Raw genomic sequence first — 57671 nt, forward strand, 5'->3', positions numbered from 1 at the left:
CCGCTACCGCCCCAAATACAGCAACCCAAAACCGCAGGAGCGAACTCAAAACTGGATAAAACTTGGGGGCAAGGTCAAACCGATTAGGAGGTCTGCCATGGAATTGTTTGTCGGTCTTGATGTGTCTATTCGCACCACCAGCGTCTGCGTGATGGAGGCGAGCGGTAAGCTCATCCGGGAGAGCAAGGTTGAAAGCGAGCCGGATGCGATTGGCGCCCTGCTTCATGCGATCGGCGGACCGTATAAGCGGGTCGGCCTGGAGGCCGGACCGCTGTCGCAGTGGCTCTACAGCGGCTTGGCTGCCGCAGGCTATCCGGTGATCTGCGTCGAGACGCGGCACATGAAGGCCGCGCTCTCGGCGCAGATCAACAAGACCGATCGCAACGATGCCCGCGGGATCGCGCAGATGATGCGCGTCGGGCTTTTCAAGCCTGTGCACGTCAAAACCGTCAGGAGCCAAGAGATCCGGATGCTGCTCACCGCGCGCAAATTCGTTCAGACCAAGATCCTCGATGCGGAGAACAACCTGCGCGGCCTGCTGCGCAACTTTGGCCTCAAGGTTGGCGCCGTGACCCGGCTGCAGTTCGAGCGGCGCATCATCGAGTTGCTCGAACAATCCCCGAATCTGCGCTTGGTGATCGACCCTCTCCTGGAAGTCCGCCGCGTGCTGAGAAAGCAGTTTCAGCACCTGCAAAAGGCGATGGAACGGCTGGCCGAGAGTGACGACACCTGCAAGCTGCTGATGACGGCGCCCGGCGTCGGCCCGCTGGTCGCCCTGAGCTTCCGGGCCGGAGTCGACGAGCCAGCGCGTTTCGGCCGATCACGCTCCGTCCCGGCTCACTTCGGATTGACGCCCTCGCGCTATCAATCTGGTGAGATCGATCGGGACCGGGGCATTTCGAAGTGCGGTGATGCCGGTATACGATGGGCGCTGGTCGAAGCCGCTGGGATCCTGCTGCGAATCTCGAAGCGGAGCTCGCCGTTGAAGGCGTGGGGCCTCTCCGTCGCTCGTCGGCGGGGTATGGCGAAGGCTACCGTGGCGGTGGCTCGACGCCTGGCAATCATCCTGCATCGGATGTGGGTCGACAACACACCCTATCGCTGGGAGGCCAAGGCCGCCTGAGAGCGCGAGTTAAGGGTTCCGCGTCGCCGCGCGGATAGAGGTCCCGTTCAGGGACGAGTGGGCGGGCAATCTCGAGGCGGGGCTGGACGTCAGCTCAGGCTGACAGTTTCGGAAAAAAGATTGAGATGCCCCTCCATCCGACCCGATCATGAAGCAGTTGCGCGCCGACTTCGCAGAGAAGCCAGACTCCTGACGGGCACCCATCATCTTCCGGCGTGCCAAAACCGTTGTTCGCCAAAAATCAAGACAACGGCCGACGCCGCGCCTTGTAGGCGCGGAGAGGATGTCCTTTGCTTGACAGACCCAGCCCAAAAAGAGAAGGCCCCGCTTTCGCGAGGCTTTTGATTCGTTTTCGGCGGGTGCTAAAGTCCGCATCTCTTGGTCTTTCGACTACTAACCACACAAGGTGTGGCGCGTGGGGAAGCCGTTCCCACCTCGAAAACTATGCTCCTTATATGGGTCATGTGGTGCGCTATGTCAACTGCACTAAGACTGCACACACGGTTGTACGGTGCCACTGTACACGCCGCTTTCTACCTTGCCCTCGTCGTCCGCTTCTGCGCCTAACCAGACGAGCGGAATTGCCGTCCGCGACTTACTGAAATCGGTGTCCGGGACTTACTGAAACACGCAAATGGTCATGCAGCAGCCACTCTTGCGGCTTCCAATGCCAGGCGCCAACTCGATCGCCCCCAAACTCCGCGGAGACGCCGACCAACGCGCAAAGGTCATTCACGCCCGACAGATCGAGGCCAAGGTAGATGCGCTCGCCAGGCTCGAGATGACGATGCCGAGCGGCTCCATTGGGCGCCCTGCGAGGTGTTCAGAACTTCGTAGAGCTCCTGGCCGCGTGCCTGCGCCAACTCGTCACACCGCAGGTGCTGAGAAAAGGCCCTGACCAGAACGGAACGAGGTCGCCGCGATGCGTGCAACAAGGTGATGAACTTCAGTGGCCGGCTCGACAATCTCGAGCTCCAAGCACCACTGACAAAGAGGTCGGCAGGCAAGCTGTTGCTCACGCAACCCGCGCCAGCGGGCGGTTCGGTAGAGGCGTCGGTATTCCTCCGCCCCTTCGCTGCGAATGTCATTCAGCATGAGGCCTACGATGCATCATGAATAGCTGAAATAGGTACGAACGGAATCGATACAGCGTGGGAACAGAAGATGCTTCTCTAACCCGCCAGGATTAGCGATGCGCATCCGTGCGCGGGGGAACTCGGCCGATACAGGCTTGGGAACCTACGATTCCCCTCTGCGCTGTCCTCCGATCAACGAAGGAGGACCTCTGATGGCAGACGACAAAACGAAAACCGCCGCAGATCGCCGCCTGGTCTCAGGCACCCAAGAATACGAAGTTGCATACTTCGCGAAAAAGCACGGCATCAATGCCGCGGATGCGCGACGGATCATCAAACAGCATGGCGGCGATCGGGACGCTGCGGACAAGGCGGCCAACAGACTGAAGGGCTAACGTTCGTGTATGATGCGAAGGAAACTTAGGGCTTCAAATGGCCATGGTCCTCAATCAGGCGCTCGCGGATCTAATCAGCGAACAAATCAGGCAACCATGTGACCGAACTCAGGGCCATGCTCTCGACCTTAACGAGATCACCATGCATGCAGAGTTCACGGTCGGCCGGGACTTAATATCTACGGAACGGCGAAGGATCACAGCGGAAAATGGGCTATGACGCCGTTCGCTCATATCGTGCAGTTGATCGTCTAAGCAACAAGCGGCCGCTCTATCCCGCCATGCAGGAGAGCGGCCGCACGATCGCCCGTCGCCACGGGAGGGTGGGCGTCAGGCAATAAGTAATACTTACGGCACTAAGTAATACTTACGTTTATTCTTGCTTCATTATACCTTAGTATAATAGTGTGGCGCCATCGCTTTGGGAGGAGCAAGGATGGTTGTACGCGTCGAAGCCGATAAACTTTCCACGCATGCTGTTACTAAGGTGTGGAATATTCACGATTTTTGCCGCCGGCAACGCTTGTGCCAGGAGGAAGAACGGCGGCTAACCCTCATCTTTGGCGATTTCGCCACGGCTTCTGAATTGCTTTACAATGCGAAGCGCTCTCCGAGGTGGAGATATTAGGGTTGGGGCAGTCCCGGCGACCTCGCGAATTTAAACGTCCGCGGTTCGGCAGCGCCCCAAAGAGAAAAGGCCGCTCGATGGCGGCCTCTGGGAAAATCACCCACTCAAAAATATACGATTTGAGAAGGTGCCCGACCGGACATCACGCGGCGATTTTCTCTGCAATCGGCGTAATTTCCGCCCTCGCCGTCTCGTCAAGGCTGATAAGTCCACGCTTCTCCGCATATGCTGGTGCCTGCCCCTTGATGGCTGCAAACGGAGGTGCGGTGGAGCCGTGATCCTCAAGCGTTGGACTTCTCACGGGTGCGGGGCGCGCTCCGCCGCCTCCGCCATTTCTGCCGTCGTCTCCAGGCCCGCCCGTCGTCGCCGAGGGCTTCCCCTGGCCTACCGGCCGTCGATGCGCGTGATGCGTTTCTGCAGCAGCTCGTGCTCGGTGATGCCGTTGTCCGGCGGCAGGTAAGCTTTAACCTGAACCTAAAAAGCGGTAGCGGAAGCGGTAGGTCACTTGCGCAAACCGCAACTTCGCAGAAGCGCCGCTGGAGTCAATATCCGATTGTAGACAGAGATCGGTCCTTTTATTGAGCGTCGCGTCATGGATCCGGATCTTTGCGTCACCGTAATTCCGAGGCGATGGGCGAAATGTGGCTAGTGCAGTCCACGTGAGGGCCGGAAACCATATGCTGTCGCGCTCCTGCGAATTGAGAACAGCCTGTAAGCTAAGTCGATGTTGGGGCCCGGCCCCCACTTCACAATCACCGATCTGAGATCATTCGCAGCCACTATTCGCTCAAGAAGGTCATCGCGGGCATTGATGCCGAATCCTAAAAGGATTTTGCCTCCTTCTGCAAGAAATGCTTGAGCCTCCGACAGAAATCTCTCGAGCTGGCCGTAGCCGGGATCAAATGCTCCACGCTCAATGTCATCGACAAATTCGAATTGTGCTGGAACGAAATTCCAGGGGTAGTTCCAAAAAATAATGTCGAACTTCCTTCCAGGAGGAATATTACTGAAGATGTCACTTTCGATGACGTCGACATTTTCAATCCCGTTTCTTGCGGCATTCTCCAAGGTGTTCGCGACAGCCAGCTGATTGATATCGCAGGCTAGCAACGACAGCGCTCCGGTCTTTGCCAAGAGGAGACCTGGTAGACCGAAACCGCAGCCGATTTCCAAGATCCGCTTTCGAGCGAATGGAGGGAAGTTCTCGCTAAACCAACGCCAACTTTGGAAATCTTCGGGAGGAAAAACGCCTTCTCGCACGATCAGATCCAGCCCGAACTCCCGTATCTGCCGCGGAAAAGTTCTCTGTTGGCTAGACCTGAGTGTTGCCCTGATTTCGTCGAGTTCGCTCAAATGTTCCCTCCGAGATGGGGACGCGCTAGAGATGCCGGCCGCTCAACTGTTTTATGCTCACGGGGCTCAGGCCTTGAGGCAAAATATGCGGGTCATGCAGCCGAATGTTTGCGGCACGTCGACTTCCACAGACAAGCCGGCGTTGAATGTTGCCCCCGCGCGACAAGTGCAGCGGCTTTATTCAGCCCCGTCGAGTGTCGCTGGAAATACCAACGACCCCGGCGGGGCCGAACAACCTTATTTGAAGCTCTCGGCTAGCCGAAGATGCGGAACGCGGCTGCAGGCGGGACTAGAAGTCCATTCCACCGCCGGGCGGCATTGCCGGCGGAGCTTCCTTCTTCGGCTTCTCGGCGATCATCGCTTCGGTGGTGACGAGCAGGCCGGCAATCGAGGCCGCATCCTGCAGCGCGGTGCGGACGACCTTGGCAGGATCGATCACGCCCATCGAGAAGAGATCGCCGAATTCCCCCGTCTGGGCATTCCAGCCATGGGAGAATTCCGCCTTCTCGCGCAGCTTGCCGACGATGATCGAGCCTTCCGCACCAGCGTTTTCCGCGATCTGGCGCGCCGGAGCTTCGATGGCGCGGCGAACGATCTCGACGCCGACCCTCTGGTCGTCATTGACGGTCTGCACGCCATCGAGAGCCTTGACTGCACGCAGAAGCGCCACGCCGCCACCCGGCAGGATGCCTTCCTCGACCGCCGCTCGGGTTGCATGCAGCGCATCGTCAACGCGGTCCTTGCGTTCCTTTACTTCGACTTCCGTCGAGCCGCCGACGCGGATGACCGCGACGCCACCGGCGAGCTTGGCGAGGCGCTCCTGCAACTTCTCGCGATCATAGTCGGACGTCGTCTCTTCAATTTGCGCCTTGATCTGCGCGACGCGGCCGTCGATGTCGGCTTTGGTGCCGGCGCCGTCGATGATCGTGGTGTTCTCCTTCTCGATCGAGACCTTCTTGGCGCGGCCGAGCATGTCGAGCGTGACGTTCTCCAGCTTGATCCCAAGGTCTTCGGAGATCACGGTGCCTGCCGTGAGGATTGCAATATCCTCGAGCATGACCTTGCGCCGGTCGCCGAAGCCAGGGGCCTTGACGGCCGCGACCTTCAGTCCGCCGCGCAGCTTGTTGACGACGAGGGTGGCAAGCGCCTCGCCTTCGACATCCTCGGCGATGATGAGGAGCGGCTTGCCCGATTGTACGGCAGCTTCGAGAACAGGCAGCATCGCCTGCAGGTTGGAGAGCTTCTTTTCGTGGATCAAGATGTAGGGTTCCTCGAACTCTACCCGCATCTTATCCTGGTTGGTTATGAAATAGGGTGAGATGTAACCCCGGTCGAACTGCATTCCCTCGACCACCTCAAGTTCCGTCTCCGCGGTCTTGGCTTCCTCGACGGTGATCACGCCGTCATTGCCGACCTTCTCCATTGCTTCGGCGAGGTAACGGCCGATGCCCGCATCACCGTTTGCCGAGATGGTGCCGACCTGGGCGATTTCCTCATTCTTCGAAACTTCCCGCGCTTTGGCTTTCAGCTCGGCAACGAGCGTGTCGACGGCGAGGTCGATGCCTCGTTTCAAGTCCATCGGGTTCATGCCGGAAGCAACGGCCTTTGCGCCCTCCCTGACGATCGCCTGCGCGAGCACCGTCGCGGTCGTGGTGCCGTCGCCGGCGATGTCACTCGTTTTCGAGGCCACCTCGCGCAGCATCTGCGCACCCATGTTCTCGAACTTGTCCTCAAGCTCGATCTCCTTCGCCACGGTAACGCCATCCTTGGTGATGCGCGGGGCGCCGAACGATTTGTCGATGACGACATTGCGGCCTTTTGGCCCCAGCGTCACCTTTACTGCGTTGGCAAGCGTATCGACGCCGCGCAACATGCGATCTCGGGCATCGGAATGGAATTTTACGTCTTTTGCACCCATGGTTCACTCCTTCGCTGAATTCTGGTCAGTGGCAGCTCTCAGGCGGCCTTTTTATCCGCGCCCAAATCTTCGATGATGCCGAGCACGTCGGCTTCCTTGAGGATCAGCAGGTCCTCGCCGTCGATCTTGATCTCCGTGCCCGACCATTTGCCGAAGAGCACGCGATCTCCGACCTTGACGTCCAACGCGACGAGTTGACCTTGCTCATTGCGAGCACCCGGGCCGACGGCGATCACCTCGCCTTCCTGTGGTTTCTCCTTGGCTGTATCGGGGATGATGATGCCGGCTTTGGTTTTCTCTTCGGACGAGACGCGGCGGACAAGAATGCGATCGTGAAGCGGTTGGAACTTCATGCCTTCCTCCTGGATAAAATCAATCGACGATGCTCTTCGCCGGACGAATGCACTGCGGACGGGCAAGGCCGCTCCGGCTACTGGCAGCGGTTGATTCTGGTTCAGTTGAAAACTGAATTCAAGAGTTTTTAGCACTCTTTGGTCGAGAGTGCTAAAGTGACGCAGCCAACCGATGGAGCTTGGCTCACACGGACATCGAGAGGCCATACGAGCCCTGGTCGATTGAGAAGCGGCTTAACCTACCAGTTGGCTCGCCCGGCACTTGGGCAGAAGGCCGCCTTGCGTCGAGGAAACAATGTCGAGGATTTCAAAAGAGGCGGCGGCAACACCGTCTTCATGGAAGGCGGGCGATGAGGAGGCGCAGTTGTCGGGAGCAGCGCCTCATCGCGCGGCGGATTTAGCGAATGACGCGACTAAAGCACGGATCCAGAGGTTCCTGGGCACGCGGCGAGACCATACGCGACGCCTCCTCTACGAGCATCTCACGCAGCCAACGACTTGCCGGATCACTATCGTGTGGGGCGGGCCATTGGATTGCTTCGATAAACGGGGGAAGTGGCAGCGGAACCTCGACGATCTGCAGGGGTATTGTTTTTGCGAAAAGCTGCGCCAACCGTAAGGGCATGGTTCCTATCCGCTCAGTGCCCAACAGCATGGGCGGGATCATGCTGAAACCCTGCACTGCGACCTCGACACGTTTCTTGAAACCATGCTCGAGCAAATACCGTTCCTCGAACGAGGGCAACCGCGTATTTCCGAACTTCACCGCAACGTGGCCCATAGACATGTACCTCTCGAATGTGAGCGGCTCCGACAGCTGCTTGTTGGAGCGGCAACCGACGCACACAAATTTATCCTCGAACAGTGCTGAGTGAGGATGCTGCGACATGAACGCTTCCGGCATGATCAGAAAATCGATTTCGCCTCGCCGCAGTAGCTCCTCGAAGTCGTCCGCAACCGGCAGACAATCGAAGCTGACGCCGGGAGCTTCCCGCGCCGCACGCTCCACCACCTTTTCGAAAAGCACGAGCGTGACGTAATCGGAGAGCACGATTTTAAAGCGGCGATCTGAGTGGGCCGGTTTAAACGGCTCCCAGGAAACAATGGAGTGCTGGATCTGCAGCAGAGCCTCGCGCACCGCGGGGGCGAGCCCTTCCGCACGCGGCGTCGGGATAAATTCGCGCCCCGCCATTGCAAACAGCTCATCACGAAAATAGCTGCGCAGCCGGGCAACGGCCGCGCTCATCGCCGGCTGACTGAGATTGATGCGGCGCGCCGCCGCCGTGAGGTTGCGCTCGGTCATCAAAGCATCGAGCGCGACGAGGAGATTTAGATCAAGGCCCTTGAACCGCATGCTTCATCTATCCATAACGTGGATGGTTGCCATCCCAAATTGCCAGCATTCTTTATTAGTAATACAAATTGTTCGAAATCAAGGCAGCCGCCGCCACATTCATGCAGGGTAACCCGAGCTGGTCGGATAACCCTTCGGTCGCCTTCGCTGCCGTCTAGCCGCGCGCACGACAAAGCCGTCCAAGTCCACAGGGGAGACAGACAGAACATTCGCTGGAAGTTGCTTTTGAATTATGCCTGCTACGCCCTTTATCACCACTTACGTTGAGCTGGGCCGCATGGAGTCTCGGCCGAGCCGTTAGGGCGTGACCGCGTTGATCGCAGGGATGATCTTGTCTCCCCAAAGTTCAATTTGCCTCAGCATCGTCTTGTGGTCGAAATCGCCCAATTGCGTCTGAACGGCAATCTGAGTGGGTTTCAGCACACTAATTTCTTCAAGCAGGCGATCGATCACCCGATTCACATTACCGATCGGCAGGTTCTCGCGCATGCTCTCGAACGAGAGGTCCTGTTTCGTCGGGACTTCCTCAAGTAGATAACCGTCCTGGCTCTGCTGGCGGCGCTGTTGCAACGCTTCAGATAGCCGGCGCTGAAAGCGGGCGTTGTCGAGATAGCTGTTGATCTCCGCCTCGTGGTCACTGGCATAGCAGCAGCGCAGCAGTGATATCTTGGCTTTCGTGACATTTTTCCTCTCGCAGGTCGCTGCCTCCTCGATGCTATCACGCAGCGTTCGCAAGGCGTCCAACCCGTTGTGAAATGCCGTGACGAACAGATTGTGGCCCTCACGATAGGCCCGCCTCATACTGCGCGCCGATCCGGCCGCGATCCAGATCGGCGGAGTCGGCTTTTGGATGGTCCGCAGCGAAACCGCCGTCGGAGGTATCTTCTGATAATGGCCGTCGTGTTCGAAAACCTTCTGGTTGAGCCCCTTCAGAAGGATAGCCAGGTACTCGGAAAAGACGGTAGCCGCCTCATCGATATCGACACCGAAGCGCTCGAACTCGAACTGCTGGTACCCGGAGCCGACGCCAAGCTCGAGGCGACCATCCGACACGATGTCGGCGAACCCGATCTCGGCAAGCAGTCGCTGCGGCTGATAGAGCGGCAGTACGCAGACTCCGGTACCGAGACGAAGCGTGCTCGTCAGGCCGGCACAATGCGCCACTATCATCAAGGGAGAGGGAACAAGACTGTAATTATTGAAGTGGTGCTCGGCAAACCATGCCGTGTTGAAGCCAGCCTGCTCCGAAAGCACTGCCTGTTCGATCGAGTTGCGGATGACCGTGTCGGGCGATTGATGATAGCCGCGCTGGGCGGCAAGGAGAAATGTCGCGAATTCCATAGCAATCCTTCGGTGATGGGAGGTTCTCGATTCGGCTGATCGACAGCTTCGCGACTTCATGGCCGCAGGGGGACGTTTGCGGTATTCGACGGTTGGCGATTCACTCGCCATTCGACGGCCGTGCCCCACGAAAGCCAATTGTTGCAATGAGCCGCCGCTCGTCGACTACGGCATAATCGGCAACCATTTGGCGGCCGCCACCGGGTATTCCTGGTCGAGTCCACTTTCGAATCCAGCATCACCTAAGGACGTGCAGCCGCCGTCCACGCATAGGGTCGACCCGTTGACATATGAGGCCTCAGGCGAAGCCAGGAAGAACGCTGCTTCAGCGACGTCTTCCGGTTCTCCCGTCCTGATCGGGATGCGCCGGCTGGCCGCTTCCGGGGCGACGCTGCCGACCTTTGCCAACCCGGAGCCGCCAGAAGGGCGTATGTAACCAGGAGCGATGCTTGCCGTCCTAATACCGACTGGCCCAAGTTCTGCCGCCAGACACCGTGTCAGGATCTCTGTCCCCGACATGGAGGCTTCATAGGCGTGACGCTGTGCGAGGGGCAGAAAGTCAACCATCGATCCAACGTTGAGGATCACGCTTCCGGGGCGCATCATCTTGATCGCCTCACGCGCGCAGGTGAAGACGCCGGTGAGATTGACATCCAGGACACGCTGGACCTGTACTGTTGTTTTTTGGCTCCCCGCAACAGAAAGCTCGGCCCCAGCGGTAGCGTTAACGAGGAGATCTAGCCTGCCGAAGCGCGCTCGCAACTCCTCGAACAGCGCCACCACGTCGCTCTCGACGGCAATGTCCACGGATTTCGCCATGTGCTTGCCACCTAGAAAGCCCGCAAGCTTTGCCGCCGCAGCGCCTTCTCTATCGGCAATTACGACGGTATCGCCGTTTGCGGCAAAGCGGCGAACGACGGCCGCGCCTATGCCGTTCGCTCCGCCCGTGACAAGCACGATTCGCTCGCCGCTGTACTCGGCCGGACGGGAGCGTTCGGCTTCTGGTGTCCCATACACCGGCGGGTGCGCGTCGCCCGGCTGGTTGAAAGACATCCAACCACCATCAACCGTCAGAACCGACCCGTTGATGCAGGCCGCCTGTGGGCTAGCCAGAAAACGCACAACCCAGGCGATCTCGTCGGGACGCGCCATGCGCCCCATCGGCACGCGTCGGCGAATAGCCGCGAGATCCGTCTCGCCGACGCGTTCCAGTTGCTCGACCATCGGCGTGCGCACATAGCCCGGCGCTACTGCCGTCACGCGGATTTCGCGCGGCGCCAACTCGCATGCCAAACTTCTCGTGATCGAGATCAGGCCTGCCTTCGAGGCGGCGTAGGCGTTACGCCTGGGATTGCCCAGCAAGCCGGCCAGCAACGCCACATTGACGATGACACCGCCGCGCTGCATCCGCCGCGCCGCTTCACGCGCCATGACGTATGGGCCGATCAGATTTACGGCCAACGCGCTACGAAAGGCATCGATAGTCGTGTTAACGATAGGATCCAGGGTAGGCCCCACAGAGGCGTTGTTGACTAGGACGCCGATTTGGGGAAACTGTGCTTCGATCTGTTCATGAAGAGCGAGGATATCCTCCTCTCGCGAGATATCGGCCTCTAGCCCGAGATGCGCGGGACCGAGGTCGCGGACCAATTCGAGTACGCCGCTTCCCGGAAGGTCCACGGCAACGACAGTGTCGCCGTTTGCGGCAAAGACATCGACCAGAGCACGGCCAATTCCGCCTGCAGCACCTGTAATGATGATGACGCGTTCTGCTTGGCTCATGGATCAAGTCTCCTGCTCAGCTCGAACGGTATGGGGCTCAGATCATCGCAGTTCAGCAGCACGGCCCGGAGACGAAGAGGCCACACCAGCCAGACGCGGCGCTATTCGCCCTGACTTCATTGCGCTTTGCGCTTCCCGAGCGAATAGACCGGGTCATCCGGATGCGATGTTCCGATCGGCTGCCTGAGACCGAACCGCTCAATCTCTGACGCCGCCTGCGGTGTCTGCTCCTCGAGCCAATCGTAGACCACCGTACGCTCGGCAATTCGCCACTCACCTTCCCTCTTCTGAAAAAGGTCGCAATAGCGACCACATAGGAGAACCTGACGTATTGTCCTGCCGCCGTCGGGCCCACGTTGGAGCGCGGTGAAGTAACTTTCGACGGCGGCTTCAGTCGGCCTGATAAACTCGATTAGAATGTTCGTGATCTGATGGATGTTGCGCGGTTCGGTCTTGAAGACACCAAGCGCGAATTCAATGAAACCCTCGGCCGAGCCGGCATACGCCCCGTGATTGTCATGCGCATCGGGCCAGTAGCAGCTGCGCAGCGCCGCCTCGTCCGCCCGGTCTATCCCGCGGCAGTACCGATACAGACAGTCGCGGATCGCTTCGCGGTCGTATAATTCGACAATATTCTTGTGGTCCATGGCCTTTATCGCAAGTCTTGTTGGAAGAGGTGTTTTGGCCCATCCGGCTATGCAGGCGCAATTTCACGGTTTATTCGGCGGTCAGCAGCCGCATGGCGCCCAAACCCGCCTGCCCGCTTGCGCGTCGACTGAAACAGCTCAGTGCCGTAGGTTTCGCGGCGGCCCGATGCGGTTCTGGGCCAGAGGCAATCGGCCTCCACGGCTGCCTTCTATTTAAACCCTCCACAGGCTTGATTGAACAATAGTCGGGCAAGCAAGGCATCGGCTGTGGCATCGATTTCCAGCGCACGCTCAGGGCAGGATCGAGCGCCTCGTGAGGCGAGGAGTTCGTCCCTCTCCGCCACCTCGATGTCTCCAGGTAGGATGTAGCCTTCGTCATCCAGTTCGAAGACCTCCGGCGCCTGCGCCCAGCATCGAGCATGCCCCTGGCACTTGTCCTTGTGGACGATGATGCGCATGCGCTACCTCCATGTCTTTGATCGCGCCTATGGTCAGGACCAGTCCAGAACCAGATTGTCGATTCCGAACACATGACCGCCATAGGTGATGGGTGCTGTACCTTCCTTGATACGGAAGTCAGGAATGCGCGACAGCCACTCCTCCAGGCCGATCACGATCTCCCGGCGGGCAAGATGTGAGCCAAGACAACGATGGGGACCATGGGCAAAGGCGGTGTGGCGGTTGTCTTCCCGTGCAAGATCGATCGTATTGGGACATTCGAATTCTTCCGGATCACGATTGGAAATCATCGTGGCGCAGGAAATGTAGTCGCCCTTGCGGATCGGCGCGCCATCGAAATCGATGTCTTTCGTTGCCACGCGGATCATCTGTACGGTCGAATAGGCGCGCAGCAATTCTTCGGAGGCGAGCCCGATCCGATGCGGTTCGCTGCGCAGCAATTGCTGGTCTTTAAGATTGCGGGCGAGATGGGCGAGGTCAAAACCTATTGCCGTTGCTACCGTGTCGAGTCCTGCGACGAACAGAAGGACCCCGATGCCACGGACCTCCTCGTCGGTCAGCTGGCGACCATTGACCTGTGCCCCGACTACGAAGCTCATGAAATCGTCGGCCGGTTCCTTGCGGCGCATGGCTGCAAGTTCGTCGATAAACCCCACGATCGCCAGGGCCGCCGCCGTTCGTTTGACATTCTCTCCGTGAAGCAGATCCCTTCCCCAGCCGACAAACGTATCCAGCTCCTCATCCGACAGACCAAGAAAGCCAAGGAAGATACTGACAGCAAAGGGGAACGCGAAATCCTTCATAACGTCGCAGCTTGTGCTCGCCGCCAAGACACTATCGATCAGCGTAATCGCGCGCTCACGGATGACCGGCTCCAGAACCATGACCCGCTTGGGCGAAAACAGCGGGTTGAGCAGCGAGCGAAAGACGCCATGCGCCGGTGGGTCGAGTTCCAGCGGTATCATCGGCCAGTTTTCGCCGAGCGCGGAGGCAAAGATGCTGCGGTGGCTGGAAAATGTCGTGGTGTCCTGCAGCACTCGACGTTGGTCACTGGCGCGAGTGATGACCCAGGTTCCCCGGCCATCTCGAGTGTTGTTGGAAGAATAAAAGATCGGCGGCCCGTCATGGACGCAAGCGACAGCTGCGTGAGGATCCCCGTTGGGCATGCGTTGCATGCCAGGCGACGTGAACAGGCTGAAGTCCCTCACCATTTCGGGCGGGACATGGTCTGGAACCGGCTTGCGGGTCACGTGGTTTCTCCTCAAGGTCATGCACTCCTGCGCTCGATGTATCGCCCCGCGATCATCGATGTTGATTAGTGGCGCGACCCCGTCTTATACGCATTGAGAACCTGCTGCACTATCCGCCGACACACGCACCAGCGCGGATGAGATCGGTCGCAAATTTAAGCAGCAGAGTATCCGGGTCCCTGGTCCATGAAGACTAAGCTTACGCGCGCTGAAGTTCAGATGTTGGTCAATCACCGGCGAGTTCCTTGAGGCACAGCGGACATCCGCCCCAAAGCATCGATGCAAGTTGCATGCCATTAACGCCCAACCACTTGTCCACACCAGTTGCACGCCTTCGGCACCATTTTGGTCCGGTTTCCGACATAGTTGTTCTGCTCCAGACACAAGGAGGCTTGCGGGTCGAGACGCGGCGGAGAACGCATCCGAACGCCGCAATCCAATCGGAAGTATAAACCGGCGTAAGCCGGATGAAATGGCCTGCCATAAAATACTTGAGCACGATCACCTCCACGCGGGGGCTTGTGACCTGCTGAACCGCCCAAGGTTTCTGGACCACCGGAGAAGAGCGTTTCCGGTGATTTTTCCGGGCTGGGAAAAGGAAGGGAAGCTCTAACCGAAATCGGTCCAGCTTAAGGCCATGTCAGTTCTAAGTTTTGGCACGCACGTGATTACATCCGCTGTGTCGATGCGTTCTATCCAAACAATCAATTACTCTAATTACCCGACAAGGCATATGACTGAGTTTAGTCGTGGGGCTGTTTCATAAGGTGGATTCGCAATGGAAAACACAATTCGGGGCGGCAAGGGTAGCAACAGTCTCTTTGGCAGCAATGGGGATGATGTAATCCTTGATCCGACGGGAAATGACTGGATCGATGGTGGTACCGGCAGCGACTCCATCTCGGCCGGCGACGGCAATGACCGGGTCTTCGGTGGCGTGGGCAACGACCACGTCTTTGGCGACGAGGGCAACGACTACCTCTACGGCGACCTTGGCCGCGGCAAACCGCGCATCCTCGCTGCGACCATTCTGGGTGCGGACAACGACAAGCTCTATGGCGGCTCCGGCGACGACGTCCTCTTCGCAGGCGACGGTAGAGACTCTCTGACCGGGGGTGCCGGCCAGGACACCTTTGTATTCCAGTTCCACAACCCGGCCCCTGGGGTCGATCAAAACTACGGGCCAAACGCTGACCACACCACCATTGTGGATTTTGACCCAGCACAGGATATTTTCACCTTCTCCGGCGAGGCCGCAGGCGATATAATTGCCTATTTTAATTATCAGACCATGACGGCGGAACTGGGTTATGTTACCTCCGAGAACCAAGTGGACGACTTCGCGCACCTTGGCAACGTGCAAAGCTTGCTCCACTTGGCTGGCCTGGGCCTGACCGCGTCGGATTTCATGTTCTGCTAATGCGGAAAACCGCGGAATCGCGCCACGTCCGCCCAAGCGCAGCGCTTTCCCTTTCCGCTCCCTGCCGTGACCGTCGGCCATCCACGAGCAGGCGCATTGTTGTTCAGCTTGATGAAGCTCTGTACATTGCGTCAGCTGCCCACACACAGCGATCAGCTTGTCGCCCCGCACGGGAAAGGGTGCGCAGAGCGCCGAGGACGGCAGTCTGGTGAACGCCGCGGCAGGCCGCATCCGCAGCTACAGCGAGGGCATCACTGCGCGATCCTTAACGCCCTTGCAGCAACATAGGTAGCCTTCAGCGCGCCACTGTTGCTCAGAAGCCGGCAGATCTTAGGCGGCTGCGTAACCGCTGAACCCATCCTGGCGTGGCCGTTGACCGTATTGCAAGCTGACATGCTGAATCTGACCTCGCGGACGTCCGTCGAGGCGTCGGGAGCGCATGTATTACGGCACGCTCTAGTTTAGCCTCACCGAACACCCCGCTCATCGTCACTGACTGGGCAAGCCGCAGAACCTGTTTAATACCGCCCTCGCCGGTCACCTTCCGACGTAAAGTGTGACCTCCAGACACGTCCGGCCACGCGTGGGCGCCGCCCGAGAAATTTAGACACCAGCACCACAGAGGCCCGCCGCCTCTTGAGGAGCTGGTTATTGCCACAGGCAAGTGAGCAGCCTCCTCCCTCGAACCCTTCCAGCCTGGGCAGATTGCCCCTTGGATCGAGCAGACACGGAACGCACGGGCGGGGACAATCGGTCCGGCCTCCCCTTCGGACCGCTATGCTGAAGCTCCTGCGGCTGCCCTTTTCCGCTCTTGGCGTCTCGAGAATGCGAAAATCTCGCCTATGGCTGCGCTTCTCCAACCGGCGGGTTGGGGCTCAAGCGCCTTTCGCGCTCATTATTAACCGGGACAGTTTTACATGGTCGTGCGGAGTCAGGCCCGGAGCAGACTATCAATTCGTAGGGACGGCAGGTTTGCGCCTCCTTATCGGTCAAAGAGGCAGTTGCTGGCTCCGCCCGAAAGCGGCCATTGAACTCTGGCGTGGACGTCGCGGCGCGGGAAAATAGCCAGGCTACGTGTATAAGTAAATATTAAGCATAGTGGCGCATCGTGCATGTTAGGGAACACGGCGGGCGCATGATGAATCAATTGTGGTTTGGGGATAATCTTGTAATACTTAGAGAGGAAATCGCGACTGAGAGCGTCGACCTCGTTTATCTCGATCCCCCATTTAATAGCAACGCCAATTACAACGTCTTGTTCAAGACACCGCAGGATGAAGCGGCGAGCGCTCAAGTTGAAGCCTTTCGCGATACATGGACTTGGGGCAACGAAGCTCAGTGGGCGCTCGACGAGATCATGCGGCAAGGCGGGAGCGTAGCCTCGATCATTCACGCTCTTCACAGCGCATTAGGCGAAAGCGACATGATGGCCTACCTTGTCATGATGGGCCAGCGCGTCACAGAATTGCATCGTGTCCTGAAGGATACAGGATCTTTATTCTTGCACTGCGATCCCACCGCTTCCCACTACCTCAAAATAATCCTCGATGCCGCCTTCGGCCCTCGGAACTTTCGAAACGAAATTAGCTGGCGTCGTCAGTCCGCTCACAATGATGCCAAGCAGGGCCGCAAGCAGTTTGGTAACGTGAGAGATGTGATCCTATTCTACACGAAAGGTCGCCAGTGGAAATGGAACACACAATACACGCCCTATGACGAGCGGTATGTTAAAGACTTCTACAAGCACACAGAACCTGACACCGGGCGCTTGTTTCGTCTGAGTGACATCACCGGCCCGGGCGGTGCGGCGAAGGGGAATCCCTTCTATGAAGTGATGGGCGTTGAACGCCACTGGCGGTTCAGCCGCGAAAAAATGCAAGAACTAATCGCGCAGGGCCGCATCGTCCAGACCCGACCTGGCGCGGTGCCTGCACAGAAGCGCTATCTCGATGAGATGCCTGGCGTATCCCTTCAAAATGACTGGTCAGATATCAAGCCCGCGTCTGGGCGTGAATCTCTGGGATATCCGACACAAAAGCCACTTGCACTATTGCGGCGCATTATTGAAGGTTCGTCGGAGCCCAGCGACACAATCTTGGATCCATTTTGTGGTTGCGGTACGAGTGTTGCTGCAGCCCAAGCCAGCGGGCGGAATTGGATTGGCATAGACGTGGCATTCCACGCGATCAAAGTCATCGAGGATCGAGTTCTAACGCAATTTCCTGGCGCCAGCTTCAGTGTGGGCGGCATACCACGCGACTTTGAGAGTGCTCAGCGATTGGCGCTGAAGGACAAGTTCCAATTCCAATGGTGGGCCAACTACCTTGTGGGCGTTCAAGCCTTGAAAGAGATCAAGAAGGGACCGGATCGCGGAATTGACGGCCAGATGTTCTTCATGAACGGGCCGCGAGGCTGGGGCAGAATTCTGACGTCAGTGAAGGGTGGACAGCACGTCGGCGCCAAGGATGTTCGCGAATTCAAGGCGGTGATCGATCGTGAGCGCGCCGACATGGGTCTCTTCATCTGCCTCAATGATGCAACACGCGACATGAACGCCGAGGCAGCTTCTTTCGGATTCGCGGAAACTGCGCATGGCCATTTGCCGAGGCTGCAGATCGTGACTATTGCTGATTGGTTCAAAGGGCGACGGCCAGTGCTTCCATCACTCGGTCATGTCTCGAGGGACTATTTCGAGCCGGTAAAGCCATCAAAGCCGTCGAAGGTGAAGCGCGCTGATCCCAATGCCCCCGAATTCACCTTTACCTTCCCCGGTGGTAAGTCGGACGACGCGGTCATTCACTTCAATCCGTCCGCGGTGCGTGAGAGAGCGTAGCAAACGTTAGTCGAATAGGAAGCGCTTGCCTCGTGCCCATTCCGAGAATGGTGCGCCTGGTCTCGCTATCGCCATGGGGGCAGAGGAGCCAGGACGGTTCGTTATGAAGGTCCGCTCTGGGCACTCCCTGACACACGAAGTCTTACGCACCTTTCATGTTTGCACCACATGACGGGAATCATTCGAGTGTCCCCGTCAGGAAAGAGTTTGTTTGTTAACAATAGGTTATGATCACTCACTGTTGGCGGTTGTGAGGGTTCAAGATCCGCTGGGATGAGAGGCTCATAGTCTGCAGCGACACGCGAGAACAAGGTCGCCTTCGCATACACCCTCGGCACGAACTGCTACCGGCGCGTGATGAGGTGGCGGCCCTTGCCGCAATGCGGGCAGGCGGCGCGGCGCGGAGTCGTGACATTATCCGCCTTGAGGCTCTTGAACTGGAATAACCCCTTCGCGGCTCGACGACCCGCTTCATGCGGCCACATGATTACAGTGAACAGCCGAGCCGCGGTCATCACCGCTGCAGCCATAGAAACGAAGGAGACTGAAAATTCTGGCGATACGGCGGTGGTGAAGCTTCGCACGTCCGACTCGCCAAGCTGCCCACAACGCGGCTTCGCGGCTGCCAGATACGCCAGAGCGGCATCGAGATCACCGACCTGTCCTGCAAGGCGGTGCCGACGCTCCTCAACACTTAGGCTGCGCAGACTGGCTTCGAGCAGGATCGCTCGCGCCCGGTCATCCTCAGGTTCATTCCAGCAACCAAGGCACTCTGCGTTCTCGACCACGCCATAAGAGGTCGCCTGCGCACGTAGACTGTCCGTGCTGCCGCCGATGACGATGGTTGGGGATAGCCCCTGGATATCCTGCCGCGAGCGGTTGATGTCGACGGCTGAGACCACTAGGTCGTAGCGGTCCGCTCGTTCCGCTTCCACGAGGTCGGGCCGCAGACCTACCTTCTCGCCGATCAGATAGTCGCCAAGGCGGCCCTTAAATTCAAAGCCGTTCAGATTAGTGAGGCCACGGTACCTGCTCACCACATCAACCTTAGGCTCAAGGATGTCCTCGATACCTGCAAGGAAGCAGCGGTTGAGATTGGTGCCCTCCTTGTCGTGATGAACGTGGTCGATCGTTACGACATAGGCATCGGCGAGCTCGCTCGCCCCAAGAACCTGCATCACGCCTTGCCCCACGGCGCCCGCTCCCACGAGGTAGACGGCCGGCAGGGACGTTCCGCGGACTGGCGGGCCATCGGCCAGATCATCCCATGCGCCGACTTCGCCGGTCCAAAGGGAGTATGCGTCGTTGGTGGCGTAGCGACCTTTAATGAGGCCCTTGCTCATCTTGAAGACTTCGCCGGCCAGCATAGTAGCAGCGAAATACGGGCCCAGGCAGCCCGGTTCATCCTCGCCGAGCGCAAAATCCGGCGGCCTCACGCCGATCCAGCTTTTCCATCCGGCGCCACAGGCGTAAAGATGAGCACCCTCAACCGGGTTATAGCTGATGTCGATGGTGATGTCGGATTCACCGGTTGCGGCCAGTACGGGGATCCGTCCGCCATTTGCCCACGCGGCCAGATTTTCCATCGCCGCGAACGCGTTGCCGAGCGGCGGCGCATGCGGAAGTGGAACGGTGATGTCGCCACTGACCTGAAGCTTGATCGTCTTCACAGAGCCATGCAATCGAGCCAGCAAGTTGACCAGACAGACCAGCAGGTGCTGGCGGGCTAGCTGGTTGCCCAGTTGTCCGGCCGTGATCTTGATAACCTTCGGCAGGGCAGTGTTGCCTAGCCCGGACACGGCGCGGCGATGCCGGTCACCCAAATCGATGTCGCTCATCGGAAATCTCTCACATCCAGGGCGCAGGCTTGGTGCAGCGCGAGCCGGCCGTCGACCTCCGCGGGAGTCAGCATGTGCCAGTAATCGATTTGCCACTCGTGGATGCCCAGCCCGCTTGGCCACGGCGCTGCCTGTACGCCATATAGCGGAAAAACGATGGAGAGCACTTTGCGGCTCGACATCATCTTGTCGTCATAGCGCGAATGCTCGGTGTTGAGGCCGGGATGGCTATGAACCTGGGCAAGCGGACGCCAGTTGGCGTCGAGGTTATGTACCATCTGGCTCATTGCCTCGGGCTCGACGTGATAGTTGCCGCGAAACGACTGCTGCACTGGTGCCCGCACCGAACGAACCACGGATACATCGTCGCGATCCCCATACCAGAACACACACGCTTCCCGGCGCCCGGCGCGCTGCAGCAACTGGCGCGTTGCCAGCACGGCTTGCGGCGGCACGAGAAGGAGCGCGTTGCTCGGCACGTAGGGGCGCGGTGCTGGCGGGCGGCGCAGGAAGTCCTCATCCTCCATGGCGCGGAAACCTCCCTGAGTAGTGGGTCACGAATGCGCGCTCGACCGCGCTGAGCGTTGTCAGGAACGTGTCGCTGCTGCGCCATAGGATGCTGTCCTCGCCGCCATGGACGACGTCGTAGTACTGGAAGACCGCCGAGCAGCAAATTAGCTGGATCGTGCGCCCGTCATTGCTTTGATATGCCGAGTGTACGTGTAGCTCGGGCGAGGTGATCATCGGAAGGTGATGCTGATCTGCGCCGATCTGATAGTCGAGGGTTACGGGGTTCACGAACTTGGCGCTCGGCGGCCAGTCCTTGCCGGTGAGAAAGTCGAGTCGTAGCAGGTAGTCCTCGCCGACGCCCTGATGGATGCCATGCATGGGAACCAGCAAGGTGCGATCGGAAGGCTGTTGCCAGCCCAGTTCGGCCAAGGTCTTGCCCTTAAGTGACAGCACGCGGGGCAGGTGCTCGTTCAGCACCTGCCTACCGGCTGCTAGGTCGATGTTGGGCCGCGAGCTGTGGTTGGCCATCTCAGGCACCACCGGTGCGGGCGGCGATCTCGAACTTGCGCTTACACAGTTCGCGGCGCTGCGCCTCGACGAGGGACAGCTCGAGGTGCTCCATCAGGCTCACGGGCTGCATGTTCACCTCGGCCTGGAAGACATCGCGCGGATCGCGGGCGACTTCCAGCTCAATATGGGCCCGGTCCCAGATGTGCTGCAGCGTCGCGGTCTCGGCGACCTTGAAAGTTGCGGTCTCCAGTTCCCCTAGGTGCTTGACATGGACGTTCTGCTCCCTCGGACGGTCGTCCTTGCCGGAACGGAACTTCTCAACGGCCGGTTCGTCGAGGTGTTCGTCGAGGTCAACAAGGTCGTCCTCGGCAAGCAGGCGGTCAGGCTCGTTGGTGTTTTCGAGAAAAATGACCTTGTTAGGGTCAACGCCGGAAAGTTTGCGCAGCGTTGCGGCCGTGATGAAGCGGCTGGGCCAATCGAGAGGATTCCCGTCCATGGCCAAGCGATACGAGCGATCGCTCTGAGCCACGATGAACCGGCAACCCTCGGCGAGTGACACCGACTCGACAGCGCGAACATCCTCGAGCTCATCGTTGGCGCGCAGCTGCAGGACATAAACGAAATCATCGGCGGAAAAACCAGCAGCGCGCGCGATCTGCGCGCCTGAAGGCGTCTGGTCGTCAAGAGGAACCGCACGGAACTCAAGATCTGTGCCGGCGACTTCAATTTGATTGGTACTGGGCATGGCGCTTTCCTTCGCTTGTTCAGCCTCACGCTAAAGATGGAGCGCGATGCTAATTTTGTCAAGCAGCTACTAAGCGGCGCTTGACAAATCAAGCGATCAAGGACAAATTATCTAAGTGAATCAAGTCTCTGGAGGTCACAATGAATGAGAAAGGCAACGACGCTGACACAGCAACCACACTCGGCGAGCACCTCGCCTCTCTCCGCCGTGCCGCGCAGCTGACACTTCGACAGGTCGAAGATGCAACGGAGAAGGAAGTATCGAACGCCTATTTGAGCCAGCTTGAAAACAATAAGATAACGAAGCCGTCGCCGAACATCCTGTATGCATTGGCGAATGTCTATAAATCATCCTATGAAAGTCTCATGGAAAAAGCCGGTTATCTAACTACCGGGCAGGCTAGACCTGCGACTTTCGCAATATCGGATCTCACGTCCGAAGAAGAACAGGCCTTGATTGCGTATCTAGACTTCTACCGAAAACAGAACAAGAAATGACTAAACCAGACGATTCGTCCCTTCAAGATCACGAACTGGCCAACGTAATCCGGCAGGCCCAGCGGCTTCTGAAAGACGCAGGCGCCATCGGCAGATTTCCAACGCCCATTGACGATCTGATGGCGGCCGCCAAGGTCACCGTGATCGAAGACGAGATACTCGACGAGTCGATGCTGCGACGGCTGGCAGACAAAGCCCGCGCCGGGCTCGCATTTGGCGTGAACGTCATCAAATCGGCGTTCAGCAAGGTCCTTGGCCTGTTCGAAGCCAACGAACGCCTGGTGATCCTGGACAAGGAAGTGCCCGCCCCACGGCGGGCCTTCGTGAAACTGCACGAGGCAGGTCACGGCAGCATGCCTCACCAGACAAGCATGTATGCACTGATGCACGACTGCAATCAGACCTTGGATGACGACACGAAGGATCTTTTTGAGCGCGAGGCAAACGTGTTCGCCTCCGAGGTGATGTTTCAGGGCGATGTATTCCGCGAGCATGCTCTCTCGAGCGCATTCAGCGTGAAACACGCGATGTCGCTGGCCACGCAGTTTGGCGGCTCCAACTACGCGACGTTTCGGCGTTACGTGAACGTCAATCCCCGCGCGTGCTGCCTGGTGGTCGTCGAACCCGAAGCTTTGATCGGCTCTGGCGGCCGTCACGAAGTTCGGCGGATTATCGCGTCGAAGTCCTTTGTCGAGAAATATGACTGCAGCTCTCTGGTCGCCTCCGTGGGGCATGGGCATCCACTCAAGCCGCTATTGCCTTACGGCAAGCAGCGTATGGTGGCGGAGCGTAGCTTTTCACTTACTGACCGAAATGGCACCGCGCAGCCGTTCTCGGGCGAGACGTTCAAGGCTAAGCAGATACTAATGCTTTTTCGCGAGAAGTGAGTTGCCCTAAAGGATCCTCCTAGTAGCGGCCGGTGAGCCCGTTCTCAAGGCGCGCGAGCAGGTCGATCGGACTGTTGTAGAAGCGGAGCATCGGCGACAAGGTACTATCAAGGCGCCAAACCCGGAGGGGTACTCTACGGGCCGGGCTGGAGAGTCATCTAGATCGACCCCGACATTGGATCCGCATATCATACGGTATGGAACTCTCATCGGATCGATGTAGCCAGTTGGCGGCAAAGTGGCTGCATCACCAAGAACGGCCAGTCTGCTTCCGGCCGCATTTTGGTCATCGCCAACCATCAGTCGAGATAACCGCGTTTGGCGCAATCCAGCCGAAATCAATGCTCTACAGGTGCAGTCGCCGGTCGACCCGTATCCGCGTGGCGGCGGAGGACGTCCTTCGCCGCTACGTGGAACCTTCGCGGAGACACGTGGTCGACCCGGCTCACTTCGCCGGATTGATTGAGTACAGGTGTGAGCCCTAAGCACGGGGCCACCGCGTATCTTATATAAATCGAAATATATTCAGAAATATACATAATATTTCTATTGCATTTCTCCGATAATGCATTCAGCGTTGCTTTATGACGGAGGAATTACAATGAATCAGGCAACTTTCATAACCAAGTCGATCGGTGCCGTTGAAGACCCGACGAAGATGCTCCGTAATCTTATTTGCTCCAGCGAGCTGTCCTTCCTCATGGAAGCGCATGACGGACTTTCGGCGGCGATCGCCAGGCAGGCTGGTTTCAAGGGGCTTTGGGCCTCCGGACTTTCGATTTCTTCGGCGCTCGGCTATCGAGACGCAAACGAGGCAAGTTGGACCGAGATCGTTGACGTGGTGGAGCGAATAGCCGACGCAAGCGGACTGCCGATCCTGGTCGACGGCGACTCGGGGTTCGGCAATTTCAATAACGCCCGATTACTAGCGATGAAGCTCTTGAAGCGCGGCGGCGCCGGCGTCTGCTTGGAGGACAAACGCTTCCCGAAGATGAACAGTTTCGTGGGAGACCGGCAAGCCCTCGCCGATATCGTTGAGTTTTCCGGCCGACTGAAAGCGATCAAGGACATGACGGGCAGCGACCTCGTGCTAGTCGCTCGGACCGAAGCGTTGATCGCCGGCTACGGTTTGGACGAGGCTCTGCAGCGCGCCGACGCCTATGCTGAGTCCGGCGCCGACGCACTCCTGATACATTCGCGCAAGAGCGATGCGGGTGAGATTCTCGCTTTCGCGAAGCGGTGGCAGAAGCTTCCGATCGTGATCGTGCCCACGAAATACTACCGCACACCCGCTTCGATATATCGAGATGCTGGCATCTCTACGGTGATCTGGGCCAACCACGCGATGCGTGCGGCAGTCGCCGGAATGCGCGCGGTATGCAATCGCATCGTCGCCGAAGAGAGCATTGCCGGAGTCGAGCCGGGAATTGCCACACTCGAGGAGGTCTTTGGCCTCTTGCGTTACGATGAATTGGTATCGGCCCAAGATCGCTATCTACCGCAATATGGATAATGCGCGGTCCATTGAGGGGGCGAGGGCGAATTCAACGATCAATTTCGGGGGCGCGCACATGCTTGCGCAACGGACAGCGTTGTTCAAATCGTCGGCAACGGCGGAGGCGCGCACAGCGGCGAAATCGGCTGCTGACCAAGGAAAGGAGATTGTCGATCTGACAGTCGGCGAGATCTGCAGCGATCTTGCTCCGACGATCCGAGCAGGCGCGATCGATGCGATCCGCCAGGGCGTCAACCGCTACACAGATCCCATCGGGATGATGGAACTTCGAGAGGCGCTCGCCGGCAAGATTTCCGGCAATACTGGTCAGGTCTGGCGCGCCGATGAGGTCGCGGTTACCACCGGCGCCAAACAGGCGCTGTTCAACGGCGCCATGGTGCTGCTTAATCCAGGTGACGAGGTCATCGTGCCTGCGCCCTACTGGACGACATTCCCCGCTCAGGTGCTGATCGCCGGCGGAACGCCCGTCCATGTTGACACCCGCGCCAATGGATATGTTCCCCATATCGACGATATCGAGGCCGCAATCACCGACCGCAGCCGCGCAATTGTGGTCAACACTCCAAACAACCCGACCGGCACGGTTTATGATGCCGAAACTTTGGTCGGCATCGGAACGCTTGCGAAAAAGCGCGGCCTCTGGATCATTTTCGACGAATGCTATGGCGACTTTATCCACGTTAACGAAGCCCATCATCCTATCGTCTCAATTCTTCCGGAAGTTCGTCCGCGTACTCTTATCGTCAACGCCTTCAGCAAGTCGCTTGCACTCGCAGGCTGGAGGATGGGTTATCTTGCCGGGCCGAAGAATGTAATTAGTGCGGTGAAAGCACTGCAATCACATACGACCTCGAACCCGAACGTCATCGCTCAACACGCAGTACTCGCGCATCTTCTAAACGGCGATGGCAATTTTGAGAGCGAGCTGCGCTGCCAACTCACCTGTGCCAGGCAGATGGGTCTTAGCGTGCTTTCGGCTCTGACGCGCGTCCCCGTTCCGAAGGCGATGGGAGGCTTTTATTTCTACCTGAACGTTTCGGACCTGCTGCGCCGCCCGAGGCTCCCCGAGGCCGGGAAGACGGCCGACGACGTCGTGAAAGTTCTGCTGAATGCGGGCGTAGCTGCGGTCTCGGGGACGGCGTTCGGTGACCCGGTTGGCCTTCGCCTCTCGTACGGGGTTCCCCCCGAGAAACTAAAGGCTGGCCTTACCCGGCTCGTCGAGGTCCTGAACGCCTGGGAGTGACAAGATAATGCTGTGACGGTAACAGTAGGAGACCTGTTTAGGATGACGAATGCTCCCAAGCAAGCAGTCATACTCGCGGCCGGTTTAGGATCCCGCCTGCGGCCCTTGACCGACCTGCGGCCGAAGCCGCTCGTCGAGGTCAACGGTACGCCCATCCTTCACAACGCGCTGCGCAATCTCGAGGCCGTCGGCGTCGAGGAAGTTACCATCGTCGTCGGCTACCGCAAGGATGCGATCCAGCACTCCTGCGGCAATCACTTTGGCAAGCTCGAAATAAATTATGTCGAATCCTCGGTCTTCGACAGGACCGGCAGCGGGTACTCCCTTTGGTTGGCACGGCACGTCCTGCTGACCGGCGACGTCTACCTTCTGGAGGCAGACGTCTTTTTCGAACTGGATGCGCTTCGCTATCTCGGGACGGGAGAAGCAGAGAATGTCGCCGCGGTCGCACCCTTTGACCGCTCGATGGAAGGCTCCGCGGTCGTCCTCACAGAGAACGGCTATATCGGCGAAGTCCGGATGAAGCAGACGGCCGCCAACCTGGTCGACGGCGCGCCGCGGCTTTTCAAGACGATGAATCTGATTCGGTTTTCCGGTAACGATCTGCGCGAGACGATCGTCCCGCATCTCGACAGTATCATCCGCAGTGGCGCCGTGAAGTCCTATACCGAGGAGATGCTCTCCAATCTCGTGCAAACGAGGAACTTGCGGATCGCCGCGGCCAGATGTGACGACGTCAGGTGGTATGAGATCGATAATGAGGATGATCTGCGCATCGCGGAGGCAATATTCCGGACCTCCCCCGAAATCGCGTGTTAGCAGATCCGGCGAGGAGCAGGTCGATGCTTCGACAGTGTCCTTGATTAGGCCAATGCGATCACGACGTGCGGCTGCGCATTGATTGGAATTGAACGGGCGGCTTGATCTCGCTGTTGTCACCGCTTCGTGGCAGTTGCTCGCGCATTGTCCGACGGCGCCATCACCGCTCGGACGCGCAATCGTGATGAATCGAAGCTCCGCACTCGACGCATGTAGTGGGGGGTTTCAAGGCCGCGATACCGCCTTACCGGCATCGCAACTCTCGTGGCCAAGTCTGGGAAGGGCGTCTCGACGTATTAATCATTCACCAAGAGAGAAATACCATGAACGATCCTGTTGAAGAGAGAGATGCTTATACCGCCTATGGCGAAATTTGGAGTGATATTTACGATGAGTATGGGGAAGCGCTCAACAAGTCGACCCAGATCGAGCGGGCAGTCCGTTTTCTCGCGCCCTTCGCAGAGAACGGAACGGCACTCGAGTTGGGCGTCGGAAACGGCCACTTCGCTTTGCCCCTTTCACAGACAGGAGCTTCGGTTCACGGTCTCGATAACTCAGAAAGCATGCTTGCCTCGCTTCTCGCAAAGGAAGGCGGGCAGTCTATCACGGCACACTTAGGCGACATGGCAGACTTTGACCTGGGCACTCACTATGATCTCGTGTACTGTGTCGGTAACACTTTTTCGCTTATGCTGACAGTCGAGCAACAGCTTAGTTGCTTGAAATCAACTGCAAAGGCCCTAAAGCCGAACGGATGCTTTGTTGTTGATTTGAGCTATCCATATACTAGTGACTTCACTGGAGAAGGCAGCCATCGCGACCAACGAACTACGGTCATACACGTTGATGAGCGTCGCGCGATGGTTCGGTTTGCCAGACACGACCGTAATCAGCAGTATTTTATTTCTCTGGACTTCTGGATTACACCTTCTGGAAGCCGGACGATGCCGCTTAAGATGCGATATGTCTACCCAACCGAACTCGACTTGCTCGCAAGGATCAGCGAACTTGAACTTCTTGAGCGCCACGGAGACTGGCAGAGGCGCCCGTTTGACAATAGATCTTCACGATACATGTCCGTGTTCCGCAAGCACCATGCGAGTTCCAATAGAATCGCGACCTCTGGCGAATAGAACCAGATCCTATGAGAGTGGAAAGCGGCCTGCATGACGACTATTTGCAAACTCATATGCGCGGGTTGGATACTGCACTGTGCGCCTGGGGCTGCTTCTATCTTAGCATGGGCATCAACATAGCCAGACACTAAGTTCCGAAGATACCTGACCGGGCCCCCTTCTTCCAGCATTGGGCATCGGCAGATCATAATCTCGTCTCCTCTTTCTCATCGCGCGCGAGCCGTTGGCGCTACTTTACGCTTGAAGAGTTGGTCGCACTTCCTGACCTATAGCCAAAGGAGGAGGGCACATTTTCTCGCGATCGCGTGTGATTGCGAGTGCCTTGTGGTTCCCCCTGGATCATTGGTAGCAGTAGCGAGCAGAGTCGAAGCCGCGAACAATTCCTGGTAGGCCTCCAGTCGCGCTTGCTGCTTCGATCCGCGTAGGGAAGCGGCTATGCGCCGTCGACCAGCATGCGAAAGGCCTGACAGTTCCCGACCCAGTGATCTCACCACGTTTGACATGTTCATCTGTCAAACTATCTGGCGGGAGGCCGAAAAAGGCCATCAGCTTGCGTGACCGCTTTTTTTGCATCTCGGCTGCTTGTGAGCCTGCACGAGATCGCGCATACGAATTTCATTCGGAAATGGGCGGTGACACGCGCAGCGGCACATGATTGGGCGCAGCTTCGCCATGTCGTCGCTCAGGGAAAACACCGCCTCGATGTTCTGGGCGGGCAGCCGCCGAGACACCGTCCGGCACGCGGCAAATTGTGATCCATCGGGCTAGGTGCGTGTCCAGATGCGGTCCATCATCTGTGCGCTCGACATTGCCGTCGCGGCTATGTCGCTCGTCCAATTTGCGAGCGACTCGTGCTCTCACTGCAGGGTTTCGGTGCGAAATTCGTCGCAAACATTACATATATGGCGACATTTTCTACACTTTTGTCGCGAATGTCATCAAAGCGTAACATATATGCCTTAATCCACCAGATACCTAGACATCTAGACGGCTCAGCTGAGGAGCGTTCTTTGGCTTCTTGCTTTGGGTGGAGGAGAGTTAGTGTTTTTCATCTCGCTGGCCTTGCGTAGCGCATTCACGCTTTGGGCGATCCTCACCATCGTGTTCTTTGCGACACGAATGACCGGAGACCCCACCTCCTTCCTCATTCCGCCTGACCTTCCAGAGGAACAACGTGTCGAGCTAAGGGCAAAGCTCGGACTGAACGATGATGTCGCGACGCAATACGTGCGGTACAGCACCGCACTCCTGCGCGGCGATTTCGGGCAGAGTTTCTTTTCGAACCGGCCTGTGGTCGAGCTGTTCGTTGAACGAGTTCCCAATACGCTGCTCCTAACCATTCCAGCTTTCGTGTTGTCGGTGATTGTCGGCATGGCCGTCGGCCTCTTGGCCGCACTACATCACAATACGGTCTTTGATCGCTTCCTCACGACCGCAACAATCGCGGGGCAAGCCATTCCGAACTTTGTTGTCGGCATTGCCGCCATTCTGATCTTCAGTTTCTCTCTAAAACTACTGCCGAGCGGCGGCATGGGCACGTGGAAACATCTGCTCCTGCCCGCAATTACCCTAGCTCTTGCTACCTGCGCCAACATTGCAAGGCTCGTTCGCAGCAGCATGCTGGAGGTCCTGTCTCAGGACTACATGCGCTATGCGTACAGCAAGGGCTTGAGTCCGTTCCGTGTCGTGGTGAAGCACGGGCTGAGAAACGCAATCCTCCCCGTGTTGACAATTCTGGGCCTGCAATTTGGCGGCCTGATTGCCGGCGCCGTGGTAACGGAATCGGTGTTTGCCTGGCCCGGAGCAGGACGCCTGGTGCTCGATGCGGTAATGCAACGCGATTTTGCCATGCTGCAATTCGGAATTCTCGTGTTTTCAGCAGCAATCATCCTCACCAATCTTCTCGTTGACATCGGGTACGGCTTGCTCGATCCGCGAGTGCGCGGGAGGTCATGATGAGCATCGAGACCAGCGCGCCGGAATTGAGTCCTTCCCGAACCGAAGAGGGTATCGTCTCCACCGAGACCTGCCGGCGTCGTCGGCCTCCGACGGTCGCAATCGCCTCGTTCCTGATCCTTACAGTGATAGCGTTGCTGGCCGCGATCTCTCCGGTGATTGCGCCGCATGACATCGCCGACCAAAGCCTTTTGCACCGACTTCGGCCGCCGGCGTTCGCCGGGGGTACAGCCGAATACCTTCTTGGAACGGATCATCTCGGCCGAGACCTGTTTTCTCGGCTTCTGTTCGCAACCCAAACCACGCTACTCATCGCTGGCGCTGGCGTCCTCGTCGGCGTCATCACCGGCACGCTGAGTGGGCTGGTCTCGGGAAGCATGGGAGGATGGATCGACCATTGCTTCATGGCTGTGGTCGATGCGCAGGCCTCGGTGCCGGTCACTTTGGTGGCGTTGACTGCGGTTGCCCTCATCGGCCCAAGTCCCCTTGTCTTGGTGCTGATCATCGGATTTGCGGACTACTACAAATATGCTCGAGTCGTCCGTGGCCAGGTGCATGCCCTGCGCGGACGCAGCTTCGTAGAAGCGGCTCGATCCTCCGGCGCTTCCCCCAGGCATATCGCGATGCGTCACGTGCTTCCCAACACGCTCTCGCCCGTCATCGTATTGGCCAGCCTGAGCTTCGCCGAGATCGTCGTGCTGGAGTCGTCGCTGTCGTTCCTTGGCGTGGGTGTTCAGCCGCCAAATGTTTCTCACGGTTCATTGCTCGGCGAGTCGAGGAACTATCTGATCACCACCCCCTGGCTGGCGGTATTTCCCTGTGTGGTCATCGTCGCAATCACGCTGGCAGCATCGATGGTCGGCGATTGGTTGCGCGACAGTTTCGATCCCCGGAGCCGCAGCTAGATCGCGCAGCTCTCAGACCTTCCTGCAGGAAAACCTCAAAACCCCAAACTTAGGAGACACTATGCGAAACCTACTCGTAGCAGTCGCTATGCTGCTGCCGACCTTTGTGGTCGCGCAGGAAGACACGCGACCTCCGCTCACCGTGGGCGTCAATGCCGTCCGCGCCAACTTCGATCCCGCAATGGCCCTTGGGAATGTCGACATCCCGATCACCTACAATATGTTCGACACGCTCGTTGCGCGGGACTTTTCCAAAAGCAAGGATCGGACAGCTTATGAGCTCGTTCCTGGCCTTGCGAAGAGCTGGAAGCGGGTCGACGATCGCACCATGGAATTTTCGCTGCGGCCAGGTGTGCGGTTTCATAACGGCCAGCCTTTCACAAGTGCCGACGTCAAGTTCACCTTCGATCGAATCTTGAATCCGGAATCGGACTACGTCTCTGCCAGAAACCTCCTCAAGGTGATCGAACGGGTCGACATCGTCGATGATCTGACCGTCCGGATCACCACCACGGCCCCGAGCCCGATACTCCTACACCTGCTTGCCTATCATTCGAGCGACATCGTGCCGAAAGCCTATTTCGAGTCGGTCGGAGAGAGCGGCTTCGGCCAAAAGCCGGTCGGAACAGGCCCGTTCGCTTTCGTCAAGCTCCAGCCCGACGAGAGCATGCAGCTCAAGGCCAACGATACTTACTTTGGCGGTCGGCCGACAATCTCGAGCTTGACATTCAAGTCCATCCCCGAGGTCTCGGCCAGGATCACCGCGCTCGCGAACGGCGAGGTCGATGTCATCAACAGCCTGCCGCCAGATCAATTGGAGGCGGTAAAGACCCTCGGCTGCTGCGAGGTGCGCAGCGCATTGATGAACCACCACTTCCTTCTCTACAACACGTTCAACCCGGTGATGGCCGACAAGAAACTGCGTCGGGCACTCAATCTTGCCATTGATCGCAAGTTGATCGTCGACGCCCTGTGGAATGGCCAGGCCACGCTGCCACACTCTGCCCAATATGAGGCCTGGGGACCGGAACTCTATAATCCGGATCGGCCGACTCCGGCGTTCGACCCCGAGCGCGCCCGCCAACTCCTCGCCGAGTCTTCCTACAAGGGGCAGCCGATCTACTACGTGACGCACCCCGTCTACTACACGAATGGCGTCCCGGTAGCCGAGGCGGTCACTGAGATGTGGAAGGCGATAGGCGTCAATGCCAGCGTCCGTGTCGATGAAGGATGGTCGAAGCTGAAAAAGGACGATCCGGTCCTCACGGTACGAAACGGCTCTGATTGGGTCGTGCCGACCGATCCCGCGGTCACGCTTTACATGACCTGGGCGAAGCGGTTTTGGCAAGACGAGCAGCGCTTCGACGAACTCGCCAAAGAGGGCGAGACCACACTCGATAGCAAACGTCGCTACGACATCTATCAAACGATGATCGATATCTTCGAGGACGAAGCGCCCGGTACGTACCTCTATCGTGCGCCGGAATTCTACGGCGTTCGCAGCAACTTTGAGTGGCTGCCGAACACCGAATACACGATGGATTTCCGGCCGAACAACATTCACTTCAAGTGAATGTTGCTCTTCCGCTCAGCTATCAGAACGGGTTTATGATGAACCAAGCCGAACTCCTGCGCGTCGAGAATTTGCGCACCCATTTCCATGCCCACCATCGAACTGTCAAAGCAGTCGAAGGGGTCTCATTCTCGGTTCGACAAGGCAGCACGGTCTGCCTTGTCGGAGAATCCGGCTCAGGCAAATCGGCAACCGCGTTTTCCATCCTGAACCTCGTTCCGAAGTCGCTGGGGCGCATCGTTGCGGGGAAGGCCCTCTATCAAGGGGAGGACCTTCTCCAAATTCCAGCGCGGCGCCTGCGGGGTATCCTTGGCAATGATATTGCCATGATCTTTCAGGAGCCGGCGGCGGCGCTCAATCCAGTCTACACGATTGGTAACCAGTTGATGGAGGTGCTGCGGACCCATCAACGATGTACGCTTCGCGAAGCACGACGCCAAGCGAGAGAACTGCTCGATCGCGTTGGTATCGCCGATGCCGAACGGCGTCTCGATGACTATCCGCATCAGCTTTCCGGCGGCATGCGCCAGCGGGCAATGATCGCGATCGCGCTCTCATGTCGCCCCAAATTGCTGATCGCCGACGAGCCGACGACGGCTCTCGATGCCACGGTCCAATCGCAAATCCTGGCCCTGCTTCACGACCTAAAGCAGGAGACCGGCATGGCCATGCTGTTCATCACGCATGACCTCAGTGTCGTTGCCGAAATCGCGGACCGGGTCGTAGTGATGTATGCCGGTCGGGTTGTCGAGGAAGGCAGTGTCGTGCAGATCTTCGACACGCCACGGATGCCATATACGCGCGGTCTGCTGAAAGCGCGGCCGCGATTGCAACCCGGCTGCGCAATTCCACGACGGCTTTCCGCCATCCGCGGCAGCCCCCCCGAACTTGCTCATCTTGCGACCGGCTGTTCCTTCCGCCCGCGCTGCAGCCATGCGGTGGCGGATTGTGCACGCAACGTGCCGGAACTCGACACGACCGACGGGCACAGTGTTCGTTGTTGGCGTTGGCGCGAAATCACCGATGCTGCTTCGGAGCCGGAGATCGCGGCATGAATGCGTCCTTTGCCCATTCCGGCACGCCTGATCGCGGTGCGATCCCGGCGTTCGGCGGTCCGTCCCTGCTCGAGGTCGAAGAACTTCGCGTTCACCTGCCACTCCGCAGGACATCGCCGTTCCGTTCCAAGAGTTTCATCAAAGCCGTCGACGGCGCATCGTTTTCGATATTTCCTGGTGAGATCGTTGCACTGGTCGGCGAGTCCGGTTCAGGCAAGACGACACTGGGGCGCAGCTTGCTGCGGCTGACCCCGCCGAGTTCCGGTCGGGTTAGGTTCAAAGGGGTCGATCTGACGACTTTGACGCCAAAGGAAATGCGTTCCTTTCGGCGGCATATGCAGATGGTGTTCCAGGATCCCTACAGCAGCCTCAATCCACGCATGACCGTCGGGGAGATCGTCGGCGAACCGCTGTCGATCCATCATGCTCATCTGACCCCGCGAGCACGTCTCCAGCGCGTGGCAGAACTCTTCTCCCAGGTCGGAATTTCCCCGACGCATGCCGCGCGCTACCCGCACAGCTTCAGCGGGGGTCAGCGCCAACGGATTGCCATCGCCAGGGCACTGTCGACCGAGCCGGACTTCATCGTCGCCGACGAACCCGTATCGGCTCTCGATGTGTCGGTTCAGGCGCAGATCGTCAACTTGCTCCTCGATCTGAAGGGCAAGCTGTCGCTCACGATGCTTTTCGTCTCGCACGACCTGCGTGCGGTCAGTCATATCGCTGACCGGGTGATTGTCATGTATCTCGGTCGGATCATGGAAATCGCCCCTTCGGCCATGTTCTGGGATGCGCCTGCACATCCCTATACCGATGCCTTGCTATCCGCACTGCCTGTCGAACATCCAAGCCTTCGACGAAACCGGGTGCTCCTGAAAGGTGAAGTGCCGAGTGCCGTTTCACCGCCATCCGGCTGCGTCTTTAGGACCAGATGCCCAGTGGCAAGTCCGGAATGTGCCATGGCTCCACCGGCACTGCGGCAGGTTGCGCCAGGGCACTGGACGGCCTGCATCAAACAAAAACCTTTCGATTTGAGGGGATTACATTGGAAATGAAGCGCCGCAAACTTCTGTTGATCATGATCGATGGCGTGAGCTCGGACTATCTTGAGAACCATCGGGAGCGTCTCCCAAATTTGTCCTCACTCGCGGACCGAGGGTACCGCGTCCGCCGGATGCGGTCTGCTGTGCCGGGGACCTCCATGCCGGGTCGGGCTTCCATCCTAACAGGCGTCGCGGCAGACATGCACGGGATTTTTGGCAATCGTGTCCTGAGCGACGGAGCGTTCATCGCCGCCGAGGTGGAGCATGTTCTTGTTCCAACGATTGCAACCCTTGCTTCACGCGCGGGTCTGGATGTGGCCTGCATCGGGCACGCTCTCATCAACCCGGAAGACACCTCCGTCTATGTCCCGCCGAGCTGGATGCGCGGCCACGGCTTCACCAAGGTTCCGAGCGACGGGAGTATGCCTTATCTCCTGAGAGTGAAGGATCCGCGCGGCCGCCTGGCGGGGGTTCCCCTGCCGTCCTTCGTTCAAGAGCCCGCAAGGCCCGATACCGTCTCCCGGGTCACAGCGACGCTCATCGATGACCAACTGACCGTCTCCGCCACCGCAAAGTTGATCGCATCACAAGAGCCGCCCGATCTGGTGGTCACCGAAATCAATGTCACAGACATGTTCCAGCACGAGTTCGGGTACGAGAGCCAAGAGGCCCATTTCTCTGTTGCTTTCGCCGACTCCCTGGTCGGTCTTTGCTTGGAAAGCCTGCGGCGTTCCGGCCGGCTAGACGACTACGTGATCGCAATTACCAGCGATCACGGCCACGGCAATATCAACACCTCGATCCTTCCCGAACTGATTATTCCCGGTAAGCGCTGGAGCTCCGAAGGCGCGACGCTGCATGTCGTGGTCGAGAACGCTGCCGATCGCGCGGAGGTTACACAAAGATTGGCAGCGGTCGGGGCGGAACCCTGGAACGATGCGCATTTACCGGTTGGGCTGCGCGAGCGCATCGCAACCTTCGTGGCTCCGCCGCAGCATGATTTCGAGGAAGTGCCAGCCGGTCACCCGCTAGACCAGCCGTTCGGTCGGCCAAAATACAAGTCCACCCATGGCTTTCGGCCAGGTATGAGTGCGGACGATCGTATCTGCATCATATCCGGGGCTGATCTTCCAGTCGCGGTGGCGGAAGGAGCTGAAGCAACCCGCCTTGCGCCGACGCTTGCATCCATCCTTGGGCTACCCACCAAGATATTTCCCGATCGGCCGCTTTTCGGATAGATAGGGCTATGCACCCCTTTTGGGGAATGCAATGGCTCGTATCGATTAATTGAAATGGTGTTTGATGAAGCGTTGGGAAGTTGTTCGCTCCGGAATACTCAGCGATATCCATGCGGGAGCCTTCGAGAACGGTCGCCTGCCTGGGGACCTTGTCCTGGCAGAACGATTTGGCGTCAATCGCCACACAGTGCGCAACGCCATCAAGGTTTTGGAGTCTGAGGGCGCTCTGCGGGTGCAACACGGTGTCGGTACCTTCGTTGCCGACGACTTCATTTCGCATAGCCTGGACAGTGATCCGAGGTTCACCTTCAAACTTCTTGGCCAGAACAAGTCGGTCAAACGGGAGATCTTGTCCATCAACGAGATCTCCGTCGAACTTGATGTTGCGACGCATCTGAAGATCGCTCCTTCGGCGCTCGTTACCGCCGTCAGGGCGACTTCGTTCATTAACGATTGGCCCTTGGCAACCGGGACGAGCTATTTTCCCGTCGAGCGAGTTCCCGGTCTCGTCTCGGCGTTCCATGGACTGAACTCTCCGACTGCGGCGCTGAAGCGCTGTGGCATTCCGGAATACAAGCGAAAATGGACGCGGATAACGGCCCGAAGGCCCACCCAGCAGGAGGCCCTTCTGCTGCGAATATCATCGTCCAGCCCGGTGCTCTTCGAGACCAATGTCGATGTCACTCCGGATGGATTGCCGATCAAATACGCCTTTAGCGTTATACGAGCCGACCGATATGAATACCTGATAGAAAGCGATGACTAAACGAGATTGCGAGCGCATTCGCGGCTCCAGCCACCCAGCGCCGCTCTTCTTCCCTGTGTTAATCTGACCAAAACTTTTTTGCTGAAACAGCTTCTGTCATCAAAGTGTTGCAAAGAGCACATACCTAGATACCTAGACATCTAGTTATCAGCAGCGCGGCCCGTAGGTCAGCCATTGGATAAGCGGCAAATGCAAGTACGCAATCAAATCGGAAACAGACAGCGATGGATGGCGGTTCTGGCGCGAACGAGGTGCTGTGACCTTGAGGGCGCCTGGAACGATCTGCCCATCGCCCCGCAATATGAATGGCTGCGTCGGCCCGAGACCGGCCTCGTGCTGGTGCGTGGACGCGCAGGTGGTACCGGCAGCCCGTTCAACCTCGGTGAGGCCACGATGACCCGATGTGCCCTGAGGTTCGCCGATGGCACGACGGGGTTCGCCTTCGTGCTCGGACGCGACCAACGCCATGCGGAACTGGCGGCAGTCTTCGATGCGATCCTGCAGCGGGAAGATGAGGTCGCCGCCGCGAGTCGTGAATTGGTCGCTCGATTTGAAGCGATGCAAGCGAGCGGACGTGAGCTGAAGAGCCGCAAGGCGGCTTCCACAAAGGTCGATTTTTTTGCAATGGCGCGGGGCACGAGTCCGGAATGAGCAGCGTTATGGACACTTCCGGGATCGGGCCCGGATTCACAAATCCCGTCTTCGATAGCCAAGACACGTTCCGCCGAATTCTGGATGCCTATGGATATGTAGGGCGCCCGCAAACGCTTGGCTTTGTAACTACGGCAGTCGGGCCGCTCGCACCGGCGACCGTCTCGGCTTGCCTCACATTGGCAGACTTCGAAACGCCCGTTTGGCTCGATTCCCGATGCAATCGCGGCGACGTGCGTAATTACCTTGGGTTTCACTGCGGGACGCCGTTCGCTGATGGCGCCGAGCAAGCGGTATTTGCCATCGTGGCTGATCCGACGACGATGCCGCGCCTAGCAGAGTTTCAGCTCGGCACCGAGTTGGAGCCCCAGACCTCGACGACCATTGTTGTCCAGGTGCCCTCCTTTATTGGCGGTCCACCGGTTCGGTGGCGTGGGCCGGGGATCCAGCACGAGGTCTCAGTCGCCATCGAGGGGCTTCCGTCGTGGTTCTGGCAAGATTGGCAGCTCACTCAGGACTTTTACCCGATCGGGGTCGATGTCCTCTTTGCCTCCGAAAGCGCAATCATTGCTCTTTCTCGCAGCATATCGGTGGAGATTTAAATGGCGTATGTGGCTGTAAAAGGGGGCGAACAGGCTATCCTCAACTCGCACCGCTTGATCGCAGAGGATAGACGCGGCGTTCCTGAGGTTCCCGAACTTACGGTTTCTCAGATCGCCGAGCAACTCGGTCTCGCCGTAGACCGGGTAATGTGCGAGGGCTCTGTCTACGACAGAGAACTTGCGGCCTTGGCATTGAAGCAGGCCCAGGGCGACGCAGTCGAGGCGATCTTCCTCCTGCGGGCGTTTCGCACGACCTTACCGCGCTTCGCAGTGTCGAATGCGATAGATACGGACCGCATGGCCATCCAGCGACGGATCTCCGCGACCTTCAAAGACGTTCCTGGGGGACAGGTCCTCGGTTCGACCTACGAATACACGCATCGACTGCTTGATTTCGACCTCCTCGACAACGCTGAGGTCGAGGAGACGAAAGCGGAACTGGCTGCGACCCCGCTCGACGACAATTGTCCGCGTGCTTTCGACAGCATCTCCGATGAAGGCCTGATCGAGGCAGAAGTGCCTGCGCCTGACGAAGCGTCAGTTTTCGATCTGACGCGAGAGCCTCTGGCATTGCCGGCGGGTCGCGATCAGCGTCTGCAAAATCTTGCGCGTGGCGACGAAGGATTTGTCGTGGGATTGGCTTATTCCGCCCTGCGTGGCTACGGCGCGGCCCATCCCTATGTCGGCGAAACCCGGGTCGGAGACGTCGCGATCGAAGTCGTTCCCGAGGAACTGGGCTTTCCAGTTTCGATAGGAGACATCACCGTCGCCGAATGCCAGATGCTGGACTTGTTTGCAGGCACGGACGACGAGCCGGCGCGCTTCACGCGGGGATACGGGCTCTCCTTCGGAAAGAGTGAGCGGAAAGCGATGGGAATGGCGATCGTCGATCGCTCATTGCGGTCCAGTGAATATGGCGAGGATGTGAAATACCCCGCACAGGACGAGGAATTCGTCCTCTCTCATACCGACAATCTCGAGGCGGCTGGGTTCGTTTCGCATTTGACCTTACCTCACTACGTCGATTTTCAGGGTGACCTGCAATTCATACGGCGGTTGCGCGAGGAGCAGGTCTGCAGCCTTTCAACCAAGGAGGCGGCTGAGTAATGACTGGCACTCTTGACGATGCGGCCAAGCAGGCCGGCCAAGCCTACAACTTTGCCTATCTCGACGAGCAGTCCAAACGGATGATCCGAAGGTGCATCTTGAAGGCGATGGCCGTTCCCGGCCTGCAGGTTCCGTTTGGCAGCCGCGAAATGCCGCTCGCCTACGGATGGGGCACCGGCGGCATACAAGTGACGGCCAGCGTTATCGGTCCAAACGACACGCTCAAGGTGATCGACCAAGGTGCGGACGACGCCACGAACGCGGTCTCGATCCGCCGATTTTTCAAGCGCGTGGCTGGGATCGAGACGACCGAACAAACCGCTGCGGCAACAATCATTCAGACACGCCATCGCGTGCCAGAGACGCCTCTCAGAGAGGGTCAGGTCATCGTATACCAGGTCCCCTCGCCCGAACCGTTGCGCAGTCTGGAACCAAGGGAGTCTGAGACGCGAAAGATGCATGCCTATGCAGAGTACGGCTTGATGAGCGTCCAGCTTTACGAAGACATTGCGCGCTTCGGCCACATTGCCACGGCTCACAGCTATCCGGTTATGACCAACGGGCGATATCTGATGTCGCCGTCGCCTATTCCCAAATTCGACAATCCGAAGGTTGCGGACAATCCGGCAATCCAGCTTTACGGCGCAGGCCGCGAAAAGCGGATCTATGCTGTCCCACCCTACACGCGCGTGCAGAATCTCGACTTCGAAGATCATCCCTTCCGGGTGCAGAAATGGAGGCAATGTTGCTCGCTTTGTGGGGCAACCGACAGTTACCTCGACGAGATCGTCGTGAATGATAGCGGGCAGCGAATGTTCGTTTGCTCCGACACCGACTACTGCGCAGCCCGTCGAGGCCAAGGTCACTTTGGGCATCAGGGTGAAGGCCAGAATCCTACTGGATCGCTCCCGACCTCCAAAACCGAGAAGGGACCGGAACCACGATGAGAACTGCAATTCAGGTCCAACCCAATCGCCGACAACCACTGCTCTCCGTGCAAAATCTTACGAAGGGCTATGGAAAGACGATCGGCTGTCAGAACATTTCCTTCGACCTCTTTCCAGGGGAGATTATCGCCATCGTCGGTGAATCCGGATCGGGCAAGTCGACCATGCTCAACTGCCTTTCGGGGCGATTGATGCCGGACACAGGCTCAGTGGTTTACGACCTCAATGACAAAGGGCAAACGGATATTCTGACTTTGTCAGAGCCAGAGCGACGCAAGCTGATGCGTACCGACTGGGGACTCGTGCACCAGAACCCGCGCGATGGCCTCAGAATGGAAGTCAGTGCAGGCGGCAACATCGGCGAGCGACCGATGGCCATCGGTGCCCGGCATTATGGCCGCATACGCGAGGAGGCCCAGAATTGGCTCGCCAGGGTCGAGATTGAGCTGGGGCGCACTGATCACCATCCAAGAACCTTTTCCGGCGGCATGCAGCAACGTCTGCAGATCGCCAGAACTCTCGTCACCAAGCCGCGCCTCGTCTTCATGGATGAGCCGACAGGCGGGCTCGATGTCTCGGTCCAAGCTCGGCTGTTGGATCTGCTGCGACAGTTGGTTCTGGACTGTGGGATTTCGGCGGTAATCGTCACCCATGATCTTTCCGTTGCCCGGCTATTGGCGGACCGCATCATCGTGATGTGGCGAGGTAACGTTGTGGAGACCGGTCTGGCAGACCAGGTCCTGGATGATCCGCATCACGCCTACACTCAACTTCTAGTATCATCGGTGCTTTAAATGTTCGAAACTGACACTTCATCGTGCGGTGTGGCGGTCAAAGGCTCCATCACCAACGAATTGACCTTGACCGGCGCACGACTTGTCCTGCTTGACGAGGTTTATGAAGGAACCGTCCATGTCGTTGACGGCCACATCAATGACATCGCCCCGGGCAGGAGCAAGGCCACCAAGGCGATCGATCTCGACGGAGGCTATCTGATACCGGGTCTTATCGACCTTCATACCGACAATCTGGAGAAGCATGCTCTACCGCGCGCCGGCGTGGTCTGGAATCCGCTGTCCGCTGTCGTAGCCCATGATGCCCTGGTCACCGCAGCCGGCATTACGACGGTTTTTGATTCCCTGTGCATCGGGTCAACGACCCGCGATTACAGAAAGCAAGACGATCGGGCTCGCATTCTGCCCATCCTCGTAGATGGCATCCATGAAGCCCAGGAGTGTGGTGTGCTTCGAGCCGATCATCTTCTACACCTGCGCTGTGAAGTGACGGACGAGGAAGTTCTGGCCAGATTGACACCCTTGGTGGACGATCCGCTCGTGAAGCTCGTCTCGGTTATGGATCACGCCCCCGGTCATCGTCAGTCGCCGGAACTCGACCGTTTCCGCCAAATGCAGATCACGCAATACGGCTGGTCGGACAAGGACGCGGATCGCCGTATTGAAGAATGGATGGAAGCGTCCCGGACGATTGGACCTCAAAATCAGGCCCGCATCGTCGCGCTTGTCCGCGCTCGGCAACTGCCGCTCGCCAGTCACGACGATGAAACAGCCGAGCATGTTCAAGAAGCGATATATGCTGGTGTTTCGATATCTGAATTTCCGACGACGCGGGCGGCGGCGGAAATGGCGCACTCGCTAGGCATTCGTGTCGTGATGGGCGCACCCAACGTCGTTCGCGGCAACTCGCATTCGGGAAACATAAGCGCCCGGGATTTAGCGACAACCGGACATCTCGATATCCTCGCCTCGGATTACGTTCCGGCGAGCCTCCTGCATGGTGCCTTTCAACTGACCAGAGATCCGGTCGGGATGAGCTTGCCGCAGGCCATCTCCACCGTCAGTTCAGCCCCTGCTTCGGCGACCGGGCTAGCCGACAGAGGCGCGATCAAGGTCGGCACCCGAGCCGATCTCTGCCATGTCATTGAGATCAACGACATTCCGCTTGTCCGAAGAGTCTGGAAAGAAGGCCGGCAGGTCTTTTGACAGAACGCAGATCACAAGACGTTGTCTTCGACCAGACACCGGGAGAACCGTTCCATGAACACCGCGTTACCGAACGCCGCGCTTCGCGCCATTGGCCTTTCCAAAAGCTTCACGCTCCACACCCAGGGCGGCATCGTCCTGCCCGTTTTCGACAACATCGAACTCACGGTCAGGTCCGGCGAATGCGTCTGCCTGCACGGACCATCCGGCGCCGGCAAGTCGACCCTGTTGCGCTCACTGTATGCCAACTACAAGCCGAATAAAGGTCAGATCCTGGTCGAGCACATGGGCGAAACCGTCGATCTGCTCGCCGCCGAGCCATGGGAAGTGGCGGAGATCCGCCGCTCGACAATCGGCTATGTCAGCCAATTCCTGCGCGTCATCCCGCGCGTCGGTGCCCTCGACGTCGTCGCCGAACCAGCGGTCGCCAACGGCATGCCGGCGGAGGAGGCCAAGGCGCTCGCCAAAACCTTGCTGAAACGGCTGCGCATCCCTGAGCGTCTCTGGTCCCTGGCGCCAGCCACCTTCTCCGGCGGCGAGCAGCAGCGCGTCAACATCGCCCGTGGCTTCATGGTCGACTATCCGGTCCTGCTGCTCGACGAACCGACGGCCTCGCTCGACGCCGTTAATCGCGCGACCGTCGTTGGTCTGATCAACGAGGCGAAGGCTCGCGGCGCTGCCATCGTCGGCATCTTTCACGACGAGGAAGTGCGCGAATCCGCTGCTGACAGATTGTTCGGGATCGGCAGTCAGTCGGCCGCCATGGCACTACCGGCTGTTGCCCTGACGGAGGCGTGCGCCTGATGCCGGAGCCATCCACTCCTCGCTATGCCATCTACTACACACCGGCTAGGGAACATCCGTTGACCGGGGCGGCGAGTGCATGGCTTGGCCATGATCCTTTCGGCAGAACTGATGTAACCGGCGCGGCTCGATCGGAAGCAGACGCCCTTCTAACTTCTGAGCCGCGCCGATATGGTTTTCACGCAACGCTCAAGGCGCCGTTCCGGTTGAGAGAAGGCGCATCGGTCGATGAGTTGGAATGGGCGCTCAGCAGCTTCGCTTCGTCGCGGCCACCTTGCCCGATCGGATCATTGAAGATCGATCTTCTCGGCGGCTTCTTTGCGCTCGCTCCCGCCACTCCCATCCCGGCATTGCGCGGTTTTGCTGCGCAGATTGTCGAAGAGTTCGACCGGTTCCGGGCCCCTATGAACTCACCGGAACTGCAGCGGCGGCTGCAACGTCCGCTCGATGAAGTCGAGACCTCCCATCTCGTCCAGTGGGGCTACCCCTATGTCCTCGATCGATTTTCCTTTCATATGACGCTGACCGACCGAGTTCCGGAAGAGGGCCGCGCGCGAACGAGGGCGCGCCTGGAAAAGGTCTTCCAGCCGCACCTGTCCGAGGATTTCCGCATCGACACACTGTCCCTGTTCGTTCAGGAGGACTGCGGGGGCAATTTCGTCGTTCGTTCGCAGTTCGCCTTGAAAGGCGAAGCGTTGCTTAAGACGGCGATCTGAGGCCAATGATGTCGCCCCGCGGAGCACTTGCCATTGTTGTGGGGCCAAGCGGTGCGGGCAAAGACACGTTGATCGAATACGTGCGAAGCCGGCTCAAAGATGATCCTCGCGTTCGCTTCGTACGCCGGGTCATCAGTCGGCCAGTCGCGGTCGGGGAGGACCATGAGGCGGTTGACTATGACGAGTTCCAGCGGCGGCTTCTCGCAGGCGCCTACGGGCTTCATTGGCAGGCGCATGGCCTCTGTTATGGCATTCCCTCGGAAATAGATAAGTGGCTAGAGCAGGACGATGTCGTTGTGGCCAATGGCTCTCGCGCCGTCCTTTCGAAAGCCCGGCGGCAATACCCGCAACTGCTTGTCATCAACGTCACCGCGCCAATAGACGCCTTGGCAAGGCGTCTGGTCGAACGGGGACGCGAAGATCTAGAAAGCATCAGGGGGCGTTTAATCCGAAGTGATCAATATCTGGTCGATGGTGCTGACGTGGTGCATATCGACAACTCGGGTTCGGTGGAGGCGGCTGGGGAACGCCTTCTTGCCGCGTTTGTTGCACAGGTTGGGCGGGCGAAGCAATGAGGCGGTTGCATCGAAGTCCCGAGGCCACCTGGGAGGAAATTCCCCAATGATCGACGGCGGCACTTATCCCGTCTCGTTGGATACGGGCCAAAGCTATGTGAGCAATTCGCATTATCTACTGGCACTACACTGTCGGGTGGGCCGCAGTAGTCCGTGCCCAACTTCGCTACTGGGAGCAGACCTATGCAGCATGCCCTGCGTGGCCATGGTTCACGCGAAGAGCTTGAGATCTCGCCTTTGGCCGTCTCCTCGGAGGTTCCAAAGAGCCGAACAAGGTCTCGGGTACGGATCTCCCCTTTCCGTCTCAATCATCCGAAAAATTCATCAGCTCTCTGACATCTGACGTTTGAAGTTCCATTCCTATCAGTCCTGTCGTGTCGCCGAATTCGAAGCCCCCAGATGAAGGCCCTTACGGTCCATTCGCGACCGGAGCCTTTGCCTAACGATGTGCCAATCGTCGCCCAGGCAGCTGGCGACAGCCAAGTCGCAAATCTCGCCCGTGCTCAATCGGAATCGACTTCTGAGAACTCCTTCCTGCACGAAGCCAATCCGATCGAGAAACCCAAGCATCTTCACATTCTCGGTATGAACAAAATATTCGCATCGATTGACCCTCAGATCTTCATAGAGGTGCTTCAGCAGCAAAAAAGTCGCTTCCGCGTTTACGTTGGTGCCCCAGGCATGCGGCGACAGCCAGGTGCTGCCAACCGTCACACGCCCTTGGTAGACATCTATATCCTTGAATCCGGATGCCCCGACAATTTTGCCGGCGCCAGCAGTCCTAACCGCATAGACCCGCCGTTGCCTGTCCACCGTTTCTGCGATCATCCTGACGAACCAATCCCGAAATCCTGAAGCGGTTGCGCCATTCGTCCCGAGAAATTGCCAGATTCTCTCATCGGCCGCGGCGATGCGGAGCTCTTCCTCGTGGCCCTCATTCAGCGGCTCCAGGACGATGTTGTCACTCCGGATTGGTCTCGGAGCGCTTAGGAAGGGATCAGTCATTTCAAAGACCGCTGCTTTCATTGCCTATCCTCCTCATGGGCTCTGGCCAATCAGATTGGCCGGCGCGGACAGCGAAATGCGATTGGCCGACCGAATGGGAAAGTCAGGCCGAGCGGGCCTGCGAGAATCAGAATGGCGGCGAACGGCAACCCTTCGAGGGTTTGCAAGCCCTCTTTCCGACGGCACCGCGCAAAACCGTTAGTGCTGTCGCAGGAAGATTTCGAGATTGCTGATGAGCCAAAATTGCCTCCCAAATGCATCGGACGCGCGAGCAGCCTTCGCGTCGTACCAGCGTCTAAGCGCCCCGACATCGATGAAGTCGGCGATAGCAGGGGTGCTCTTAAATAACAGGTCTCGAAAAGGACGCGATCCCTCGCCGGCTGCCCAGTTACCCAACGGCAACGGAAAACCGAGCTTTTTGCGTGTGATGACGGACAACGGCAGCACTTGGGTGTAGGCGTCCCGCAACGGCACTTTTGAGACGTCCAAACGCTCGCTAAACGAGCTGACCGGCGTTGTGAAAGCCTTCACCGCGGCCCACCTGCTGCGCCAGCGCAGACGCTCTGCGGGCCGCATCGATAGCGCCCGCTCGACGATCCGATGATCGGTGAAGGGAACACGAGCCTCGACACCCGCTGCCATCGTCGTGTTGTCGACCATCTCCAGCAGGGCGGTCAAATGATGTTCAACGAAGAAGCGGGCTATGCGAGCGGCTGGACTGTCACCTGCCGAAAAGTATGTCTCTTTCATCCACCCGATCAGCGTCTCGTCATCGTTGATTGCATGGCTCCACGCCTTCTTGGCCAGCGATAGTTTTTCATCAATCGGGAAGTACGCGTACTGATTTAAGAACAGCTCGAATTCCGAGCACCGTTCGTTCGGCAGGCCGATATGTTGCCGTAATGTGCGGCCGAACCGGGCGGGAATCCACGCAAGCCCGCTGTCGCGCATCAAATCGAAGGGCAGTCGATAGATCCGACTGTATCCGGCAAAGAGTTCGTCAGCGCCTTCACCAGTTAGCACGACTTTGCATTCCGCCCCGACATGTTGCGCGAGGAGGTGCATAGCCGTTTCATTGTGCATGCCGAGCGGATGACAACGGAGTGCAGTAAGTCGCGTTACGGTCTCAATGTCAGTCGTCGACTTCAGGGGAACGAGGCGGTGAGGTGCACCTATCGCTGCCGCGACTTCAGCGGCAAACGGACTTTCGTCATAGCCCTCTCCTTCGACGACCCCCGTGTAACAAGTGGGTTTCGCCGATGAGCGATTGGTGATCTCGTAAGCAACGATGCTGGAATCCAAGCCTCCAGACAGGAGCGCCGCCACCGGTGTGTCTGCGACGAGGTGTTCCTCAACAGCGGCGCCGATCATATGGTGAATACGGGCGTTTTCCACCTTGCCCGGTTTTGGCGACCACCACCGCTCGTGCAGCCGCTCGCCTCCCTGCAAGCGCATCCAAGTGCCGGGAGGCATCTTCTTGATGTTGCTAAACAGCGAACGCTCGCCAAAGACGGCGCGGAACGAAAGGAAGCTCGACACCCCGATCGGATCAATGGACGCATTGACACCGGGCCAACGAAGAATTGCTGACGGCTGCGAAGCGAAAGCAAGGCCCGTCGGCGTATCAGCGTAGTAGAGAGGCTTTATTCCTAGACGATCGCGAACCAAGAATGTGGCTTGAGAGCGCGGATCATGGAGCGCAAAGGCGAACATCCCTCGAAACATGTGTAGGCAGTCGGGCCCCCACCTGGCGAAGGCCTTGCAGATCACCTCCGTATCGGACGCGGTGCGAAATATCGCTCCTTCCTTCTCTAGCCCGACGCGAAGTTCCCGGAAGTTGTAGATTTCGCCATTGTAGGTGATGACAATCCCGGTATCCGCTTCAACGAACGGCTGATTGGAACGAGGGTCGAGATCGATAATCGAAAGCCGGCGATGGGCAAACCCAAAATTCCGGCCAATGTAGCAACCGGCGGCATCTGGTCCGCGATGGGCAATCTCTTCCGCGCAGCGCTCCAAAACGTCTCTCGAGAGGGAGGTATCATGCGCATGGGCTATGAAACCAAAAATGCCGCACAATGTAGCCTCCTTCCCGCAATCCGAGCCTATTTTCCACGGGCGCCAGCATGGTTATCGCACGACGTCTGACAGGCTTTCCGTAGCCTTGACCGCAATCATCTGTATGCAGCCGTCTCCAAACCAAAACCTGGCGAGCGGGTGGTCGTAGTGCAGATACATGGGAGCCAGAAACCGGCGAAGATTTTTGAAGCCTTTCGTGTATCTTGAGACCCGCCGTACCGTCTCGAAACCGTTCTCGCGATACCAGTCACGCATTTGTTGTTCGGTAAAGGCGAACTCGTGATACGTCGGCGCCTGGAACCGATCGCGCAATGTGACGAAAAGATCGTCGTCGAAAAGGCTGCGCAGGAAGTCTTCCTCGCCCTTCACCGAGGGGCGCTCATGTCCGCTCCTGATGGCGAAAATCCAGTCGAGAGCCTCTTGCGCCGTCCTACCGTCGAGATTGTCAACCGTTTGCCGGAACTGGGCATCCGAAGCGTACAGTTCGCGCAAATGATTGATGCAACGATATAGAATACCATTTCCGGTCCCCATGATCGTGAGGAAGAAGTGACCGCCGGCGCGCGTCACCCGCGCCAGTTCATCGAACCCTTGTCGCGGATCAGCCGTGTGAGGCAGAACACCAGCGCAGTGCACAAAGTCAAAGCTGTTGTCATCAAATGGCAGATTGAGAACACTTCCGCCGACAAGCGATGATCGAGCACCGAATTTCGATAATCGACGCGCGGCGCAATCCATCCATTCCTCACCGAGCTCGAGCGAAATGACTTTTGCGGCGCCTTTTTCCAGAAACGCGTAGGATGCATTCGCGTTGGAGCCGCAGCCGGCATCGAGGATGCTCAGTCCACGAAACCCGCCTGGATCAAACCCGAAATACTCCTCATCGATCAACGACACTAACCGGCTAAAGATATGCTCATCCTCCTCCTGCTGTCGCTGATAGCGATCAAAGACTGCACGTGTTTCGACCTCGAATGCCGTATCCATTGCTTCTCCTCCTGACGATTACCTTCCGAGCCCCCCAGCAAGCAGCCCGATAGATCCCACTGCCGCGAGCGTCAGGTTTGTGAGCCGCAGTTTGTTGCCCGTGCCGGGAAACCTGAAGGTTGAGAGATGAAGGACCGAAAGCATAAACGCCGCCCCGATCAACACGGTCCCAAGGCTTTGGATCGGGAAATAGTGGTTCGCAGCAAAGAGAAACGCCAAGACGAATAGATCGTTGTTGAGAGGCAGTCCTCTACCGAATCCATCGGCATCGAGCCCAAATGTTAAAAAATAGCTCAGCCGCAGCGCTCCGGATAGAACCAGACACACAGCAGCTAGAAACGCGGGAACTGAAAACGCGTTAAATGACAAAATCAAAATTGCAGGGAAAACCGCAGCGTAAATCAGATCAGCGAGTCCATCGAAGGCGCGCCCGAATTGCGCCGTCACGGCCGTGCGATTCGGCGAGCTTTTTGCAATCATGCCGTCGGCGTCATCCGCTAAGAGTGCCCATAGTGCGAAACAAATGCCGGCATCGAAACGTTCGACAAGCACCAAGTAAATCGCGCTCATTGCAAATATCAGTCCAAGGGCGGTCACAGCATTTGCAGCATCGAAGAGATAGCGGATCATTTTTCCTTACCTCGCCGCCGACAGCAGAGCTCCGGCTGCGTACTCTTTCGAGTCTCTTGAGCGGGAGGCCAAGCCGAATGAATTTCTCTGCGACATAGAGGGCTTCTTAACTGCCGATCTCGTGCCATTTGAGTTCTTGCCGGCGAGCTGCGGCGAGCGGCAGCCCGACGGTAGATGCGCGAGTCGTTTCTCGCTCTGCTTATCGTTCGAAGCGTTGCGCCATCAAATCGCATGAGATCCATCACGTTGGCGTTCACTGAAAATGCCGTCACCTTGCCCATTGTCATCCCTCCTTAAACTCAAATGAATACATTAGGGACCATGTGCAAGTAGTGTGTCGGATATATTTGGGAATATATACGGCCTATACTTGCTTCAGCAGTTCTCAAAAGAGTGTCTGCAAGCGTCAACTTTGGTCGGGACTCCTACATTGTTGTCCGGCTTCGGACACAAGAAAGTCCCACCTATGGGACCCTCGCTGCCGACAGCAGTTATCGGGTGTGCTTGGGAAGGGCCCTCCCGCGCAAGGCAAGGCTGCTCCGCGCTAAAGAGCGCGATCCCGCCATCTAGGATGGCATGGCACTTGCACGACCATATGTGGGCTAGGCGGATTAGCGTGAGCCTTACCTAAGCAGCAATGCGTCAGGTCTTCTTGTAGAGGAGCAATATTGATGACCATCAGAAAGAAGGTTCCGTTCGTCACCTTTCGCACGCGTGTTCGCGACGAGTCTATTGGTGGCCCAAACCCATATCGTTGGGAGACCAAGACATCCGACGACTACTTCAAGGGCAAGCGGGTCATCCTGTTCTCGCTGCCGGGCGCGTTCACCCCAACCTGCTCCACCTACCAGCTGCCCGACTTCGAGGACCTCTACACCGAGTTCCGGAAGGAGCGCATCGACGAGATCTACTGTCTCTCCGTCAATGATGCATTCGTCATGAACGCCTGGAGCAGGGCCCAGGGGCTGAAGAACGTGAAGCTCATTCCCGATGGCTCGGGCGAATTCACCCGCAAGATGGGCATGCTGGTCGCCAAGGAGAATCTCGGATTCGGGATGCGCTCCTGGCGCTACGCAGCGATAATCAATAATGGCGTGGTGGAGCAGTGGTTCGAGGAGGAAGGCCTCTCCGACAACTGCGAAGCCGACCCCTATGGCGTCACGTCTCCACAAAATATCCTCGAAAGGCTAAAGGCCCCGGCCGCCGCATGACCTAGAGGAGCAGCCACCGTTTCACAGCCACCATCACGCACGGCCCGGTGCGTCGCTCGACAGGAGTTTCGCTCTTCATGGAGTCCTTTGTAGGCCTTCTTCAACGTCAGCAGCAATCGCTCGTGATGACGCCCCAACTCATCGCGTCGATACGCTTGCTGCAACTGGCGCATTGCGAACTGCATCAGTTCGTCGAGCAGGAAATTGAAAAGAACCCATTCCTGGAATTGGCGTCGAACGATAGCGCGACCTCTGCCGATCCATCGTCATTCCCAGGGAAAGATCCAAGCATCTGCGCGCGCGCAAACAACGCAGATGGGCCGAGGTCCGAGAACTCGGAACTGCTCGGGCAATGGAAGTCGATCCGCGACACACCCAACAGCGCCTCCGGGGAAAGGCCTGACCCGGCGGAGTTTGCCGCCTCAGCGGAAACATTGCAGGACCATGTCGCTCGTCAGGTCGCCCTTACTGCATTCACGCCACAGGAGCGGCTAATCGCTGGCGAGCTTGCCAGACATCTGGAAGACACTGGGTATATTCATGTAGACCTTTTGGAGCTTGCCCGGAGGCTGAGTGTCCAAGAGGCTGATGTAGAACGGGTTCTCGGAACCTTGCAGCTCCTTGATCCACCGGGAATATTCGCTCGAACTCTCAGCGAATGCCTTGAGATACAGTTGCGCCAACGAGATCGCTTCGACCCGGCGATGGCAGCGTTGATCGCCAATCTTGAGATGTTGGCACAACGCGACTTTCAGGCTTTGACGCGGCTTTGCGGAGTTGACGAAGACGACCTCCTCGACATGTTGCATGAAGTCCGCATGCTCGATCCTAAGCCTGGAAACCGATATCAATCCGGAGGTCCGGACTATATCATACCCGACGTCTGGGTTCTGCCCTCGCCAGGAGGCGGATGGCAAATCGAGCTTAATCCCGACACTCTGCCCAAAGTGCTGATCAACCAAACCTATTTTGCCGAAGTTTCTCGCCTGACCGCAAACAATTCGGCAGATCAGGCATTCCTCAACGAATGCTTAGAAAACGCGAGTTGGCTGGCTCGCAGCCTCGATCAGCGCGCCAAAACGATCCTGAAGGTAGCCACTGAAATCGTCCGTCAGCAGGATGTGTTTCTGGAACATGGCATCGCCCATCTTCGGCCGCTCAACCTTAAGACCGTCGCTGAGGCGATCGACATGCACGAGTCGACTGTAAGTCGGGTGACATCGAACAAGTACATGCTCACTCCGCGCGGCGTCTTCGAGCTAAAGTATTTTTTCACAGTCGCGATCGCCTCCACCCAAGGCGGGGATGCGCATTCCGCTGAAGCTGTCCGCCATCGCATTAAGGCGATCATCGCCGCAGAAACGGCCGATGACGTGCTTTCCGACGATGAAATCGTCGCCCGACTAAAGGAAACAGGCATCAGCATTGCGCGCCGCACCGTCACAAAGTATCGGGAGGCAATGAACATACCCTCCTCCGTGCAACGCCGCCGCGAAAATCGTGTACGGCTTCAATGGCGGTCAAAGGCCTGACGGACTTATTTCCGCTGACAGATCCCGAGCGCGACCCCGGGGAGGCTGGTTAGCCTTCCTCCGGTCCGAAGCAACTCTTGAACTCGTTGCATTCCCGGCAACTCGGCGCGGTACAGAGAGAAAAGCCTTCAGCCTCGCAGAGCTTGTGGTAGAGATACTTCTTCCATTTCATGTTGTTTGTGTTGCCCTCTGCCAGTGTGGGGAAATGCGTTGCGAGCAAACGGCTGAGCTCGGACCGGTCGACGAGGCCGAGCTCCTGCCAGAGATGGCCATCGCGCAAGGCACGCCGAGCGACAATCTTGGCGAAGCGGGCGCTCGTGGGGTCGCCCGGGCGGGCATGCGTCAGCAGCAGGCGACGCAGAAGTTCTTCTTCCATACCAGGCTCGGGATTGCTCACCTCTTCCAAGGAGAAGCCGTGGATGAGGCTCGTGGGGAAACAGCGGGTCAGGATGTCCAGCAACTCTCCACGTGAGAGGCCGGTCGCCTCGGTCGCCGTCGCCTCACCGGCTTCGATCTCCTCGAGCGCTCGCGAAAGAACACAGGCAAGCACATGTTCGTCGAAATCCATCTCGAGGTCCATACGCGGCCATCCGCCACCGTCGGGCGATTGTGAGTGTTGCTGCCGACTGGACCGGTAGGATATTCGCATTCCACGGGTGACGCCCATCCCCGAAAAAATGCGCATCTGACGCAGATCTGACATGCCGCTTGTCCTTCCGTTCCCATCGATGGACGTCATATCGGTCGGCACTCGCCGCCTTGTGACAAGGGATCTTCAAAAGTCATGCCAGCTGCGTAGCAAAGCTGTCGGAGCTGATTTTCTGGGCTTCGTTCAATAACTTCAATGAGACTACAGCAGGAAGTGATTGAGCTACTTGTCTCGCAATCGACAAAACCCGACATCCGCCGCTCCTTTTGCACTGTGTACAGCTGTCATCGCCTCTAGGCGCGAGCACCTCCAGCGCTGCCAGTGTGGCGATCATCCCTGATACCGAAGACGGCCGAAGAAGACCGTCGAACAATCTGCCACCGATTGCGCAAGCCTGGGCGCTGCTTGGTACAATCCTTGCACATAATCCCCGAGGCAGGCGCTAGGGCTCGGTCGAGCTGCTTGCCGCAACAGTTCTACAGTAGCCCGGGCACAGACCACATGAGGAGGAGCAGCAGCAGATGACATGCATTGTCGGTCTTATTGATAATGGGTCAGTTCACATCGGCGGCGACAGCGCTGGTTCGGACGGCCGATCGCTTACCATCCGGGCCGATCGCAAGGTCTTCCGCAAGCAAGACTTCATCTTCGGATTTACGAGCTCCTTTAGATTGGGCCAGCTGTTGGCACACTCCTTCGATCCGCCGGAAAGGCATGCCAAAACAGATGTCTACGCGTTTATGGTAACTGAGTTTGTGAACGCGCTTCGCCGATGCCTTCAAGATGGCGGCTTCGCACAGAAGCGCAACGAAGCTGAGAGCGGTGGCACCTTCCTCGTCGGCTATCAGGGACGGCTCTTCAAAATCTGCACGGACTATCAGGTCGGCGAGGCGGCCGATGGCTACGACGCCTGTGGATGCGGCGAACAAATCGCACTGGGCGCGCTTTTCGCATCGGCCCACTCTCCGCCTCAGGAAAGGTTGGCGATAGCGCTCAACGCGGCCGAACGCTTTTCTACCGGCGTACGCGGCCCGTTTCACTTCGAGACGCTCGAAGCCGTTGAGTGAAGAGGTCCATGCTCACGCCCGCCGCGCGGCACACCAGGTCTCTGCTAGCCTTCCAGCAGTGCCTGTCGCACCTGACGGGCCTTCGCTCGCATCTCTGCAGCCAGACCGCCGGGGGCGCAAGCCCCGACGGCAAGGCGTTCTTCCGCACTAACCCTCAACCAGGTGAGGAAATTGCGTTCTTTCCAAGGCCGGAAACAGGTCATAACAGTGCGAACACAGGCGCACGCAGCGCAGCTTTTCAGCCGATCTCGCCGGATTACGCTCATGATCTTGCGCAGGGTGTTGCGACGTCAGCCGGTAGCAAGTGCCGGCGCGAGAAAGTGCATCTCGTGACGTCCGGCACAAGCTGCAGCAACCCGTCGAGGATGACTTGACCGCGCGGCGGAGGGCGAGCCGAGGCACAGTCCAGCAGTTCAGGCAAACCCCAAAACCGTACTTTGTTGCAAAGTCTTGGCCGGCGACCGGTTTGTGTCCCATGTGTGACGATGTCGGACATCGGACACAAATGTCAGAGGCGTTACGTTGTTTGCAAACGGTTTTTCGTTGGCACGGCAGATGCGTGATTGCCCGCCGAACGCATCCGTCGAAGGGAACCCAACGCATGATCACGCTCACCGAGAATGCCGTCGCCGTCATGAAAGCTGCTCTTTCGCGAGCCGCCGAGCCGGTGGAAGGTTTTCGCATCATGATCCAGGCGGGCGGCTGCGCAGGCTTCAAATACCTGATGGGGCTGGAAAGCTCGCCGCGCGAGGACGACGCCGTGATTGAGGCCGACGGAGTAAAGGTGTTCGTAGACGTCGCATCGCAATTGCAAGTCGCTGGCATGACCGTCGACTTCGTCACGGGGGGCGAATCCTCCGGATTTGTTTTCGACAATCCAAACGCGCAGGAGACCTGTGCGTGCGGAAAGTCCTTTGGCTGATCACCTGCCACAAGTGAGAAGAGCCATGGGAAACAATTGCGAAATGGTCGAAGGATATTTCTTCGACGAGGTGAAGGCCGGCGTTCCTGAGGTCACTAAGGTCGGCGCCATCTCCTGCGGCAATAGGCTTGACCTGATGACAAGAGTCGATCCCGGTGCGGAAGCGATCACTGCCGCGAAATCCCATTTGTTGCGCTGCAGCTCTGCGATCGCCGTCTTGTCGGAATTTGCCGACCGCATCGTCGGGACGACTGCCGGCGACGCGTGTCGCCTCACGCATCGGGAGACGGCAGGGTTTATTGACAGGATGCTGCAGGAGGGGATGCACCGCCCCGCAATGCGAATTGATGCAAAGGCCAGATTCCGCGGTATGGGCCGCATCTGGCCTCGCGAGCGAGGCGCCCCAGCGTGCAAAAGCTTCAGCGTTGATGAAGGGGTGATCATCAGGACATCCGCCCCAACTGTCTCACCACCAGCCGGCAAGTCACTCACGACACGAAGCCTCGTGGCAACGGAGTCACGTCTCCCAAAGCATTGGAGGAAATGTTTGTCGGGGGCCGTGCAGCAATGTTCACCGAAGCCCTCACTGCGTGAGAGAAGGCGTGTGCGCAAAACAAAGACCCCCGTCGATGCAAATCCAAATCGCAACACTGTCAAGGGGATGCATTCACCTGAGACCTGCCGTGACCGCGACACTCGTGATGTCAGCGGTGTTCAGGCTCCCTCAGCTCACCGCGAGCCTCGGTCGCGTGTCTGGTCGCCTCGGTCACCATTGATCGCACGCGCAACCAATGGGGTCGAGCACACAAATGTTCACGTTGCTCCCCGCTGGCCGAGAATGCGTCCATGAGATCCATCTATCTCGACAACAACGCAACGACACGTGTCGATCCTGAAGTGGTTGAAGAAATGCTGCCTTTCTTCACGGATCAATTTGGAAATCCTTCTTCAACGCACGCGTTTGGCTCCTCCGCCGGCGTGGCTGTGAGAAAAGCGCGCCGGCAGCTGCAAGCGCTGATCGGCGCAGAGTTCGATTCCGAGATCGCGTTCACCTCAGGCGGGACGGAAAGCGACAATGCAGCGATCCTTTCGGCGCTTGAGGTGATGCCTGAGCGCAAGGAGATCGTGACTTCCGCTGTCGAGCATCCGGCCGTGCTAACGCTCTGCGCGGATCTTGAGAAGACACGCCGCGTCAAGGTACATAGGATCCCAGTTGATCGCCTTGGCAGGCTTGACCTCGACGCGTACAAGGCTGCGCTCAGCCCGCGCGTGGCAATCGTCTCGATCATGTGGGCGAATAACGAAACGGGTACGATCTTTCCCGCAATCGAACTCGCAAATCTAGCAAAGGAGGTCGGCGCCCTTTTTCATACCGACGCAGTCCAGGCCGTCGGCAAGGTTCCAATCGACCTCAAGTCAACTGCAATCGACTTGCTTTCGCTCTCAGGCCACAAGCTGCACGGCCCGAAAGGGAGCGGCGCACTTTACATAAGGCGTGGCGTGCCCTTCCGCTCGCTGATCAAGGGAGGGCACCAGGAAAGGGGCAGGCGTGCGGGTACAGAGAATACGCCTGGCATAGTCGGGCTCGGCAAGGCAGCCGAACTCGCCTTGAAATTCATGGACGAGGAGAACACACGGGTTAAATCGCTGCGAGACCGCTTGGAGAAAGGTGTTCTCCAGCGTGTTCCCTACGCCGTCGTCACCGGCGACCCGCTGGAGCGCTTGCCGAATACTGCGAGCATCTCCTTCCACCAGGTCGAAGCCGATGGCATGCTGTTTCTCCTCAGTCGCTACGGGATTTCCTGTTCCTCCGGCTCCGCTTGCAGCTCCGGCTCGCCGGAACCGAGCCATGTCTTGAAGGCAATGAACTACCCTGATAGCGCGGCACAGGGGACAATCCGCTTCTCCTTCTCACGCCACAACAACGAGGAGGATGTGGACCGGGTGCTCGAGGTGATACCCGGGATAGTCGAGAAGTTGCGCGACATACCCCGGTCTGGATCGACTCCGGAAACCCGACGATCTGATCTTCGCTGAGGGGAAGAGGCGGCCCCGGTTCATGAAACGGCAGATCTTTCTCAACGATACGACCATGCGCGACGGTGAGCGGGCTCCTGGCGTCGCCTTCACCACGGCAGAAAAGTTGGGACTGGCCGAGTCGCTTGCTGCAGCCGGCGTCTGGGAGATCGAGATCGGCAGCCCAAGCATCAGCCCCGACGAGATCGAAACGATTCGCGCGGTGGTCGCATTGGGTCTCCCCGTCCGGCTCGTGGCCTGGTGCCGGATGACGTCAGAGGATCTCGACGCAGCAATTGAATGCGGGGTGCCCGCCGTCAATCTGTCCCTGCCCGCATCGGACATCCAACTGAGCGGCAAGCACGGCCTTGATCGGGTAGGAGCGCTTGAAATCGTCGAGAGGATGGTCGGGCGCGCAGCCGACCGAGGCCTCTTCGTGGCAGTGGAATGCGAGGATGCATCGCGCGCCGATCGAGCTCATCTCGCCCATGTAATCGAAACGGCTGGGCGCGCAGGCGCAAGCCGCGTCAGGCTGACCGACACGATCGGAGTTCTCGACCCCTTTTCGACGTTCGATCTTGTCTCCGAGTTGGCGTCACAGTTCCTGATGGATCTGGAATTTCATGGCCGCAACGACTTCGGCCTTGCTGCCGCCAACACACTGGCGGCGATCCGCGCGGGGGCGCGTCATGCCTGCGTCACCGTCGGCGGTCTGGGCGAACGCGCCGGCAATGCCGCGCTCGAAGAGGTCGCTGCTGCACTGGCTGTGCTCGAGGGCGAAAATACCGGCATTGCTCTCAAAGCGTTACCCGAGCTCGCCGCCCACGTGGCGCGCGTTATCGGTCGTCGGATACCAGCCATCAACCCGGTGGTCGGCGCAGATATCTTCACTCATGAAACCGGCCTGGATGTAGCAGAGCTCAAGGCGCCCGGCCCTTGCCAAGGGCTCGATCCGGCTCTCGTTGGCCGCCACCGCCAGATTGTCATCGGCAAGCATTCCGACGCCACTGCCATTGCACATGTGCTGAAAGGAAAAGGGCGCGAACTTGACCCGGATCTGACAGCCGCGATCCTCTCCCGCGTCCGCTCCCAGGCGTCCAAGATCAAATCGACCATCACTGAAACCCAACTGGTCAAGCTTTACGACGAACTGTGTCGTGCAGCGTCAGACCGATACCTTGGAAGCGAGTGAGCCGGGCGATGTCATTTCACTCCACCAGTTTCGTCCATATGGCAGCCGGTGCGCGGTGAAGAGGCGTTCCGTGGTCTCCAATGAGCATGAGCCGCAGAGTTCCGCCCAGTCGCGCTCCGGCGCGCTTACCGGTTCCAGCGCCGCCCGTATGTTTCGTGTGGCAAACCTCGCCGATCGTTCGCTGGCGCTCGGACTTACGTCAGCCCAGCAGCACTCGAAACCACCTTTTTGTCGACCCCGGGAGAATGCAATGTGCAAGTGCTCTAATAGGACTGACCATATTGATACCAATGACATCCTCGCGCGGCTGAAGGGCCTGTCGGCTGCAGAGGAGTTCTTTGCGGTGCTTGGCGTCTCATATGACCCGAAAGTGCTCGACGTCTCGCGACTCCACATCATGAAGCGTATGGGCCAATACCTCGCCGAAGAGGACTTCTCCGGCCTGCCCGATCAGGTGATTGCGGCCCGGGCCCACGCCATGCTCGAACGGGCCTACGAGGATTTCGCGACTTCATCCCCCCTTAAGCACCGGGTCTTCAAGGTGCTCAAGGATCATGATCCGGACAATCCCACCACACCGGTCCGCGCCTTTGTCCCGTTAGACTTAGTCCTGAAACCGTTCGGGAGGGAATGAGCCCGTCGCAGTTGCGACAAGATGCTGTCCAGAATCCGACAATCAGTCACGGCGCAAACACCTCTTGTCCGGAAATCTACATTCCTTTCAAACGTATAGGAGAGGGCGGAGCGTCTGGCACAAATGATGCTACCAAGCAGATGAGTTCCATGCGCGCCATACAAATTGGAGGGAGT

Annotated in this window: 52 protein-coding genes; 34 read left to right on the top strand and 18 right to left on the bottom strand. The window is 58.4% G+C overall.

Going from position 1 to position 57671, the window contains the following annotated elements:
* Positions 1 to 97 precede the first annotated feature (97 nt).
* The 3 genes from CO656_RS25790 to CO656_RS31060 all read left to right on the top strand — a co-directional run bounded on the left by CO656_RS25790 (position 98) and on the right by CO656_RS31060 (position 3222).
* On the top strand, positions 98 to 1123 hold the full coding sequence (locus CO656_RS25790; protein ID WP_097527640.1) for an IS110 family transposase: 1026 nt from the start codon (positions 98 to 100) through the stop codon (positions 1121 to 1123).
* Positions 1124 to 2411: 1288 nt separating this feature from the next.
* Positions 2412 to 2594, top strand: coding sequence for a DUF3606 domain-containing protein (locus CO656_RS25795; protein WP_037377580.1), 183 nt, complete (start codon positions 2412 to 2414; stop codon positions 2592 to 2594).
* Positions 2595 to 3030: 436 nt separating this feature from the next.
* Positions 3031 to 3222: a hypothetical protein gene (locus CO656_RS31060; RefSeq protein ID WP_097527641.1), complete on the top strand. Its 192-nt coding sequence runs from the start codon at positions 3031 to 3033 to the stop codon at positions 3220 to 3222.
* A gap of 645 nt (positions 3223 to 3867) precedes the next feature.
* On the opposite strand, the gene CO656_RS25810 is transcribed toward CO656_RS31060, so the two are convergent.
* The 9 genes from CO656_RS25810 to CO656_RS25850 form a co-directional block, all read right to left on the bottom strand.
* Positions 3868 to 4575, bottom strand: a complete 708-nt coding sequence (locus CO656_RS25810) for a class I SAM-dependent methyltransferase (RefSeq protein WP_097527642.1) — start codon at positions 4573 to 4575, stop codon at positions 3868 to 3870.
* Positions 4576 to 4864: 289 nt separating this feature from the next.
* On the bottom strand, positions 4865 to 6493 hold the full coding sequence (gene groL, locus CO656_RS25815; protein ID WP_097527643.1) for a chaperonin GroEL: 1629 nt from the start codon (positions 6491 to 6493) through the stop codon (positions 4865 to 4867).
* A gap of 38 nt (positions 6494 to 6531) precedes the next feature.
* Entirely contained in the window at positions 6532 to 6846 is a 315-nt protein-coding gene (gene groES / locus CO656_RS25820; RefSeq protein ID WP_097527644.1) for a co-chaperone GroES, read from the bottom strand.
* A 397-nt stretch (positions 6847 to 7243) separates the two neighbouring features.
* Complete coding sequence (gene nodD2 / locus CO656_RS25825; protein WP_097527645.1) at positions 7244 to 8200, bottom strand: transcriptional regulator NodD2; 957 nt, start codon at positions 8198 to 8200, stop codon at positions 7244 to 7246.
* Positions 8201 to 8497: 297 nt separating this feature from the next.
* A complete protein-coding gene (locus tag CO656_RS25830; RefSeq protein ID WP_097527646.1) occupies positions 8498 to 9541 on the bottom strand; it encodes an LLM class flavin-dependent oxidoreductase in 1044 nt (347 codons plus the stop codon).
* A gap of 165 nt (positions 9542 to 9706) precedes the next feature.
* Positions 9707 to 11323: an SDR family oxidoreductase gene (locus CO656_RS25835; protein WP_097527647.1), complete on the bottom strand. Its 1617-nt coding sequence runs from the start codon at positions 11321 to 11323 to the stop codon at positions 9707 to 9709.
* Between the two features lie 116 nt (positions 11324 to 11439).
* Positions 11440 to 11970, bottom strand: coding sequence for a nuclear transport factor 2 family protein (locus CO656_RS25840; protein WP_097527648.1), 531 nt, complete (start codon positions 11968 to 11970; stop codon positions 11440 to 11442).
* 209 nt (positions 11971 to 12179) lie between these two features.
* Complete coding sequence (locus CO656_RS25845; RefSeq protein WP_097527649.1) at positions 12180 to 12428, bottom strand: ferredoxin; 249 nt, start codon at positions 12426 to 12428, stop codon at positions 12180 to 12182.
* A 33-nt stretch (positions 12429 to 12461) separates the two neighbouring features.
* Entirely contained in the window at positions 12462 to 13640 is a 1179-nt protein-coding gene (locus tag CO656_RS25850) for a cytochrome P450 (RefSeq protein ID WP_176536678.1), read from the bottom strand.
* A gap of 817 nt (positions 13641 to 14457) precedes the next feature.
* On the opposite strand from CO656_RS25850, the gene CO656_RS25855 reads away from it, so the two are divergent.
* Both CO656_RS25855 and CO656_RS25860 read left to right on the top strand, forming a co-directional pair.
* Complete coding sequence (locus CO656_RS25855; protein ID WP_097527651.1) at positions 14458 to 15099, top strand: calcium-binding protein; 642 nt, start codon at positions 14458 to 14460, stop codon at positions 15097 to 15099.
* 1135 nt (positions 15100 to 16234) lie between these two features.
* Positions 16235 to 17932, top strand: coding sequence for a site-specific DNA-methyltransferase (locus tag CO656_RS25860; protein WP_234819636.1), 1698 nt, complete (start codon positions 16235 to 16237; stop codon positions 17930 to 17932).
* A 344-nt stretch (positions 17933 to 18276) separates the two neighbouring features.
* On the opposite strand, the gene CO656_RS25865 is transcribed toward CO656_RS25860, so the two are convergent.
* From CO656_RS25865 to CO656_RS25880, 4 genes are read right to left on the bottom strand one after another with little or no spacing between them, the layout of a single operon-like run.
* On the bottom strand, positions 18277 to 19770 hold the full coding sequence (locus tag CO656_RS25865) for a ThiF family adenylyltransferase (RefSeq protein ID WP_097527652.1): 1494 nt from the start codon (positions 19768 to 19770) through the stop codon (positions 18277 to 18279).
* On the bottom strand, positions 19767 to 20297 hold the full coding sequence (locus tag CO656_RS25870; protein ID WP_097527653.1) for a Mov34/MPN/PAD-1 family protein: 531 nt from the start codon (positions 20295 to 20297) through the stop codon (positions 19767 to 19769). The genes CO656_RS25865 and CO656_RS25870 overlap by 4 nt, the downstream gene beginning before the upstream one ends.
* Positions 20287 to 20808, bottom strand: coding sequence for a hypothetical protein (locus tag CO656_RS25875; protein WP_097527654.1), 522 nt, complete (start codon positions 20806 to 20808; stop codon positions 20287 to 20289). Before CO656_RS25875 ends, CO656_RS25870 begins: the two co-directional genes overlap by 11 nt.
* A 1-nt stretch (position 20809) precedes the next feature.
* On the bottom strand, positions 20810 to 21535 hold the full coding sequence (locus CO656_RS25880; protein ID WP_097527655.1) for a multiubiquitin domain-containing protein: 726 nt from the start codon (positions 21533 to 21535) through the stop codon (positions 20810 to 20812).
* Positions 21536 to 21675: 140 nt separating this feature from the next.
* On the opposite strand from CO656_RS25880, the gene CO656_RS25885 reads away from it, so the two are divergent.
* The 22 genes from CO656_RS25885 (at position 21676) to phnN (ending at position 43571) form a co-directional block, all read left to right on the top strand.
* Positions 21676 to 22032, top strand: a complete 357-nt coding sequence (locus CO656_RS25885) for a helix-turn-helix transcriptional regulator (RefSeq protein WP_028003537.1) — start codon at positions 21676 to 21678, stop codon at positions 22030 to 22032.
* Positions 22029 to 22919 (top strand): ImmA/IrrE family metallo-endopeptidase, encoded by an 891-nt coding sequence (locus tag CO656_RS25890; protein ID WP_097527656.1) that lies wholly within the window; start codon positions 22029 to 22031, stop codon positions 22917 to 22919. Before CO656_RS25885 ends, CO656_RS25890 begins: the two co-directional genes overlap by 4 nt.
* Positions 22920 to 23520: 601 nt before the next feature.
* On the top strand, positions 23521 to 24432 hold the full coding sequence (gene aepX, locus CO656_RS25895) for a phosphoenolpyruvate mutase (RefSeq protein ID WP_097527657.1): 912 nt from the start codon (positions 23521 to 23523) through the stop codon (positions 24430 to 24432).
* Between the two features lie 58 nt (positions 24433 to 24490).
* Positions 24491 to 25678, top strand: coding sequence for an aminotransferase class I/II-fold pyridoxal phosphate-dependent enzyme (locus tag CO656_RS25900; protein ID WP_097527694.1), 1188 nt, complete (start codon positions 24491 to 24493; stop codon positions 25676 to 25678).
* 42 nt (positions 25679 to 25720) lie between these two features.
* Entirely contained in the window at positions 25721 to 26497 is a 777-nt protein-coding gene (locus tag CO656_RS25905; protein ID WP_097527658.1) for a phosphocholine cytidylyltransferase family protein, read from the top strand.
* Between the two features lie 323 nt (positions 26498 to 26820).
* A complete protein-coding gene (locus tag CO656_RS25910) occupies positions 26821 to 27630 on the top strand; it encodes a class I SAM-dependent methyltransferase (RefSeq protein ID WP_097527659.1) in 810 nt (269 codons plus the stop codon).
* A 1044-nt stretch (positions 27631 to 28674) separates the two neighbouring features.
* Entirely contained in the window at positions 28675 to 29589 is a 915-nt protein-coding gene (locus CO656_RS25915; protein WP_097527660.1) for an ABC transporter permease, read from the top strand.
* Positions 29589 to 30494, top strand: a complete 906-nt coding sequence (locus tag CO656_RS25920; protein ID WP_097527661.1) for an ABC transporter permease — start codon at positions 29589 to 29591, stop codon at positions 30492 to 30494. The genes CO656_RS25915 and CO656_RS25920 overlap by 1 nt, the downstream gene beginning before the upstream one ends.
* Positions 30495 to 30555: 61 nt before the next feature.
* Positions 30556 to 32067, top strand: coding sequence for an ABC transporter substrate-binding protein (locus CO656_RS25925; RefSeq protein WP_234819637.1), 1512 nt, complete (start codon positions 30556 to 30558; stop codon positions 32065 to 32067).
* Positions 32007 to 33122, top strand: coding sequence for an ABC transporter ATP-binding protein (locus CO656_RS25930; RefSeq protein ID WP_234819638.1), 1116 nt, complete (start codon positions 32007 to 32009; stop codon positions 33120 to 33122). Before CO656_RS25925 ends, CO656_RS25930 begins: the two co-directional genes overlap by 61 nt.
* Positions 33119 to 34177 carry an oligopeptide/dipeptide ABC transporter ATP-binding protein gene (locus CO656_RS25935; RefSeq protein ID WP_097527663.1) on the top strand — a complete coding sequence of 353 codons (1059 nt, stop codon included), beginning with the start codon at positions 33119 to 33121 and terminating at the stop codon, positions 34175 to 34177. Before CO656_RS25930 ends, CO656_RS25935 begins: the two co-directional genes overlap by 4 nt.
* Complete coding sequence (locus CO656_RS25940) at positions 34174 to 35403, top strand: alkaline phosphatase family protein (protein ID WP_234819641.1); 1230 nt, start codon at positions 34174 to 34176, stop codon at positions 35401 to 35403. Before CO656_RS25935 ends, CO656_RS25940 begins: the two co-directional genes overlap by 4 nt.
* Positions 35404 to 35467: 64 nt before the next feature.
* Entirely contained in the window at positions 35468 to 36169 is a 702-nt protein-coding gene (gene phnF / locus CO656_RS25945; protein ID WP_097527665.1) for a phosphonate metabolism transcriptional regulator PhnF, read from the top strand.
* A gap of 189 nt (positions 36170 to 36358) precedes the next feature.
* Positions 36359 to 36820 carry a phosphonate C-P lyase system protein PhnG gene (gene phnG, locus CO656_RS25950; RefSeq protein ID WP_234819639.1) on the top strand — a complete coding sequence of 154 codons (462 nt, stop codon included), beginning with the start codon at positions 36359 to 36361 and terminating at the stop codon, positions 36818 to 36820.
* Positions 36817 to 37422 carry a phosphonate C-P lyase system protein PhnH gene (gene phnH, locus CO656_RS25955; protein ID WP_097527667.1) on the top strand — a complete coding sequence of 202 codons (606 nt, stop codon included), beginning with the start codon at positions 36817 to 36819 and terminating at the stop codon, positions 37420 to 37422. Before phnG ends, phnH begins: the two co-directional genes overlap by 4 nt.
* Complete coding sequence (locus CO656_RS25960) at positions 37423 to 38529, top strand: carbon-phosphorus lyase complex subunit PhnI (RefSeq protein WP_097527668.1); 1107 nt, start codon at positions 37423 to 37425, stop codon at positions 38527 to 38529. It abuts the gene before it with no gap.
* A complete protein-coding gene (locus CO656_RS25965; RefSeq protein WP_097527669.1) occupies positions 38529 to 39476 on the top strand; it encodes an alpha-D-ribose 1-methylphosphonate 5-phosphate C-P-lyase PhnJ in 948 nt (315 codons plus the stop codon). The genes CO656_RS25960 and CO656_RS25965 overlap by 1 nt, the downstream gene beginning before the upstream one ends.
* Complete coding sequence (phnK, locus tag CO656_RS25970) at positions 39473 to 40270, top strand: phosphonate C-P lyase system protein PhnK (protein WP_097527670.1); 798 nt, start codon at positions 39473 to 39475, stop codon at positions 40268 to 40270. The genes CO656_RS25965 and phnK overlap by 4 nt, the downstream gene beginning before the upstream one ends.
* Positions 40271 to 41476 carry a phosphonate metabolism protein PhnM gene (phnM, locus tag CO656_RS25975; protein ID WP_097527671.1) on the top strand — a complete coding sequence of 402 codons (1206 nt, stop codon included), beginning with the start codon at positions 40271 to 40273 and terminating at the stop codon, positions 41474 to 41476.
* A 54-nt stretch (positions 41477 to 41530) separates the two neighbouring features.
* Positions 41531 to 42280 (top strand): phosphonate C-P lyase system protein PhnL, encoded by a 750-nt coding sequence (gene phnL, locus CO656_RS25980; RefSeq protein ID WP_097527672.1) that lies wholly within the window; start codon positions 41531 to 41533, stop codon positions 42278 to 42280.
* On the top strand, positions 42280 to 42996 hold the full coding sequence (locus CO656_RS25985) for a DUF1045 domain-containing protein (protein WP_097527673.1): 717 nt from the start codon (positions 42280 to 42282) through the stop codon (positions 42994 to 42996). The genes phnL and CO656_RS25985 overlap by 1 nt, the downstream gene beginning before the upstream one ends.
* A 5-nt stretch (positions 42997 to 43001) precedes the next feature.
* A complete protein-coding gene (gene phnN / locus CO656_RS25990; protein ID WP_097527674.1) occupies positions 43002 to 43571 on the top strand; it encodes a phosphonate metabolism protein/1,5-bisphosphokinase (PRPP-forming) PhnN in 570 nt (189 codons plus the stop codon).
* A 363-nt stretch (positions 43572 to 43934) separates the two neighbouring features.
* Here phnN and CO656_RS25995 read toward each other — a convergent pair whose 3' ends face one another.
* The 4 genes from CO656_RS25995 to CO656_RS26010 form a co-directional block, all read right to left on the bottom strand.
* The gene (locus CO656_RS25995; protein ID WP_097527675.1) at positions 43935 to 44597 is read right to left on the bottom strand and encodes a GNAT family N-acetyltransferase; all 663 of its coding nucleotides are present in this window, start codon (positions 44595 to 44597) and stop codon (positions 43935 to 43937) included.
* 177 nt (positions 44598 to 44774) lie between these two features.
* Positions 44775 to 46655, bottom strand: coding sequence for an asparagine synthase (glutamine-hydrolyzing) (gene asnB, locus CO656_RS26000; RefSeq protein ID WP_097527676.1), 1881 nt, complete (start codon positions 46653 to 46655; stop codon positions 44775 to 44777).
* Positions 46656 to 46706: 51 nt separating this feature from the next.
* Positions 46707 to 47642, bottom strand: coding sequence for a class I SAM-dependent methyltransferase (locus tag CO656_RS26005; protein ID WP_097527677.1), 936 nt, complete (start codon positions 47640 to 47642; stop codon positions 46707 to 46709).
* Positions 47643 to 47660: 18 nt separating this feature from the next.
* On the bottom strand, positions 47661 to 48272 hold the full coding sequence (locus CO656_RS26010) for a CDP-alcohol phosphatidyltransferase family protein (protein WP_097527678.1): 612 nt from the start codon (positions 48270 to 48272) through the stop codon (positions 47661 to 47663).
* A 671-nt stretch (positions 48273 to 48943) separates the two neighbouring features.
* On the opposite strand from CO656_RS26010, the gene CO656_RS26015 reads away from it, so the two are divergent.
* Both CO656_RS26015 and rpoN read left to right on the top strand, forming a co-directional pair.
* Positions 48944 to 49483, top strand: coding sequence for a peroxiredoxin (locus CO656_RS26015; protein ID WP_097527679.1), 540 nt, complete (start codon positions 48944 to 48946; stop codon positions 49481 to 49483).
* Positions 49484 to 49560: 77 nt separating this feature from the next.
* Positions 49561 to 51015: an RNA polymerase factor sigma-54 gene (gene rpoN / locus CO656_RS26020; protein WP_097527680.1), complete on the top strand. Its 1455-nt coding sequence runs from the start codon at positions 49561 to 49563 to the stop codon at positions 51013 to 51015.
* Between the two features lie 49 nt (positions 51016 to 51064).
* Here rpoN and CO656_RS26025 read toward each other — a convergent pair whose 3' ends face one another.
* Positions 51065 to 51595 carry a nitrogen fixation protein NifQ gene (locus CO656_RS26025; RefSeq protein WP_097527681.1) on the bottom strand — a complete coding sequence of 177 codons (531 nt, stop codon included), beginning with the start codon at positions 51593 to 51595 and terminating at the stop codon, positions 51065 to 51067.
* Positions 51596 to 52185: 590 nt separating this feature from the next.
* Between CO656_RS26025 and CO656_RS26030 the strand changes: the two genes are divergently transcribed.
* From CO656_RS26030 to nifW, 5 genes are all read left to right on the top strand, one after another.
* On the top strand, positions 52186 to 52731 hold the full coding sequence (locus CO656_RS26030) for a hypothetical protein (RefSeq protein ID WP_018097507.1): 546 nt from the start codon (positions 52186 to 52188) through the stop codon (positions 52729 to 52731).
* Positions 52732 to 53332: 601 nt separating this feature from the next.
* Entirely contained in the window at positions 53333 to 53653 is a 321-nt protein-coding gene (locus CO656_RS26035; RefSeq protein WP_097527682.1) for an iron-sulfur cluster assembly accessory protein, read from the top strand.
* Between the two features lie 846 nt (positions 53654 to 54499).
* The gene (gene nifS, locus CO656_RS26045; RefSeq protein WP_097527684.1) at positions 54500 to 55690 is read left to right on the top strand and encodes a cysteine desulfurase NifS; all 1191 of its coding nucleotides are present in this window, start codon (positions 54500 to 54502) and stop codon (positions 55688 to 55690) included.
* A gap of 22 nt (positions 55691 to 55712) precedes the next feature.
* The gene (locus CO656_RS26050; protein ID WP_097527685.1) at positions 55713 to 56861 is read left to right on the top strand and encodes a homocitrate synthase; all 1149 of its coding nucleotides are present in this window, start codon (positions 55713 to 55715) and stop codon (positions 56859 to 56861) included.
* 250 nt (positions 56862 to 57111) lie between these two features.
* The gene (gene nifW, locus CO656_RS26055) at positions 57112 to 57495 is read left to right on the top strand and encodes a nitrogenase stabilizing/protective protein NifW (RefSeq protein ID WP_097527686.1); all 384 of its coding nucleotides are present in this window, start codon (positions 57112 to 57114) and stop codon (positions 57493 to 57495) included.
* Positions 57496 to 57671 lie beyond the last annotated feature (176 nt).

This window comes from Sinorhizobium sp. FG01 (genome assembly GCF_002531875.1).
GTDB lineage: Bacteria > Pseudomonadota > Alphaproteobacteria > Rhizobiales > Rhizobiaceae > Sinorhizobium > Sinorhizobium fredii_C.

Bases quoted from the DNA above. Each gene is read 5' to 3' on its own strand.
- nifW (WP_097527686.1), top strand. From the start codon at position 57,112: ATGTGCAAGTGCTCTAATAGGACTGACCATATTGATACCAATGACATC.
- groL (WP_097527643.1), bottom strand. From the start codon at position 6,493: ATGGGTGCAAAAGACGTAAAATTCCATTCCGATGCCCGAGATCGCATG.
- CO656_RS25795 (WP_037377580.1), top strand. From the start codon at position 2,412: ATGGCAGACGACAAAACGAAAACCGCCGCAGATCGCCGCCTGGTCTCA.
- CO656_RS25845 (WP_097527649.1), bottom strand. From the start codon at position 12,428: ATGCGCATCATCGTCCACAAGGACAAGTGCCAGGGGCATGCTCGATGC.
- CO656_RS25885 (WP_028003537.1), top strand. From the start codon at position 21,676: ATGAATGAGAAAGGCAACGACGCTGACACAGCAACCACACTCGGCGAG.
- CO656_RS25940 (WP_234819641.1), top strand. From the start codon at position 34,174: ATGAAGCGCCGCAAACTTCTGTTGATCATGATCGATGGCGTGAGCTCG.
- phnH (WP_097527667.1), top strand. From the start codon at position 36,817: ATGAGCAGCGTTATGGACACTTCCGGGATCGGGCCCGGATTCACAAAT.
- nodD2 (WP_097527645.1), bottom strand. From the start codon at position 8,200: ATGCGGTTCAAGGGCCTTGATCTAAATCTCCTCGTCGCGCTCGATGCT.
- CO656_RS25965 (WP_097527669.1), top strand. From the start codon at position 38,529: ATGACTGGCACTCTTGACGATGCGGCCAAGCAGGCCGGCCAAGCCTAC.
- rpoN (WP_097527680.1), top strand. From the start codon at position 49,561: ATGGAGTCCTTTGTAGGCCTTCTTCAACGTCAGCAGCAATCGCTCGTG.
- CO656_RS25985 (WP_097527673.1), top strand. From the start codon at position 42,280: ATGCCGGAGCCATCCACTCCTCGCTATGCCATCTACTACACACCGGCT.
- CO656_RS25960 (WP_097527668.1), top strand. From the start codon at position 37,423: ATGGCGTATGTGGCTGTAAAAGGGGGCGAACAGGCTATCCTCAACTCG.
- CO656_RS25890 (WP_097527656.1), top strand. From the start codon at position 22,029: ATGACTAAACCAGACGATTCGTCCCTTCAAGATCACGAACTGGCCAAC.
- CO656_RS25910 (WP_097527659.1), top strand. From the start codon at position 26,821: ATGAACGATCCTGTTGAAGAGAGAGATGCTTATACCGCCTATGGCGAA.
- CO656_RS25905 (WP_097527658.1), top strand. From the start codon at position 25,721: ATGACGAATGCTCCCAAGCAAGCAGTCATACTCGCGGCCGGTTTAGGA.
- phnG (WP_234819639.1), top strand. From the start codon at position 36,359: ATGCAAGTACGCAATCAAATCGGAAACAGACAGCGATGGATGGCGGTT.
- CO656_RS25865 (WP_097527652.1), bottom strand. From the start codon at position 19,770: ATGAGCGACATCGATTTGGGTGACCGGCATCGCCGCGCCGTGTCCGGG.
- aepX (WP_097527657.1), top strand. From the start codon at position 23,521: ATGAATCAGGCAACTTTCATAACCAAGTCGATCGGTGCCGTTGAAGAC.
- CO656_RS25880 (WP_097527655.1), bottom strand. From the start codon at position 21,535: ATGCCCAGTACCAATCAAATTGAAGTCGCCGGCACAGATCTTGAGTTC.
- phnM (WP_097527671.1), top strand. From the start codon at position 40,271: ATGTTCGAAACTGACACTTCATCGTGCGGTGTGGCGGTCAAAGGCTCC.
- CO656_RS25870 (WP_097527653.1), bottom strand. From the start codon at position 20,297: ATGGAGGATGAGGACTTCCTGCGCCGCCCGCCAGCACCGCGCCCCTAC.
- CO656_RS25830 (WP_097527646.1), bottom strand. From the start codon at position 9,541: ATGGAATTCGCGACATTTCTCCTTGCCGCCCAGCGCGGCTATCATCAA.
- phnL (WP_097527672.1), top strand. From the start codon at position 41,531: ATGAACACCGCGTTACCGAACGCCGCGCTTCGCGCCATTGGCCTTTCC.
- CO656_RS25875 (WP_097527654.1), bottom strand. From the start codon at position 20,808: ATGGCCAACCACAGCTCGCGGCCCAACATCGACCTAGCAGCCGGTAGG.
- CO656_RS26025 (WP_097527681.1), bottom strand. From the start codon at position 51,595: ATGGACCTCGAGATGGATTTCGACGAACATGTGCTTGCCTGTGTTCTT.
- phnN (WP_097527674.1), top strand. From the start codon at position 43,002: ATGATGTCGCCCCGCGGAGCACTTGCCATTGTTGTGGGGCCAAGCGGT.
- CO656_RS26015 (WP_097527679.1), top strand. From the start codon at position 48,944: ATGACCATCAGAAAGAAGGTTCCGTTCGTCACCTTTCGCACGCGTGTT.
- CO656_RS25995 (WP_097527675.1), bottom strand. From the start codon at position 44,597: ATGAAAGCAGCGGTCTTTGAAATGACTGATCCCTTCCTAAGCGCTCCG.
- CO656_RS25790 (WP_097527640.1), top strand. From the start codon at position 98: ATGGAATTGTTTGTCGGTCTTGATGTGTCTATTCGCACCACCAGCGTC.
- groES (WP_097527644.1), bottom strand. From the start codon at position 6,846: ATGAAGTTCCAACCGCTTCACGATCGCATTCTTGTCCGCCGCGTCTCG.
- phnF (WP_097527665.1), top strand. From the start codon at position 35,468: ATGAAGCGTTGGGAAGTTGTTCGCTCCGGAATACTCAGCGATATCCAT.
- CO656_RS25855 (WP_097527651.1), top strand. From the start codon at position 14,458: ATGGAAAACACAATTCGGGGCGGCAAGGGTAGCAACAGTCTCTTTGGC.
- CO656_RS25925 (WP_234819637.1), top strand. From the start codon at position 30,556: ATGCGAAACCTACTCGTAGCAGTCGCTATGCTGCTGCCGACCTTTGTG.
- CO656_RS25900 (WP_097527694.1), top strand. From the start codon at position 24,491: ATGCTTGCGCAACGGACAGCGTTGTTCAAATCGTCGGCAACGGCGGAG.
- CO656_RS25850 (WP_176536678.1), bottom strand. From the start codon at position 13,640: ATGGTGAGGGACTTCAGCCTGTTCACGTCGCCTGGCATGCAACGCATG.
- phnK (WP_097527670.1), top strand. From the start codon at position 39,473: ATGAGAACTGCAATTCAGGTCCAACCCAATCGCCGACAACCACTGCTC.
- CO656_RS26050 (WP_097527685.1), top strand. From the start codon at position 55,713: ATGAAACGGCAGATCTTTCTCAACGATACGACCATGCGCGACGGTGAG.
- CO656_RS25920 (WP_097527661.1), top strand. From the start codon at position 29,589: ATGAGCATCGAGACCAGCGCGCCGGAATTGAGTCCTTCCCGAACCGAA.
- CO656_RS25835 (WP_097527647.1), bottom strand. From the start codon at position 11,323: ATGAGCCAAGCAGAACGCGTCATCATCATTACAGGTGCTGCAGGCGGA.
- nifS (WP_097527684.1), top strand. From the start codon at position 54,500: ATGAGATCCATCTATCTCGACAACAACGCAACGACACGTGTCGATCCT.
- CO656_RS26035 (WP_097527682.1), top strand. From the start codon at position 53,333: ATGATCACGCTCACCGAGAATGCCGTCGCCGTCATGAAAGCTGCTCTT.
- CO656_RS26010 (WP_097527678.1), bottom strand. From the start codon at position 48,272: ATGATCCGCTATCTCTTCGATGCTGCAAATGCTGTGACCGCCCTTGGA.
- CO656_RS25860 (WP_234819636.1), top strand. From the start codon at position 16,235: ATGATGAATCAATTGTGGTTTGGGGATAATCTTGTAATACTTAGAGAG.
- CO656_RS26030 (WP_018097507.1), top strand. From the start codon at position 52,186: ATGACATGCATTGTCGGTCTTATTGATAATGGGTCAGTTCACATCGGC.
- CO656_RS25935 (WP_097527663.1), top strand. From the start codon at position 33,119: ATGAATGCGTCCTTTGCCCATTCCGGCACGCCTGATCGCGGTGCGATC.
- CO656_RS26005 (WP_097527677.1), bottom strand. From the start codon at position 47,642: ATGGATACGGCATTCGAGGTCGAAACACGTGCAGTCTTTGATCGCTAT.
- CO656_RS25840 (WP_097527648.1), bottom strand. From the start codon at position 11,970: ATGGACCACAAGAATATTGTCGAATTATACGACCGCGAAGCGATCCGC.
- CO656_RS31060 (WP_097527641.1), top strand. From the start codon at position 3,031: ATGGTTGTACGCGTCGAAGCCGATAAACTTTCCACGCATGCTGTTACT.